The sequence below is a fragment of the Pseudomonas sp. 22515 genome (assembly GCF_052044625.1).
Lineage (GTDB): Bacteria > Pseudomonadota > Gammaproteobacteria > Pseudomonadales > Pseudomonadaceae > Aquipseudomonas > Aquipseudomonas alloputida.
In genome coordinates, this window is record NZ_JBQENN010000031.1 from 13,710 (window position 1) to 66,591 (window position 52,882).

At 62.2% G+C, this 52,882-nt stretch carries 51 protein-coding genes; 31 read left to right on the forward strand and 20 right to left on the reverse strand.

Annotated features, from left to right (window positions below):
• The first annotated feature begins 190 nt into the window (after positions 1 to 190).
• Positions 191 to 2,455: a putative bifunctional diguanylate cyclase/phosphodiesterase gene (locus ACTJJN_RS23275; RefSeq protein ID WP_017148139.1), complete on the forward strand. Its 2,265-nt coding sequence runs from the start codon at positions 191 to 193 to the stop codon at positions 2,453 to 2,455.
• Here ACTJJN_RS23275 and ACTJJN_RS23280 read toward each other — a convergent pair.
• Together ACTJJN_RS23280 and ACTJJN_RS23285 are read right to left on the reverse strand one after the other, a co-directional pair.
• Positions 2,355 to 3,242 (reverse strand): NAD(P)-dependent oxidoreductase, encoded by an 888-nt coding sequence (locus tag ACTJJN_RS23280; RefSeq protein WP_012051428.1) that lies wholly within the window; start codon positions 3,240 to 3,242, stop codon positions 2,355 to 2,357. The genes ACTJJN_RS23275 and ACTJJN_RS23280 overlap by 101 nt on opposite strands.
• A gap of 192 nt (positions 3,243 to 3,434) precedes the next feature.
• A complete protein-coding gene (locus ACTJJN_RS23285) occupies positions 3,435 to 3,746 on the reverse strand; it encodes a DUF2288 domain-containing protein (protein WP_004576203.1) in 312 nt (103 codons plus the stop codon).
• Between the two features lie 360 nt (positions 3,747 to 4,106).
• On the opposite strand from ACTJJN_RS23285, the gene ACTJJN_RS23290 reads away from it, so the two are divergent.
• The 8 genes from ACTJJN_RS23290 to nhaA all read left to right on the forward strand — a co-directional run bounded on the left by ACTJJN_RS23290 (position 4,107) and on the right by nhaA (position 12,973).
• Positions 4,107 to 5,222, forward strand: a complete 1,116-nt coding sequence (locus tag ACTJJN_RS23290; RefSeq protein ID WP_014755540.1) for a branched-chain amino acid ABC transporter substrate-binding protein — start codon at positions 4,107 to 4,109, stop codon at positions 5,220 to 5,222.
• A 185-nt stretch (positions 5,223 to 5,407) separates the two neighbouring features.
• Positions 5,408 to 6,331: a high-affinity branched-chain amino acid ABC transporter permease LivH gene (gene livH, locus ACTJJN_RS23295; protein WP_008097482.1), complete on the forward strand. Its 924-nt coding sequence runs from the start codon at positions 5,408 to 5,410 to the stop codon at positions 6,329 to 6,331.
• Positions 6,328 to 7,584: a high-affinity branched-chain amino acid ABC transporter permease LivM gene (locus tag ACTJJN_RS23300; RefSeq protein WP_012051425.1), complete on the forward strand. Its 1,257-nt coding sequence runs from the start codon at positions 6,328 to 6,330 to the stop codon at positions 7,582 to 7,584. Before livH ends, ACTJJN_RS23300 begins: the two co-directional genes overlap by 4 nt.
• Entirely contained in the window at positions 7,581 to 8,348 is a 768-nt protein-coding gene (gene livG, locus ACTJJN_RS23305; protein WP_003254878.1) for a high-affinity branched-chain amino acid ABC transporter ATP-binding protein LivG, read from the forward strand. Before ACTJJN_RS23300 ends, livG begins: the two co-directional genes overlap by 4 nt.
• Entirely contained in the window at positions 8,349 to 9,050 is a 702-nt protein-coding gene (locus tag ACTJJN_RS23310; protein ID WP_003254879.1) for an ABC transporter ATP-binding protein, read from the forward strand.
• An 88-nt stretch (positions 9,051 to 9,138) separates the two neighbouring features.
• Complete coding sequence (locus ACTJJN_RS23315) at positions 9,139 to 9,813, forward strand: COG3650 family protein (protein WP_324737443.1); 675 nt, start codon at positions 9,139 to 9,141, stop codon at positions 9,811 to 9,813.
• A 103-nt stretch (positions 9,814 to 9,916) separates the two neighbouring features.
• On the forward strand, positions 9,917 to 11,524 hold the full coding sequence (locus tag ACTJJN_RS23320) for an NAD(P)/FAD-dependent oxidoreductase (protein ID WP_003254881.1): 1,608 nt from the start codon (positions 9,917 to 9,919) through the stop codon (positions 11,522 to 11,524).
• A 255-nt stretch (positions 11,525 to 11,779) separates the two neighbouring features.
• Positions 11,780 to 12,973: a Na+/H+ antiporter NhaA gene (gene nhaA, locus ACTJJN_RS23325; protein WP_029611816.1), complete on the forward strand. Its 1,194-nt coding sequence runs from the start codon at positions 11,780 to 11,782 to the stop codon at positions 12,971 to 12,973.
• A 69-nt stretch (positions 12,974 to 13,042) separates the two neighbouring features.
• Here nhaA and ACTJJN_RS23330 read toward each other — a convergent pair whose 3' ends face one another.
• A complete protein-coding gene (locus ACTJJN_RS23330; RefSeq protein ID WP_003254883.1) occupies positions 13,043 to 13,507 on the reverse strand; it encodes a glycine zipper 2TM domain-containing protein in 465 nt (154 codons plus the stop codon).
• Positions 13,508 to 13,654: 147 nt separating this feature from the next.
• On the opposite strand from ACTJJN_RS23330, the gene ACTJJN_RS23335 reads away from it, so the two are divergent.
• Positions 13,655 to 13,888, forward strand: coding sequence for a hypothetical protein (locus ACTJJN_RS23335; RefSeq protein ID WP_003254884.1), 234 nt, complete (start codon positions 13,655 to 13,657; stop codon positions 13,886 to 13,888).
• A 39-nt stretch (positions 13,889 to 13,927) separates the two neighbouring features.
• Here ACTJJN_RS23335 and pdxH read toward each other — a convergent pair whose 3' ends face one another.
• From pdxH to dinG, 5 genes are all read right to left on the reverse strand, one after another.
• Positions 13,928 to 14,575, reverse strand: a complete 648-nt coding sequence (gene pdxH, locus ACTJJN_RS23340; protein WP_003254885.1) for a pyridoxamine 5'-phosphate oxidase — start codon at positions 14,573 to 14,575, stop codon at positions 13,928 to 13,930.
• A 19-nt stretch (positions 14,576 to 14,594) separates the two neighbouring features.
• Complete coding sequence (locus ACTJJN_RS23345) at positions 14,595 to 15,572, reverse strand: OmpA family protein (RefSeq protein WP_012051421.1); 978 nt, start codon at positions 15,570 to 15,572, stop codon at positions 14,595 to 14,597.
• A gap of 99 nt (positions 15,573 to 15,671) precedes the next feature.
• The gene (locus ACTJJN_RS23350) at positions 15,672 to 16,817 is read right to left on the reverse strand and encodes an EstA family serine hydrolase (protein WP_004576208.1); all 1,146 of its coding nucleotides are present in this window, start codon (positions 16,815 to 16,817) and stop codon (positions 15,672 to 15,674) included.
• Positions 16,818 to 16,950: 133 nt separating this feature from the next.
• Entirely contained in the window at positions 16,951 to 19,185 is a 2,235-nt protein-coding gene (locus tag ACTJJN_RS23355) for a beta-galactosidase (protein ID WP_014755536.1), read from the reverse strand.
• A gap of 79 nt (positions 19,186 to 19,264) precedes the next feature.
• The gene (gene dinG, locus ACTJJN_RS23360) at positions 19,265 to 21,409 is read right to left on the reverse strand and encodes an ATP-dependent DNA helicase DinG (protein ID WP_003254889.1); all 2,145 of its coding nucleotides are present in this window, start codon (positions 21,407 to 21,409) and stop codon (positions 19,265 to 19,267) included.
• Between the two features lie 98 nt (positions 21,410 to 21,507).
• Here dinG and ACTJJN_RS23365 point away from each other — a divergent pair, with 98 nt between their 5' ends.
• Complete coding sequence (locus ACTJJN_RS23365; RefSeq protein ID WP_012051418.1) at positions 21,508 to 21,972, forward strand: CopD family protein; 465 nt, start codon at positions 21,508 to 21,510, stop codon at positions 21,970 to 21,972.
• 123 nt (positions 21,973 to 22,095) lie between these two features.
• On the opposite strand, the gene ACTJJN_RS23370 is transcribed toward ACTJJN_RS23365, so the two are convergent.
• From ACTJJN_RS23370 to ACTJJN_RS23380, 3 genes are all read right to left on the reverse strand, one after another.
• Positions 22,096 to 22,371 (reverse strand): DUF1145 domain-containing protein, encoded by a 276-nt coding sequence (locus tag ACTJJN_RS23370; protein ID WP_003254892.1) that lies wholly within the window; start codon positions 22,369 to 22,371, stop codon positions 22,096 to 22,098.
• A gap of 98 nt (positions 22,372 to 22,469) precedes the next feature.
• Positions 22,470 to 23,189, reverse strand: a complete 720-nt coding sequence (locus tag ACTJJN_RS23375) for an OmpA family protein (protein WP_012051417.1) — start codon at positions 23,187 to 23,189, stop codon at positions 22,470 to 22,472.
• 89 nt (positions 23,190 to 23,278) lie between these two features.
• The gene (locus tag ACTJJN_RS23380; RefSeq protein WP_010952284.1) at positions 23,279 to 23,971 is read right to left on the reverse strand and encodes an OmpA family protein; all 693 of its coding nucleotides are present in this window, start codon (positions 23,969 to 23,971) and stop codon (positions 23,279 to 23,281) included.
• 159 nt (positions 23,972 to 24,130) lie between these two features.
• Between ACTJJN_RS23380 and ACTJJN_RS23385 the strand changes: the two genes are divergently transcribed.
• Genes ACTJJN_RS23385 through ACTJJN_RS23400 form a run of 4 tightly spaced genes read left to right on the forward strand, consistent with a single transcriptional unit; the run spans position 24,131 to position 25,785 of the window.
• Positions 24,131 to 24,625, forward strand: a complete 495-nt coding sequence (locus ACTJJN_RS23385) for a DUF6231 family protein (protein WP_017148138.1) — start codon at positions 24,131 to 24,133, stop codon at positions 24,623 to 24,625.
• 2 nt (positions 24,626 to 24,627) lie between these two features.
• A complete protein-coding gene (locus tag ACTJJN_RS23390; protein WP_003254897.1) occupies positions 24,628 to 25,104 on the forward strand; it encodes a YchJ family protein in 477 nt (158 codons plus the stop codon).
• A 2-nt stretch (positions 25,105 to 25,106) separates the two neighbouring features.
• A complete protein-coding gene (locus ACTJJN_RS23395) occupies positions 25,107 to 25,580 on the forward strand; it encodes an LEA type 2 family protein (protein WP_017148137.1) in 474 nt (157 codons plus the stop codon).
• Positions 25,581 to 25,587: 7 nt separating this feature from the next.
• Positions 25,588 to 25,785 (forward strand): SEC-C metal-binding domain-containing protein, encoded by a 198-nt coding sequence (locus tag ACTJJN_RS23400; RefSeq protein WP_012051415.1) that lies wholly within the window; start codon positions 25,588 to 25,590, stop codon positions 25,783 to 25,785.
• 167 nt (positions 25,786 to 25,952) lie between these two features.
• Here the strand turns inward: ACTJJN_RS23400 and ACTJJN_RS23405 are convergent, their stop codons facing one another.
• From ACTJJN_RS23405 to ACTJJN_RS23420, 4 genes are read right to left on the reverse strand one after another with little or no spacing between them, the layout of a single operon-like run.
• Positions 25,953 to 26,855, reverse strand: coding sequence for a pyridoxal-phosphate dependent enzyme (locus ACTJJN_RS23405; protein WP_012051414.1), 903 nt, complete (start codon positions 26,853 to 26,855; stop codon positions 25,953 to 25,955).
• Complete coding sequence (locus tag ACTJJN_RS23410) at positions 26,852 to 28,063, reverse strand: MFS transporter (RefSeq protein ID WP_017148136.1); 1,212 nt, start codon at positions 28,061 to 28,063, stop codon at positions 26,852 to 26,854. The genes ACTJJN_RS23405 and ACTJJN_RS23410 overlap by 4 nt, the downstream gene beginning before the upstream one ends.
• Complete coding sequence (locus tag ACTJJN_RS23415) at positions 28,060 to 28,848, reverse strand: alanyl-tRNA editing protein (protein ID WP_004576216.1); 789 nt, start codon at positions 28,846 to 28,848, stop codon at positions 28,060 to 28,062. The genes ACTJJN_RS23410 and ACTJJN_RS23415 overlap by 4 nt, the downstream gene beginning before the upstream one ends.
• Complete coding sequence (locus ACTJJN_RS23420) at positions 28,845 to 29,558, reverse strand: serine O-acetyltransferase (RefSeq protein ID WP_003254905.1); 714 nt, start codon at positions 29,556 to 29,558, stop codon at positions 28,845 to 28,847. Before ACTJJN_RS23420 ends, ACTJJN_RS23415 begins: the two co-directional genes overlap by 4 nt.
• Before the next feature lie 172 nt (positions 29,559 to 29,730).
• On the opposite strand from ACTJJN_RS23420, the gene ACTJJN_RS23425 reads away from it, so the two are divergent.
• The 7 genes from ACTJJN_RS23425 (at position 29,731) to pdeM (ending at position 40,807) form a co-directional block, all read left to right on the forward strand.
• Positions 29,731 to 31,071 (forward strand): aminotransferase-like domain-containing protein, encoded by a 1,341-nt coding sequence (locus ACTJJN_RS23425; protein ID WP_012051411.1) that lies wholly within the window; start codon positions 29,731 to 29,733, stop codon positions 31,069 to 31,071.
• 103 nt (positions 31,072 to 31,174) lie between these two features.
• A complete protein-coding gene (locus ACTJJN_RS23430; RefSeq protein WP_014755528.1) occupies positions 31,175 to 33,616 on the forward strand; it encodes a penicillin acylase family protein in 2,442 nt (813 codons plus the stop codon).
• Positions 33,617 to 33,741: 125 nt separating this feature from the next.
• The gene (locus ACTJJN_RS23435; RefSeq protein WP_014755527.1) at positions 33,742 to 34,758 is read left to right on the forward strand and encodes a ligase-associated DNA damage response exonuclease; all 1,017 of its coding nucleotides are present in this window, start codon (positions 33,742 to 33,744) and stop codon (positions 34,756 to 34,758) included.
• Positions 34,755 to 36,413 carry an ATP-dependent DNA ligase gene (locus tag ACTJJN_RS23440; RefSeq protein ID WP_014755526.1) on the forward strand — a complete coding sequence of 553 codons (1,659 nt, stop codon included), beginning with the start codon at positions 34,755 to 34,757 and terminating at the stop codon, positions 36,411 to 36,413. The genes ACTJJN_RS23435 and ACTJJN_RS23440 overlap by 4 nt, the downstream gene beginning before the upstream one ends.
• A 113-nt stretch (positions 36,414 to 36,526) precedes the next feature.
• The gene (locus ACTJJN_RS23445; RefSeq protein WP_003254913.1) at positions 36,527 to 37,642 is read left to right on the forward strand and encodes a succinylglutamate desuccinylase/aspartoacylase family protein; all 1,116 of its coding nucleotides are present in this window, start codon (positions 36,527 to 36,529) and stop codon (positions 37,640 to 37,642) included.
• Between the two features lie 67 nt (positions 37,643 to 37,709).
• Complete coding sequence (locus ACTJJN_RS23450) at positions 37,710 to 40,160, forward strand: ligase-associated DNA damage response DEXH box helicase (RefSeq protein WP_014755525.1); 2,451 nt, start codon at positions 37,710 to 37,712, stop codon at positions 40,158 to 40,160.
• Positions 40,157 to 40,807, forward strand: a complete 651-nt coding sequence (gene pdeM, locus ACTJJN_RS23455) for a ligase-associated DNA damage response endonuclease PdeM (RefSeq protein ID WP_014755524.1) — start codon at positions 40,157 to 40,159, stop codon at positions 40,805 to 40,807. Before ACTJJN_RS23450 ends, pdeM begins: the two co-directional genes overlap by 4 nt.
• Positions 40,808 to 40,813: 6 nt before the next feature.
• Here the strand turns inward: pdeM and ACTJJN_RS23460 are convergent, their stop codons facing one another.
• Together ACTJJN_RS23460 and dcd are read right to left on the reverse strand one after the other, a co-directional pair.
• Positions 40,814 to 41,041, reverse strand: a complete 228-nt coding sequence (locus ACTJJN_RS23460; RefSeq protein ID WP_003254918.1) for a hypothetical protein — start codon at positions 41,039 to 41,041, stop codon at positions 40,814 to 40,816.
• Between the two features lie 94 nt (positions 41,042 to 41,135).
• On the reverse strand, positions 41,136 to 41,702 hold the full coding sequence (gene dcd / locus ACTJJN_RS23465; protein ID WP_003254920.1) for a dCTP deaminase: 567 nt from the start codon (positions 41,700 to 41,702) through the stop codon (positions 41,136 to 41,138).
• 327 nt (positions 41,703 to 42,029) lie between these two features.
• Between dcd and ACTJJN_RS23470 the strand changes: the two genes are divergently transcribed.
• On the forward strand, positions 42,030 to 42,239 hold the full coding sequence (locus tag ACTJJN_RS23470; protein WP_003254922.1) for a cold-shock protein: 210 nt from the start codon (positions 42,030 to 42,032) through the stop codon (positions 42,237 to 42,239).
• A 201-nt stretch (positions 42,240 to 42,440) separates the two neighbouring features.
• Here the strand turns inward: ACTJJN_RS23470 and apbC are convergent, their stop codons facing one another.
• Positions 42,441 to 43,535 carry an iron-sulfur cluster carrier protein ApbC gene (gene apbC, locus ACTJJN_RS23475; RefSeq protein ID WP_014755523.1) on the reverse strand — a complete coding sequence of 365 codons (1,095 nt, stop codon included), beginning with the start codon at positions 43,533 to 43,535 and terminating at the stop codon, positions 42,441 to 42,443.
• 158 nt (positions 43,536 to 43,693) lie between these two features.
• On the opposite strand from apbC, the gene metG reads away from it, so the two are divergent.
• The 7 genes from metG to ACTJJN_RS23510 all read left to right on the forward strand — a co-directional run bounded on the left by metG (position 43,694) and on the right by ACTJJN_RS23510 (position 49,396).
• Positions 43,694 to 45,733 (forward strand): methionine--tRNA ligase, encoded by a 2,040-nt coding sequence (gene metG, locus ACTJJN_RS23480; RefSeq protein ID WP_004576223.1) that lies wholly within the window; start codon positions 43,694 to 43,696, stop codon positions 45,731 to 45,733.
• A gap of 106 nt (positions 45,734 to 45,839) precedes the next feature.
• On the forward strand, positions 45,840 to 46,388 hold the full coding sequence (locus tag ACTJJN_RS23485; RefSeq protein ID WP_014755521.1) for an Rnf-Nqr domain containing protein: 549 nt from the start codon (positions 45,840 to 45,842) through the stop codon (positions 46,386 to 46,388).
• Positions 46,385 to 47,356: an RnfABCDGE type electron transport complex subunit D gene (locus ACTJJN_RS23490; protein ID WP_012051403.1), complete on the forward strand. Its 972-nt coding sequence runs from the start codon at positions 46,385 to 46,387 to the stop codon at positions 47,354 to 47,356. The genes ACTJJN_RS23485 and ACTJJN_RS23490 overlap by 4 nt, the downstream gene beginning before the upstream one ends.
• Entirely contained in the window at positions 47,353 to 47,955 is a 603-nt protein-coding gene (locus ACTJJN_RS23495) for an RnfABCDGE type electron transport complex subunit G (RefSeq protein WP_012051402.1), read from the forward strand. The genes ACTJJN_RS23490 and ACTJJN_RS23495 overlap by 4 nt, the downstream gene beginning before the upstream one ends.
• Positions 47,948 to 48,472, forward strand: coding sequence for an Rnf-Nqr domain containing protein (locus ACTJJN_RS23500; RefSeq protein WP_014755519.1), 525 nt, complete (start codon positions 47,948 to 47,950; stop codon positions 48,470 to 48,472). The genes ACTJJN_RS23495 and ACTJJN_RS23500 overlap by 8 nt, the downstream gene beginning before the upstream one ends.
• A 4-nt stretch (positions 48,473 to 48,476) precedes the next feature.
• Entirely contained in the window at positions 48,477 to 49,115 is a 639-nt protein-coding gene (gene nth, locus ACTJJN_RS23505; RefSeq protein ID WP_003254935.1) for an endonuclease III, read from the forward strand.
• Between the two features lie 104 nt (positions 49,116 to 49,219).
• Positions 49,220 to 49,396 (forward strand): PA3496 family putative envelope integrity protein, encoded by a 177-nt coding sequence (locus tag ACTJJN_RS23510; RefSeq protein WP_010952256.1) that lies wholly within the window; start codon positions 49,220 to 49,222, stop codon positions 49,394 to 49,396.
• A gap of 70 nt (positions 49,397 to 49,466) precedes the next feature.
• On the opposite strand, the gene ACTJJN_RS23515 is transcribed toward ACTJJN_RS23510, so the two are convergent.
• Positions 49,467 to 50,090: a response regulator transcription factor gene (locus tag ACTJJN_RS23515; protein ID WP_003254939.1), complete on the reverse strand. Its 624-nt coding sequence runs from the start codon at positions 50,088 to 50,090 to the stop codon at positions 49,467 to 49,469.
• A gap of 368 nt (positions 50,091 to 50,458) precedes the next feature.
• On the opposite strand from ACTJJN_RS23515, the gene ACTJJN_RS23520 reads away from it, so the two are divergent.
• Positions 50,459 to 50,941, forward strand: coding sequence for a hypothetical protein (locus ACTJJN_RS23520; RefSeq protein ID WP_012051399.1), 483 nt, complete (start codon positions 50,459 to 50,461; stop codon positions 50,939 to 50,941).
• 91 nt (positions 50,942 to 51,032) lie between these two features.
• On the opposite strand, the gene ltrA is transcribed toward ACTJJN_RS23520, so the two are convergent.
• The gene (ltrA, locus tag ACTJJN_RS23525) at positions 51,033 to 52,454 is read right to left on the reverse strand and encodes a group II intron reverse transcriptase/maturase (RefSeq protein ID WP_221101214.1); all 1,422 of its coding nucleotides are present in this window, start codon (positions 52,452 to 52,454) and stop codon (positions 51,033 to 51,035) included.
• Positions 52,455 to 52,882: the final 428 nt, after the last annotated feature.

Sequence of the window (52,882 nt, forward strand, 5' to 3'; positions counted from 1 at the left end):
CTCGCCCGCTCCCACAGGAAGGTATCAGGGCCCCAAATTTATTCCTCACTGCGATTGAAGTTATAACCAAATCGTAGAAATCATTGTGCCATTAGTCAGGAAGGCTTAAGTACTCCTTCCTATACTGCCTCTGGACAGTCTGCACAGGGTTGTAGCGCAGACGAGTGAAAACTCGATCAAGAGGCATTCCATGGAATGGCTGGGGCTGCAACTGTTCGCCGATCTTCCCGCAACCGGGCGCATCGTCATCGACTGCCGTCATGAACCGCTCTTGGTTCTGCTCGCCTATTTCGTTGCTTGCGCGGCCTGTTTCGCCACCCTCGACATGGCCGAGCGACAGTCCCACAGCGACGACCCCACCGCCCACCGGCAATGGAACATGCTCGGAGCCTGCTGCCTGGCAGGCGGCATATGGGCCATGCACTTCATCAGCATGCTGGCCTTTCGGGCCCCGGTAGAAGTGCACTACGACGTATCCCTGACCATTCTTTCGCTGCTCATCGCACTGGGCGTGGCCTGGCTGGCCATGCACAGCCTCGAACGCAGCAACATGCGCGCGCACCACTGCGTGCCGAGCGCAGGGCTGATCGGCCTGGGCATCATCCTCATGCATTTTGTCGGCATGGCCGCGATGGAAACGGGTGCCCGCCAGTACTACCAAACCGGCTTGCTACTTGCCTCTGCCGCCATTGCACTGCTCACCGCCCTGACCTCGCTGTACCTGGCCCGCTACTTGCGCAATGGCAGCGGCACCCTGTACCAAGCCATGAAGTACGGCGCCAGCCTGCTGATGGCGGGCGGCATCGTCGCCACTCATTTCACCGCGATGTCGGCCATGACCTTGGTCATCCCTGCCGATACCGCACTGCGCCTGCCGTCGGGCGACAACAGCCTGCAACTGGGACTGGGCATCGGCTTCATCACCCTGCTGATCAGTGGCGCCAGCATCAGCGCCGCACTGGCCGACAAGAAGCTGCAAAGCAAGGAGCACGACCTGCGCCGGGTCAGCGTACTGCTCAGCCAACTGGACCAGGCCCGCGCTTCGCTGCAGCAGGCGGCGCACTATGATGCCCTGACCAACCTGCTCAACCGCCGCGGATTCAACCAGGTATTCGCCGAGCGCCTGGTCGAAACTCAGGCCAGCGAAAACCGCCTGGCCGTGATGTTCCTCGACATCGACCATTTCAAGCGCATCAACGACAGCCTCGGCCACGACGCCGGTGACGAGCTGCTCAAGGTAATCGCCCACCACATCAAGGCCGCTACCCGCAGCCACGACCTGGTTGCGCGTTTTGGTGGCGACGAGTTCTGCGTGGTCACCAGCCTGAACAGCCGCGACGAAGCCCGCCACCTGGCCCAGCGCATCATGCAACGGATGAAAGACCCCATCGACCTGGGCGGGCGGCGCATGGTCATGACCACCAGCATTGGTATAAGTATCTTCCCAGACGATGGCGGCACAGCCGAAGAGTTGCTCAAGCATGCCGACCTGGCCCTCTACCAATCCAAGGACAACGGACGCAACAGCCTGAATTTCTTCAATGACAGCCTGAAGGCTCGCGCGTCGATCGCCTTGCAACTGGAAGAAGAGCTGCGCCTGGCGCTGCTTGAAGAGCGCGGGCTGTGTGTGCACTACCAGCCGATCTTCGACCTGCGCAGTGGGCAAGTGGCCAAACTGGAAGCGCTGGTACGCTGGCAGCATCCTCAACATGGCCTGCTCGGGCCCGACCGTTTTGTCGGCATTGCCGAAGCCAACGGCCTGATCATCGACCTGGACCTGTGGGTGCTGCGCCACGCCTGTGCCGACCTGGCCCACTTACAGCGCCACGGCTACGACGAGGTCCAGGTCACGGTCAATTGCTCGGCAGTCACCCTCAGCCACGACGAACTGCCCAACGAAGTTGAAAAGGCGCTGTTCCACGCTAGCCTTGCGCCGCGCCACTTGGAGCTGGAAGTGACCGAAAACGCCCTGGTGGGCGATATCCAGCGCACGGTCAGCCTGCTCAAACGCGTCCGAGCCTTGGGGGTGACACTTTCAATCGATGACTTTGGTACCGGCTACTCCTCACTGGCCTACCTCAAGCGCCTGCCATTGGATGTGCTGAAGATCGACCGCACCTTTCTGCAGGATGTACCGGGCAGCCAGAAAGACCGCGAAATTGTCCAGGCGATCATCGCCATGGCGCATACCCTGCACCTGCGGGTAGTCAGCGAGGGCGTGGAAACCGCCGAACAGCGGGCGTTCCTCGAAAGCCATGGCTGCGACTACCTGCAGGGGTACCTGTTGGGGCACCCCGTACCGCTGGCCGAGTTGCGCCCACTGCTGGAGCGGTTGCAGCGCCAGAGCGGCCGGATCACACCTTGTTGCGGTACAGCTCAACCAGGGTCGCCGGATCTTTTTGCAGGTAACCCTGGCTACCGTGCAAGCGCATCAGTTGCGCGGCAAGGCCACTGAGTGGCGTCGCCGAGCCTTGCTCGCGGGAAAACTTGACCGCGCCATCGAGGTCCTTGAGCAGCGTGCGGACGTGCCACTTGATTGGCTCGAAGCGGCTCTCGGCCATTTGCGGCGCAAGAATCTGCAATGGCTTGGAATCGGCAAAGCCACCCGCCAGCGCTTCAGCGATCAGCGTCGCGTCCACGCCCGACTGTTCGGCCAATGCCACCACTTCTGCAATTACCAGGGCATTGCACGCTACAATCATCTGGTTGCAAGCCTTGGTCACCTGCCCCGTGCCTACCGCGCCCATATGCGTCACGCGCTGACCAAGCACCTGCAGCACCGGGCGTGCACGCTGCAGATCGGCCGCTTCACCGCCCACCATGATCGCCAGCGTGCCCGCTTCGGCACCGGGCGTACCGCCAGAGACAGGTGCATCCAGCCAGGCCATGCCGCACAGTGCTGCCAGTTCGGCAGCCATTTCACGGGTGGCGGTGGGTTCCAAGCTAGAGAAATCGATCAGCAACTGGCCGCTGCGCCCGCCCTGGGCAATGCCTTGCTCGCCAAACACCACCTCACGCACCACCGCCGTGTCGGCCAGGCACAGTAGTACCATGTCGCTGTCACGGCACAATTCGGCCGGGCTGCTGGCCAGGCGCGCGCCAGCAGCGACCAGTGCGGCGCACTTGTCCGGGCTGCGGTTCCATACCGTCAGCGGATAACCCGCTGCCAGCAGGCGGCGGCACATGGGCAGGCCCATCAGGCCGATGCCGGCGAATCCAAGCGAAGGTAGTGCAGTGCTCATCGATAAACTCCTGACTGATTCGAACATTTCCCAGGCGGGCTACGATTCCGTTGGCGCCTGGCAGAACGGCGGCCACATTACGCATCCCGTAAACTGTTACCGCCACGCCGAATTGTTACTTCCCTCTACCCGCCTTGATCGCTTTCAAGCACCAAAACGGAGCTGATGCGTATTTTTGCGCACCAAAAAAGATCACGCTTCTTCCTGGCCCTTCACCTGTATCACGATGAACGGCGAAACCACCACCGCCCAGATCTCTGGGTCGCGGCTTTGCAGGTCCAATGCCTGCTCGGCCGATACCGGCCCAACAGTGCCATCACTACGCCACTTGGCGAAGATCTCGCTGCGATTCTCGGCCATCGCCTCAGCAACGGCGATCAGGTCAAGGCAGGGGTCGACCCAAATCAGGTCACCCTTGGCCCAAAAACGCTCCAGCGCTTTCCACTCGATGATTGCCGTCTCGCCAAGCAATTTGGCATAGAGGGTGCTTGTTTGATCAGTCATGGGTGGTATCCGCAAAAAATCGGTCAATAAAAAAGGCCGGCATTTTTGCAGAAAAACCCGGTTTCAAATATGTAATTTGGTCGATTGACCCCGAAGTTGTGGGGCGGGATCGCAGATGCAGGCAGTTTGATGGCGCCTTTCTGTATCTTTCTGTCGATCAAGCGACAACGCAGGAAAGACGCACTTTTCGACCGCTTTTCAAGCGCTCGAACAGCGCTCTACACTGTACCGGTACAGTTCCGGGACATGTTCCGGGGGAAGGTGGGCTAGCGCGTTGGCATGGCCACGCCGCAAATCCCGCCCGGTCTGTAGCCCTGGCCGCCAGGACTATAAGAATTACAACAGAATGAGTGGAGCACTATGATCAAGATTTCCAAGCTGTTCGCCGCAATGGTACTGGCCGGGGTAGCCAGCCATTCGTTTGCCGCCGATACCATCAAGATCGGCATCGCCGGTCCCAAGACGGGTCCTGTGACCCAGTACGGCGACATGCAGTTCATCGGCGCCAAGCAAGCCATCAAGGATATCAACGCCGCGGGCGGCGTGGATGGCAAGATGCTCGAAGCCAAGGAATACGACGACGCCTGCGACCCTAAACAGGCCGTGGCAGTCGCCAACAAAGTGGTCAACGACGGCGTCAAGTTCGTGGTCGGCCACCTGTGCTCCAGCTCCACCCAGCCTGCGTCCGACATCTACGAAGACGAAGGCGTGATCATGATCACCCCGGCCGCCACTTCGCCGGAAATCACCGCCCGTGGCTACAAGCTGATCTTCCGCACCATCGGCCTGGACAGCGCCCAGGGCCCGGCCGCCGGCAACTACATCGCCGACCACGTCAAGCCGAAGGTCGTTGCCGTCCTGCACGACAAGCAGCAGTACGGTGAAGGCATCGCCACCGCCGTCAAGCAGACCCTGGAAAGCAAGGGCACCAAGGTTGCCGTGTTCGAAGGCCTGAACGCGGGTGACAAGGACTTCTCCTCGATCATCCAGAAGCTCAAGCAGAACAACGTCGACTTCGTCTACTACGGCGGCTATCACCCAGAGCTGGGCCTGATCCTGCGCCAGGCTCAGGAAAAAGGCCTGAAAGCCAAGTTCATGGGTCCGGAAGGCGTGGGTAACGACTCCATTTCGCAGATCGCCCAGAACGCCTCCGAAGGCCTGCTGGTCACCCTGCCGAAGTCGTTCGACGCAGACCCGGCGAACAAGAAGATCGTCGACGCCATCAAGGCTGACGGCAAGGACCCAAGTGGCCCGTTCGTATTCCCTGCCTACTCGGCTGTCGAGCTGATCGCTCAAGGCATCAAGAAAGCCGGTTCCGATGATACCGACAAGGTGGCCAAGGCCATCCACGAAGGCACCTTCAAGACCCCGACCGGCGACCTGTCGTTCGACGACAAAGGCGACCTGAAAGACTTCAAGTTCGTGGTCTACGAATGGCACTTCGGCAAGCCGAAGACCGAAGTCTCCCCTCAGTAACTGCGTGACTAATAGCTGACCTACGAGCCCACTGTGCGAGCAGTGGGCTTCGTTTTATGAGGTTCATGGGCCCGATCCCCGCGATCCGGGGGCAGGCTCACCTGAAAATCTTAAAACCGTCACCCGCGGTTTCCTGGCCGTACCCCTGCCAGTGAAATGCAAATCAGGTTTTTAGGAGCGCTGTAATGCCTGAGATCTACCATTTCTTCCAACAACTGGTTAATGGATTGACCATCGGCAGCACCTATGCCTTGATCGCCATCGGCTACACGATGGTGTACGGCATCATTGGCATGATCAACTTCGCCCACGGCGAGGTGTACATGATCGGTTCCTACGTGGCCTTCATCGCCCTGGCGGGCCTGGCCATGATGGGTATCCATTCGCTGCCGATCCTGATGACCGTCGCCTTCGTCGCGACGATCTTCGTCACCAGTGCCTATGGCTACAGCATCGAACGGGTTGCCTACCGCCCCCTGCGCAACAGCAACCGTCTGATCCCGCTGATTTCCGCCATCGGCATGTCGATTTTCCTGCAGAACACGGTCTTGCTTTCGCAAGACTCCAAGGACAAGTCCATCCCCAACCTGATCCCCGGGAGCTTCTCCTTCGGGCCAGGCGGTGCTGAAGAAGTACTGATCAGCTACATGCAAATCCTGGTGTTCGTTGTCACCCTGGTGGCCATGACCCTGCTCACCCTGTTCATCTCTCGTTCCCGCCTGGGCCGCGCCTGCCGCGCCTGTGCCGAGGACATCAAGATGGCCAACCTGCTGGGCATCAACACCAACAACATCATCGCCCTCACCTTCGTCATCGGTGCCGCCCTGGCTGCCGTGGCGGCCGTGCTGCTGAGCATGCAGTACGGGGTGATCAACCCCAACGCCGGTTTCCTGGTGGGCCTGAAGGCTTTCACCGCGGCGGTACTGGGTGGCATCGGCAGCATCCCGGGCGCCATGCTCGGCGGGCTGGTGCTGGGCGTGGCCGAAGCGTTCGGTGCCGATATCTTCGGCGACCAGTACAAGGACGTGGTGGCATTCGGCTTGTTGGTTCTTGTCCTGCTATTCCGGCCGACCGGCATCCTGGGCCGCCCGGAGGTTGAAAAAGTATGAACAGAAATCTCAAACAGGCGTTCTTCAGCGCCTTGCTGGTGTGGGCCGTGGCCTTCCCGGTACTGGGCCTGAAACTGAGCATCGACGGGATCAGCCTGGTCGTGCACAGTCAGGGCTCGTTCACCATCAGCATCATCGCCGTGTGTTCGGTGCTGATGTTCCTGCGCGTGCTGTTCGACAAGCAGTGGAGTTCGGTGATGGGCCGCCGATCGGATCGCAAGCTGATCCCCCCGGCAGTCAGCAACTACCTCACCCTGCCCAAGACCCAGCGCTACGTCATCATCGGGTTGATCGTGATAGCACTGGTATGGCCGTTCTTCGGCTCTCGCGGTGCGGTCGACATCGCCACGCTGATCCTGATCTACGTGTTGCTGGGCCTGGGCCTGAACATCGTGGTCGGCCTGGCGGGCCTGCTCGACCTCGGCTACGTAGGCTTCTATGCCGTCGGTGCCTACAGCTACGCCATGCTCTCGCATTACCTGGGCTGGAGCTTCTGGGTGTGCCTGCCGATTGCCGGCCTGATGGCTGCCACCTTCGGCTTCCTGCTCGGCTTCCCGGTGTTGCGCCTGCGTGGTGACTACCTGGCGATCGTGACCCTCGGTTTCGGTGAGATCATCCGCCTGTTCCTGCGTAACCTCACCGATTGGACCGGCGGCCCCAACGGCATCAGCAACATCCCCAAGCCGGAGTTCTTCGGCCTGACCTTCGAACGCCGTGCGGCCGAGGGCATGCAGACCTTCCACGAGTTCTTCGGGCTGCAATACAACTCGATCAACAAGGTGATCTTCCTGTACCTGGTGGCCCTGCTGCTGGCCCTGCTGGCGTTGTTCGTGATCAACCGCCTGCTGCGCATGCCGATCGGCCGCGCCTGGGAAGCCCTGCGTGAAGACGAGATCGCCTGCCGTGCACTGGGCCTGAACCCGACCGTGATCAAGCTCTCGGCATTCACCCTGGGTGCCTGCTTCGCCGGTTTCGCCGGCAGCTTCTTCGCCGCGCGCCAAGGCCTGGTGACGCCGGAGTCGTTCACCTTCATCGAGTCGGCGATCATCCTCGCCATCGTCGTGCTGGGTGGCATGGGTTCACAACTGGGCGTGATTCTCGCGGCCATCGTGATGATCCTGCTGCCTGAGCTGATGCGTGAGTTCAGCGAATACCGCATGCTGATGTTCGGTGCGCTGATGGTGTTGATGATGATCTGGCGTCCGCAAGGCCTGCTGCCTATGCAACGTCCACACATGGAGCTGCGTCGATGAGCCGCGAAATTCTGCAAGTCAGCGGCCTGAGCATGCGCTTCGGCGGCTTGTTGGCGGTCAACGGCGTGGCCCTGACCGTCAAGGAAAAACAGGTGGTGGCGTTGATCGGCCCGAACGGCGCCGGCAAGACCACCGTGTTCAACTGCCTGACCGGCTTCTACAAGCCCAGCGGCGGTACCATCCTGCTCGATGGCCAGCCGATTCAGGGCCTGGCCGGCCACCAGATCGCCCGCAAGGGCGTGGTGCGGACCTTCCAGAACGTGCGGCTGTTCAAGGAAATGACCGCACTGGAAAACCTGCTGATCGCCCAGCACCGCCACCTCAACACCAACTTCTTCGCCGGCCTGTTCAAGACCCCGAGCTTCCGCCGCAGCGAGAAGGAGGCCATGGAACGCGCGCAGTACTGGCTGGAGAAGGTCAACCTGACCGAGTTCGCCAACCGTACGGCCGGCACCCTCGCCTACGGGCAGCAACGCCGCCTCGAAATCGCCCGCTGCATGATGACCCAGCCACGCATCATCATGCTCGATGAACCGGCAGCCGGCCTGAACCCGAAGGAAACCGAAGACCTCAAGGCTCTGATCGCCTACCTGCGTGAGTCGCACAACGTCACCGTGCTGCTGATCGAGCACGACATGAAGCTGGTGATGAGCATTTCCGACCATATCGTGGTGATCAACCAGGGTACCCCCCTGGCCCATGGCACACCGGAGGAGATCCGCGACAACCCTGACGTGATCAAAGCCTACCTGGGGGAAGCGTAAATGCTGAAGTTCGAAAACGTTTCCACTTTCTACGGCAAGATCCAGGCGCTGCACAGCGTCAACGTGGAGATCAACCAGGGCGAGATCGTCACCCTGATCGGCGCCAACGGTGCCGGCAAGTCGACCTTGCTGATGACCCTGTGCGGCTCGCCGCAGGCGCACAGCGGCAGCATCAAGTACCTGGGTGAAGAGCTGGTCGGCCAGCCGTCCTCGCACATCATGCGCAAAAGCATCGCGGTAGTGCCGGAAGGCCGTCGCGTGTTCGCTCGCCTGACGGTCGAGGAAAACCTGGCCATGGGCGGTTTCTTCACCGACAAGGGCGACTATCAGGAGCAACTGGACAAGGTCCTGCAACTGTTCCCGCGCCTGAAAGAGCGTTACATCCAGCGCGGCGGCACCATGTCCGGTGGCGAGCAGCAGATGCTGGCCATCGGCCGGGCGCTGATGAGCAAGCCCAAGCTGCTGCTGCTCGACGAGCCTTCGCTGGGCCTGGCGCCGATCATCATCCAGCAGATCTTCGACATCATCGAACAGCTGCGCCGCGATGGCGTGACGGTGTTCCTGGTGGAGCAGAACGCCAACCAGGCGCTGAAGATCGCTGACCGGGCGTATGTGCTGGAGAACGGTCGGGTGGTGATGCAGGGCACCGGTGAGGCACTGCTGACCGACCCGAAGGTGCGCGATGCCTACCTGGGGGGTTGAATGAAAAAGGGCCTTCGGGCCCTTTTTTCTGCCCGCAGGACGTGTATCGTGGCCAGCTCTTTGGCAAAGATTCCCCGGAGCCCGCCCCATGCGCCTCACCCCTACCCTGCTGCTCAGTGCCCTGCTGCCGCTGTTCGCTGGCTGCCAGCTACTGGCCGAGCAGCCCCGTGACCCGAACATCGGCACCACACGCATGCAGGGCGAACTGAGCGCCAACGGCGGCCGCCTGTTGTTCAAGCCCTGCAGCGAAGCACGCCGCTTCGTGATCAACGACGTCGCCGGCACCGGCATCCTGCAGGAGTCCGCCAACCTGGCCAAGGACGCCAATGCCAAGTTGTTCGCCGACGTGCGCGGTCGCCTCACGGGCGCCAAGCAGGCCGACAACGACGGCCAGTTGGAAGTCAGCCGCCTGTACCGCCTGGAACCCTCCACCCGCGCTTGCGACGACCCCAACTTCAAGCAGCTGACCCTGCGCGCCAATGGCCATGAACCGGACTGGGACATCAAGGCCAGCGGCAAGGGCATGGTGCTCAACCGCATCGGCAAAGACCCGCTGCCACTGCCATTTCTCGAAGAAGAAGTGCCCGGCGGCGGGCTGACCCTGACCAGCGAAGCCAACGGCCAGCACGTGGAACTGTGGCTCGCCCCGCAACGCTGCGTCGACAGCGCCACCGGCGCCATCCACCACCTGCGCGCCGAACTGCGCATCGACGGCCAGACCCTGCGCGGCTGCGGTTACTACGGTGGTGCGCGCGACAACTGATCGCCGGGCGCTTTTATCCTGCCAGTCAGGGCGTCTAACAGCTTATACTTGGCGGTTTGTGTAAAGCCGCCGGCCGCCCATGGCCGGGATACTGGACCCTGCCATGCTACGAATCACCGAACTGAAGCTGCCCCTGGACCATCCCGACGAAGCGTTGCGCGAAGCCATCGTCCAGCGCCTGGGCATCCGCGACGAGCAACTGCTCAGCTTCAACCTGTTCAAGCGCAGCTACGATGCGCGCAAGAAGAACAGCGAACTGCTGTTCATCTACACCATCGACCTGGAAGCCAGCAACGAAGCCGAGCTGCTCAGCAAGTTCGCCGATGATCGCAACATCGGCCCAGCCCCAGACGTCACCTACAAGTTTGTCGGCCAGGCCCCGGCAGGCCTGCAGGAGCGCCCGATCGTGGTCGGTTTCGGCCCGTGCGGCATCTTTGCCGGCCTGTTGCTGGCACAAATGGGCTTCAAGCCGATCATCCTCGAACGCGGCAAGGAAGTGCGCCAGCGCACCAAGGACACCTGGGGCCTGTGGCGCAAGAGCGTGCTCAACCCTGAGTCCAACGTGCAGTTCGGTGAAGGCGGCGCCGGTACCTTCTCGGACGGCAAGCTGTACAGCCAGATCAAGGACCCGCAACACCACGGCCGCAAAGTGCTGGAAGAATTCGTTAAGGCCGGTGCGCCAGACGAAATCCTGTACATCAACAAGCCGCACATCGGCACCTTCCGCCTCACCGGCATGGTCGAACAGATGCGCCAGGACATGATCGCCCTGGGGGCCGACGTGCGCTTCCAGGAGAAGGTCACCGACCTGTTGATCGAAGATGGCCAACTGACCGGTGTAGTGCTTGAAAGCGGCGAGCAGTTGCACTCTCGCCATGTGGTATTGGCCCTGGGCCACAGCGCCCGCGACACCTTCCGCATGCTGCACGCCAAAGGTGTCTACATGGAAGCCAAGCCGTTCTCGGTGGGCTTCCGTATCGAGCACCCGCAAACGCTGATAGACAAGGCACGTCTGGGCAAGTACGCCGGCCACCCGAAACTGGGTGCCGCCGACTACAAGCTGGTTTACCACGCCAAGAATGGCCGCTCGGTATACAGCTTCTGCATGTGTCCGGGTGGCACCGTGGTCGCGGCCACCAGCGAGCCTGGGCGAGTCGTCACCAACGGCATGAGCCAGTATTCGCGTAACGAGCGCAACGCCAACTCCGGCATCGTCGTCGGCATCGACCCCGAGCGCGACTACCCGGGTGGCCCGTTGGCCGGTATCGAACTGCAGGAGCGCCTGGAGGCGCACGCCTATGTAATGGGCGGCAGCAACTACCAGGCCCCAGCGCAGCTGGTGGGTGATTTTGTCGCCGGCCGGCCCTCGACCGCACTGGGCAGTGTCGAGCCGTCCTACAAGCCGGGCGTGACCTTGGGTGACCTGGCGCCGAGCCTGCCGGACTTCGCCATTGAGGCGATTCGGGAGGCACTGCCGGCGTTCGACCGGCAGATCAAGGGCTATAACCTGCATGATGCGGTGTTGACCGGGATCGAGACGCGTACCTCGTCGCCACTGCGGATTACCCGCGGTGAGGATTACCAGAGCCTGAACCTCAAAGGGCTGTTCCCGGCGGGTGAAGGGGCCGGGTACGCGGGCGGGATCCTGTCAGCCGGTGTGGATGGCATTCGCATCGCAGAGGCGGTGGCGCGGGATATGCTCGGCCTCTGACTCTTTATCGACTGACAGGGCCTCTTCGCGGGTAAACCCGCTCCTACANGCGGGTTTACCCGCGAAAGGGCCCGGTCCGGCACCAGACTATTCCAGCACCTACTCCAGACTTCCCCTCCCCCATCCTTCCCCAAATCCATCTAGGCTTGCCCCAGGCCTGCCAGCAAAAACATATAACAAAAACGAATATTTTTTTTGTTTTAAGGAACATCGTCACAGGCTAGGGTGTACGCCCGTACCCTTCGTAAACTGCTCATGGAGGGCCTACAGCCCGTGCGTAGCCTGTTTACCCGTTTCTTCCAGCTCGAAGCTGCCAGCGGCCTGCTGCTGATCGCCGCCGCCGTTCTGGCCCTGATCATCAACAACTCGCCACTGTCCGACCTGTACGGCGGCTTGCTCGACGTACCCGTCGCCGTCCAGGTCGGCGCGCTGAACATCGCCAAGCCGTTGCTACTGTGGATCAACGACGGCCTGATGGCCCTGTTCTTCCTGCTCATCGGCCTGGAGGTCAAACGCGAGGTGGTCGACGGTCACCTGTCCAAACCCTCACAAGTGATTCTGCCTGCCACCGCAGCCGTGGGCGGCATGGTGGTGCCAGCGCTGATCTACTGGTTCATCAACCGTGACAACCCTGCAGCCGTAGCAGGCTGGGCGATCCCTACCGCCACCGACATCGCCTTCGCCCTCGGCGTCCTGGCCCTGCTCGGCAAGCGCGTACCGGTGTCACTGAAGTTGTTCCTGATGACCCTGGCGATCATCGACGACCTGGGTGCGATCATTGTCATCGCCCTGTTCTACTCCGGCACCCTGTCGAGTGTGTCGCTGCTGCTGGCTGCGGCCTGTCTGGTGGTGCTGGTGGCGATGAACCGGCTTGGCGTCGTCAAGCTCGGGCCCTACATGATCGTTGGCCTGATCCTGTGGGTCTGCGTGCTCAAAAGTGGCGTGCACGCCACTCTGGCCGGTGTAGCCCTGGCCCTGTGCATCCCGCTGCGTACACGCAATGCTGAATCGTCGCCTCTTTTGGCGCTGGAACACGCCCTGCACCCTTGGGTGGCCTACGCCATCCTGCCAATTTTCGCCTTCGCCAATGCCGGCGTTTCGCTGGCAGGCATGACCGTAGACAGCTTCACCCACCCCGTGCCGATGGGCATCACGGTCGGCCTGTTGCTGGGCAAGACCGTGGGGGTGTTCGGCCTGACCTGGGTCGCGGTCAAGCTGCGCCTGGCCGCGCTGCCTGCGGGTGCGGGTTGGGGGCAAATTCTGGGGGTGGCGATACTCTGCGGCATTGGCTTCACCATGAGCCTGTTCGTAGGCTCGCTCGCCTTCGCCCCGGGTAGCAGTGAGTATGCAGGCATGGACCGCATGGGTATTCTTACTGGTTCGTTCTTTGCCGCGGTGATCGGCTACGCCGTCACCGCAATGGCCAGCCGCAAAACCAACGTTGCCTGACTTGGCTGAAGCATGAAAAAACCCCGACGGGCATCAGCCATGTCGGGGTTTTGTTTTACTGCACTACGGTCAGTGCGAAACGCGGCTGGTACCGTCAACTGTCATGATGCGCACGCGCTCGCCAACGCGGAAGACTTCGTTCTCCTGTACGGCCTGCACATAGGCGCGCATGCTGCCATCATCTTCACGAACGGTAATTTCGACACCTTGAGTACGGGTCAGGCCTTCTTCTGCTGCGGAACCCGCCAAGCCACCGGCCACGGCACCGATCACGGCAGCCACGATGCTGCCACGGCCACCGCCCACGGCGCTGCCAGCTACGCCACCCACGATGGCACCGGCACCGCCGCCAATCGGGGTCTTGGTACCCTCGATCTTGACCGGACGCAGGGATTCGATGGTACCCATACGCACGGTTTGCACGCGGCGGGCTTCGTCACGAGAGTAGCTGTCACCGGTCAGGCTCGAGGCACAGCCCCCCAGCAGCAGCGACATGGTGGTAAAGGTCGCCACCAGCAAAGCGGATTTACGCATGGGTAAAGTCTCCATAAGTCAGGTGCTCATTAGACGCTGCACATTGACGGCTGTCACGGTACAAACGTAATAAAATTGTTTTCATTCAGCCGGGGTACAGCCTGCCGGGCTGTGTCGAAGGCCTTTCAAGTGAGACCAAGCATAGCCATGGATTACTTCATCGTCGTGGTCACCACCGTTACGGGACTGTATTTCCACTGGTGGTTGTATGTGCGCATGCGCCGCTGGATGGACCGCGACCTGGCGTTGTCGCTGGCAGGGGCCGATCCTGAAAAACGCGCGTTCATGCTGGAAAGGTTGGCGCAGGCGCGCCAGGAGAAGGTGGGGCGTAAGCAACTGGCGGGGTGGTTGGAGCGCGAGGCGGCAGGTTATCCGGGGTAGCTTGATCAATGGCTGGGGCCGCTTGGCGGCCCCAGTTGCTCAGGGCGCCAGCCGCTCTCGCAGCCACTGCCCGTCCACCAGCCGATAGTTCAAACGATCATGCAGGCGGCTTGCCCGCCCCTGCCAGAACTCGATGCGCTCGGGCAACAAACGGTATCCCCCCCAATGCTCAGGGCAGTGCGGCTGGGTGTCGGAGAAACGCGCTTCGGTGGCCTTAACCAGGCCCTCCAGCTCTTCACGCCCGGCAATCACGCGGCTCTGTGGCGAAGCCCAAGCCCCCAGGCGACTGCCCAGCGGGCGTACCTGGTAGTAGGCATCCGACTCCTGCGCCGTGACCTTCTGCACCCGGCCCTCGATGCGCACCTGACGCTCCAGGGCCGGCCAGAAGAAGGTCATTGCCGCAAAGGGGTTGGCTTGCAGTTGCTGGCCCTTGGCGCTGTCATAGTTGGTGAAGAAGGTGAAACCCTGCTCGTCGAGCCCCTTCAACAGCAAAACACGGCAATGCGGGCGACCTTCGCCGTCCACCGTGGCCAAGGTCATGGCGTTGGCTTCTACCGGTACCTGCTCGGTTTTCACCGCATCGGCGAACCACTGGTGGAACAGGGCGAACGGCTCCCCTGGTGCCTGGGCTTCGGCCAGGCCATCACGGGTGTAGTCGCGGCGCATATCGGCCAGGGATTGGGTCATTACTGCGGTTCCTTGACGATCAGTTGGTCTTCGCAGGGCTGTTGGCAGCTACTTTCTTGTCAACGGCAGCTTTCTTGGCGGCAGGCTTGGCCGGCGCAGCTTTTTTCTTGGCTGCAGTCTTCGCAGGCGTTTTGGCCTTGGCTACAGGTTTCTTCACCGCAGCCTTGACGGCCGGTTTGCTGCCAGCGGCCTTGGCGGCGGGTGCCTTAGCATCCTGCACCGCCACCATCGAGGCCGGGGCGGGTGCCGGGGCGGCCTGCTGGTATTTGGCCAGCAGCGCGACCATGGTGTTTTGCGGGGTCAGCAACATTTCCACGCGGCGGTTCAGGGCGCGCCCCTCGGCGCTGTCGTTGGCAGCGCGCGGCATCACCGAACCCATGCCCTTGAGGGTCAGGCGGTCACGCTGCAGGCCGCTGAGGCGGAAGATGGCCGATACCGAAGCGGCGCGCTCCAGGCTGAGCTTCTGGTTGGCAACGGCGGCACCGCTGCTGTCGGCATGGCCCAGTACCAGTACGGCAGTCTTGGGGTCGCCTTCGACTGTCTTGGCGACGCGGGTGATCGGGCCCAGGGACATGGGCAGCAACATGTTCGGGCGATCGGGATTGTACGAGCTGTCCACCGGCAGGGTTACCGCCAGCACATTGTCACGACGCTCCAGCTCCAGCTTGCTGTCCTTGATCGCTTCGCGCAGCTTGGGCTCGTATTCGTCCAGCCAGGCCTGAGTGGCCTTCTGATCGATCTTTGGCACCACCGGCCCCTTGGCTTGCTTGTCGTCACCGCCAAACGGCCACCACCAGCGGCTGGAGCTTTCGGATTTGGCATCGGCTTTGGCCACGTTTTCAGTGACGGCTGACTTCACTTCCTGCTCGGCAACCTTGTCCGAACCGAAAGGCCACCAGCTGGAGCCACCTTCCTTGGAGCCGTCCGGGGAGTGACTGGCGCAGCCGGTAACGGCGGTCAGGCACAGGGCGAGTGCTAAGGTTTTATGTGAAGACATCAGCGATACACCATGAAATAGAAAGATATTTTGCCTACGAACTTCAGGCGTTGGCATTGAGGATAGTCAAAGGGGTGTAGCAATACCCGCATTACCCGATCAAAGGCAACTGGCAAGGACGCGTACCAGTTTCTGGGCGCGTGGGTCCATCAGCACGTAAGGGCCGAGGGTATTGACCACAAAACCGAAGGCCACATCGTACTCCGGGTCGGCAAAACCGACCGAACCACCGGCACCGGGGTGGCCAAAGGCGCGGGCGCCGAGACCAAAGGTGGCATTGGCCACATCGGGCTGGTCGAGCATGCAGCCCAGGCCGAAACGGGTCTGGGTGAGCAAGGTACGGTCCTGGCCAAGGCTATGCTCGCGGGTCAGCTCATCGAGCAGTTCGGATTCAAGCAGGCTGCCGTCCAGCAGCCCGGCATAGAACCCCGCCAGGCTGCGTGCGTTGCCATGGCCATTGGCCGCTGGCTGCTGCATGCGCCGCCATTCCGGTTTGTTGGTGCTGGTCAGTATCGCGGGCGGATTGGTAAAGGCACGGGTCGACAGTGCCTCAGGCTCGCGCATGGTCACCTGCAGCAAGCGTTGCGCTGCACTGTCTCCAGCATTGCCCTTGCCACGGGCGATATGCGCCACGCGGTGGAACTCTTCGTCGGCCAGGCCAACATGGAAATCCAGCCCCAATGGGCGGGCGGTGCGGGCCACGATCGAGTCGCCAGGGCCACGGCCGTCGGCACGGCGAATCAGCTCGCCGATCAGCCAGCCATAGGTGATGGCGGCATAGCCGTGTTCTGTGCCTGGCGTCCACCACGGTGTCTCGGCTGCCAGGGCATCGACCATGAACTGCCAGTCATACAAGGCTTCAGCCGGCAACAGCTTGCGTATGGCCGGTAAGCCGGCACGGTGGCTGAGTAGCTGACGCAAGGTGATCGACTGCTTACCCGCCTGGGCGAACTCGGGCCAGTAGTTGGCCACCGGGGCATCGAGGGCCAGCTTGCCCTCGCCGACCAGCTGCAGGGCGGTAACGGCCGCGAAAGTCTTGGTGCAGGAGAACAGGTTGGCGATGGTATCGCTGTGCCAGGCCTGCTGGCCGTCCTTGTCGGCACTGCCGGCCCACAGGTCAACGACGGTTTCGCCACCCACCTGGATGCACAGCGCGGCGCCACGCTCCTGGGGATCATCGAACAGTGCGGCAAAAGCTTCGCGCACAGCTTCGAACTTCAGCTCATAGTGACCCTGGATCTGCACCCGCTGCTCTCCGTACGACCATATCCAAAAAGGTGTGCATTGTTTCAGTAGTTGGGTGTTTTGCAAACAGGCTTGGGCCAAGTGGTCGCGACACAAGGCCGCTCTCACCTGGGTTGACTGCATCTGCCTGATCTCAGGGGGCCGGTTTTTCCAGCTCGGCACGCAGTTGGTTCATGGTTTGCAGATTGCTTTTGCGCACGGCATCGACAAACCCTGGATAGGGCATATCGGTAATCGCCACCAACCCGAGGTGGCCGTTCTCACCATCGAGCAGGCGACCGCTGGCCGGTTGGTCGAGGTACTGGAACCAGTGCGCGCCAACGATCATCGGCTGCGCCATGGCGGCCTTGAGGAAGTTTGCATAGGCCGGGCCGCGATCCTCTTCCCGCGCCAGCTCCAATGGCCCCGGCCAGAACGGCCCGCGATCACGCGAGCCGAACTGGAACTCGGACACCAGCACCGGCTTGTCCAGCTCCGCCAGGCGGACAAAGTCGTAGCCGTCCTGTGGCTTGAGGGTATAGAAGTTGAAGCTCAGAACATCGCAGAACTCGGCGCAGGCCTTGACCGCCTCCGGTGTGCTGACCGCATAGCGGCCACCCAGGAGCATGTGATTGGGCGCATGCCACTTCAACGAATCGGAAATGGTCTTGAAGTAGGTCTCGGCAAATACCCGCTGGAAGTGCTGGTAGTCCCGTTCGATTTCCGGGTGTTCCGGGTCAGGCAACGGCGCCTCGAAGCCAGGATCTTCCATGAGTTCCCAGGCGGTCAGTTCGATGCCCCAGGCCTTGGACAACCCTTCCTGGTTGCGATACTTGTCGCGCAACTGCTTGAGGAATGCGCGTTTGGCTGGCACGTCGGTGGTCAGGCGCAAGGTGCCGTAGGCCAGGCCATAGCGGCTCTTGGGGTCGCTTCCAGGGGCTGCCCAGGCCAGTTCGTTATCTGCGAAGTAACCGATGAGCCAAGGGTCGTCACGGTGATCACGCGCGGCGATGGCCACGGCACGCTCGGTGGCCATGGCAAAACGCGGGTCGAACGGGTCGGGCATGCGGCCCCACCAGTCCATGCCAGTGCTGATGCTGGCGTAGTCGCCTACGATCGACAGCGGCAAGGTATACGGCATGCGTCTGGCTTGACCAAGCGCCGGCTCGCTCCAGTTGCCAACGGTGTTGAACCCCCAGGCCTGAAGGCGATCAAGCGCATGCGCCTGCCAGCGGTCGGCATCCAGCAACGGCGGCGCGCAATCGGCTGGCTGGCCCTCCACTGCGGGCGGGCAGGGTTTGCCATAAGTACGCTGCAGGTTGGCGGCGTAGAAGTCGAACCAGCGCCCCTGCTTGAAATTGCGCCCTTGCGACGAGGCATTGCCATCGTCGTTGTTGCTTTCGCCATAGAACGCCGCCAATGCATCGCCCTCAGCGGGCAAGGCCTTGAACATGCCTTCGCGCCCGGCGACATACGTACGCCCGCCGTCTGCCGCCACGGCGTTCACCCCCAGAGAATAGAACGGGTGCCCATCCGGCGTTACCAGGTACCAGCGGCCATCACGCTTTTCAGTGCGAAAGAAGCCCTTGGCTGCAAAGGCCGGCCCGCCCACCAGGCCACCGTAAGCGTCCAATCGCTGCTTGCCACGCTCTGCCAACCAGCCCTTGAGCTGTTGCTGTTCACGGGTATCGGCCGCCTTGAGCTGCTCGTCACTGGATACCTTCTCGGGCCAGTTACCGCGAGTCGACTGGCCATAAGCATCAATCAGCTCGTGGTAAGCCGCCCTGTACGCCTGGTTGTCATCCTGGATACCGACACGCTCGATCAGCAGGCTCTGCGCCACCTTGGGGCTGGGGATGCTCAAGCTGACCGAGGTCACCTGTTTGAGGTCGATTGCACCGGCACTGCTGGTCAAAAGAAGGCGCTGACCACCATGGTTCCAGGGCATCGGTGGGCCGGCGCGCATGCCCTGGTCCAACGGCGAACTGGCCGTCAGGGGCACCAGCACGGTTTGTGCGGGACCCGCGGGCAGGTCGATACGGCTGGTCAAGGTGCGGCCATCGCTGCCTTGCACGGTGACATCCACGGTCAATGCCCAATCCATGGCACTTTGCAGGCGCAAGGTCAGGAACTGCCCGGCGGACCAGTCCCACACCCCGCTCTGCGGGCTCAGGCGCAGGGTCGGCTGCTGGGCCGGGTTGAACACCACACGCCGCAACACCTCGCCCTCGGCCGTTTGTTCCGCGTTGTACTGCGGCATGCCGGCATCCACCGTCGCCACATTGACCACCGAAGCCGGGCGCACGAAGCTGAACAGCGTCTGCTGCCCGGCCAGCAAGGGCGAACTGCACAACAAGGCGAATACGGCGGGCAGGGTGCGGCGGATCATAAGGCTGGGGCTCTCCTTCAGGACCCTGATGGGCCCAAGACGGGTGATGGACAATGCGCCGGCGCAAGTGCTCCGGCGGTCAGGAAATTTCCCGCCGGAACGGCGGCAGCGCATTGAGAATAGCCTTGCCGTAGCGCTGCGTGACCAAGCGCCGGTCAAGCAAGGTGATAACGCCGCGATCCTGCTCGGTACGCAGAAGGCGGCCGCAGGCCTGGATCAGCTTCAACGAGGCGTCAGGCACGGCAATTTCCATGAACGGGTTGCCGCCACGTGCCTCGATCCACTCGGCCAGCGCAGCTTCGACCGGGTCGTCGGGCACAGCAAAGGGAATCTTGGCGATGACCACGTGCTCGCAATACGCACCCGGCAGGTCGACACCTTCGGCAAAGCTGGCCAGGCCAAACAGCACGCTGTGCTGGCCATCGTCGACCCGCGCCTTGTGCTTGTTCAGGGTTTCCTGCTTTGAAAGGTTACCCTGGATGAGCACCAGCTTGCGCCAGTCACGGTCCAGACCATCAAACACATCCTGCATCTGCTTGCGTGACGAGAACAACACCAGCGCGCCACGGGCATCCTCGACGATGTTCGGCAGCTCGCGGATGATCGCCGCGGTGTGCGCTGCTGCATCGCGTGGGTCGGCCTGCAGGTCGGGGACCCGCAACAGGCCGGCATCGCCATGCACGAACGGGCTGGGCACCACGCAGGTGACTGCGTCGCGCGGCAACCCCGAACGCATGCGGAAACGGTCGAACTTGCCCAGCGCGGTCAATGTCGCCGAGGTCACCAGCGCGCCGTGGGCCACGCTCCACAGGCTGCGCCGCAGCATATCGGCGGCGAGGATGGGGCTGGCGTTGACTTCGATGTCGAACAGCGCGCCACTTTCGGCCAACGTCAGCCAGCGCGCCATGGGCGGGCTGTCTTCCGGGTCTTCGGCGGTGAAGGCCGTCCACAGCTCCCAGTTACCCTGGGCACGGGTGACCAGGCTGCCGAACAGCGGATACCACTCTTCGGCCTGGTGGCTGGCGATGCCGATATTGACCTCGCCGTCCATGCCTTCCTTGAGCAGGTCAGCCAGGCGGGTGAACAGATCGTTGAGGCGGGCAAAGCCCTTTTTCAGTTCGATGCCCACTTCACGAATCTGCTCCGGCACCACCCCACCCTCGAAACGGTAACGCGGGCGCTCACGGCCTTCGGTGTCCTCGCTGGGACGGAAGTCAGCCACCTGTTCACAAAGGGTGAACATGAACTGCTGCTGGGTGCGTACTTCTCGCGCCAGCTCCGGCACCTGCTCGATGTACTTGCCCAGGTCGCCGGGCAGCGGATGCTGGGCCAGCAATTTGGTCAGGTTCTTGGCGGTCTGTTCCAGCCAGTCGGCGGTGGAACGCAGCCGCGAATAGTGGGCGAAATGGCCGATGGCCTTGTCTGGCAGATGATGGCCTTCGTCGAACACGTACATGGTATCGCGCGGGTCGGGTAACACCGCACCGCCACCCAGGGCCAGGTCGGCCAGGACCATGTCGTGGTTGGTGACGATCACATCGACCTTGCCCATGCCTTCGCGGGCCTTGTAGAACACGCACTGCTGGAAGTTGGGGCAGTGGCGGCCGGTGCACTGGCTGTGGTCGGTGGTCAGCCGTGCCCAGTCCTGGTCTTCCAGGGCCTCTGGCCAGCTGTCACGGTCACCGTCCCAGCGGTTGCCGGCAAGCTTCTCGATCATGCTGTTGAACAGCTTCTGGCTGCGCTCGTCGACTTCGATGCGGAAGCCTTCTTCCTCGAACAACTGAGCCGTGGCTGACTGGGCGTGGCCTTCCTGCAACAGGATGTCGAGCTTGGACAGGCACAGATAGCGGCCACGGCCCTTGGCCAGGGCGAAACTGAAGTTGAGGCCGCTGCTGCGCATCAGGTCGGGCAGGTCCTTGAAGACGATCTGTTCCTGCAGGGCCACGGTGGCCGTGGCGATCACCAGGCGTTTGCCGGCGGCCTTGGCCGCCGGGATGGCTGCCAGGCTGTAGGCTACCGTCTTGCCGGTACCGGTGCCCGCTTCCACGGCCACCACGGCAGGCTCGCCAGCGCGGCGGCCTTCATCGTCGCAGGCAATGTCGCCAAGCACCTTGGCCACTTCGGCGATCATCAGGCGCTGGCCATAGCGCGGCTTGAGGCTCTTGGCTTCGAGAAAACGCGAATAGGCGCCCTGGATAGTGGCTTTGAGTTCGTTGCTGATCATGGTCTGCAGGCGCCCGGAGGGCTGGATATATTTTCAGTGTTTCGCATGGGGCGGCTATCATACCCCGCTATTGCCCTTTCTGCCGCATGGAGATCCGAATGCTCGCCTTTGCCCTGCCCTACACCCTGCATGTTCTGGCCGCACTCGTATGGGTCGGCGGCATGTTCTTCGCCTGGCTGGTGCTGCGCCCGGCAACGGTTGCAGCCCTTGAAGGGCCTGCCCGCCTGCGCTTGTGGGTGGAAGTTTTCCGACGCTTCTTCGGCTGGGTCTGGCTGGCGGTGGCGATTTTGGCGATAAGTGGTATCGGCATGTTGCACATGCGCTTCAGCGGTTTCGAGACAGCGCCCCGGTACGTGCACGTGATGATCGGTGGCGGGATCGCCATGTTTGCCTTGTTCATGCGCATTCAGGCGTTGCTGCTGCCGGAATTGAAGGCAGCGGTGCAGGCCGAGGACTGGCCGGCGGGTGCGGCGGTACTGGGGCGCATTCGGCGGATGGTGGGTGTCAATCTGCTGCTGGGGCTGGCAGTGGTGGCGGTGGCCAGTTCGCGACTGGTCATCTGACAGGCGCTGCGTGAAACCTGCAGCGAAGCCGGTGCCACGGTGCATGGCGCCGGCGTTGCCGGTGCTCGTGGGCAAGCCCGCTCCTGGCAAGGGATCGCAGTGAGCATCAGAGGCGCTGCAAGATCAGTTCACCCGCGGCGCCTCCCGCGGACGGGGAATGGACATGACATGGAAGATACCCGTCAACAGGATTTGCAAACGGTCAAACCAGCGGTGACTGCGCCCGCGCAGGCTGCGATTGAAAAACAGCACTTCAAGCAGGTGCAGGCCAAACAAGACGATGCCTGCGGCATTGATCAGCAGATTGAAGGGCAAGGGTTGTGGCATCAGCTGATTGAACAGCACCACCCCCCAGAAAGCGACCGTCAGGACCTTGCCCAGGCCCAGGATGAACTTCATACCACGCCCCTATAGAGAGTTGTCATGTCGAGGTGGCCTGATCGAGCAAACCGTGCGAACAACATTAACGGCAAGGCCAAGACAGGCGCCAGCACCACTCAGTTGAGGTGCAGCTCCACCCGTCGGTTGCGCGCGCGGCCCTCCTCGGTTTCGTTGTCGGTAACCGGCTCGCTTTCCCCACGGCCCTGGCTGGTGACCTTGCCCATCTCCAGGCCCTGGCCGATCAGGTACTCGGCAACGCTGCTGGCGCGGCGTTCGGAAAGTGCCTGGTTGTAGCTGTCGGAGCCCACACCGTCGGTGTGCCCGATCACACGGACCTTGGTCACCGTCGGTGAATTGAGTTTCGCCACCAGGCCTTGCAGGCGTTGCTGGGCCGCCAGCGTCAGTTCGGCGGAGTCGAAGGCGAACATCACCGCGCCGTTGTCATCGAGGGTGATCACCTCTGGCGAGGGTTCGGGTGCACTGGCAGGTGGCGCGGCCGGGTACTGCTTCAGTGGGCAACCCATGTGGTCGACCGCCGTGTTGGCAGGGGTCTCGGGGCAGTGATCGCGCCGGTCGAAAATGCCGTCACCATCTTCGTCACCGTCCTGGGCGTAACAAATCAGCCCGCCGGCGATGGCACCCAAGGCGCCGCCACCGGCAGCCCAGGAAGAACTCTCGATGGCCCCAAGGCCACCACCGACCAAGCCGCCCAGCAGGCTACAGATGGGCCAGGTCCTTTGATTGAGGGGCGCGCTGCCATCGCTGTGCGTAGCGCAGCCCGCGAGCAGGCTGGCAGCCACCAACAGCGGCAGTGCCGCCTTCGACGTCACACTCATGCTGAATGCTCCTGTGTCATTGGCCACAAACGGCTGGCCGGCATGAAGACGCGCCCGTGCCACTGCTCGAGGCACGGGCGCCCGCCGTCTTACCGCTGGATCTTGATCTCGGTACGACGGTTCATGGCACGCCCTTCGGCCGTGGCGTTGTCTGCCACAGGCTGGGTTTCACCCGCGCCGACCACCGAAACGAAGCTGCTGCGCGGTACACCGCTCTCGACCAGGTAATCGGTCACCGAATGGGCACGTCGCTCGGACAGTTTCTGGTTGTAGCTGTCGGAACCGACGCTGTCGGTATGGCCGCTGACGCTAAGGCGGGCAGAGGGCGCTTCCTGTTTCAGGCGCGTGGCAATGGTGTTGAGGCGCTCTTTGTCACTGGCCGTCAGGCGCGCAGAATCGAACTCGAAGTGCACATCGCGGATGACAATGACTTCTTCCTTCTGCACCACCACTTCTTCGACCACCGCAACCGGCTCAGGCGGGCATCCGTTGGCGTCGACCTGCACACCACGCGGGGTGCCAGGGCACTTGTCACGGCTGTCTGGCACGCCGTCGCCATCCTCGTCGCCATCGCCATGGGCCCAGCAATAGCCCGCCGCCAGGCCACCGCCCAGCAACGCGCCCCAGCCAGCCCAGCTGGAGCTTTCGATGGCGCCCAGGGCGGCGCCGCCTACACCCCCGACGGCGGCACATTTCGGCCAGTCGGTTTTTTGCAAACCTGCACAACCAGTCAACACACTGGTGAGCAGTACCAGGGGTAACGCTGTGCGTACTATGCTCATTTCATTGCTTCTCCTAGGGGGAATCGGCATAAGGCCGATCTCTGGGAGTAAAGACCGCGCATTCCAACCCTGCCAGCAATAAGCTACGACACGGTCACATGCCCCTTTGCCCGCACGCCGCGGCCCGCTAGTCTTGGATGACTTGAACGAGGAATGGCAATGACCGAAGGTTTCTCCACACGCACCCCGCAACAGGCCCTGGCAGCCCTGCTCGAGCGCTTCACTCCACAACGGCTGCTGCTGGTGGGTACGCGCTTTCCAGCGCTGGACGCCTTCGCCCAGGCGCACCCCCAGGTGACCATCGACACCGCCGCCCCTGGCCCGCTGCCGGCCGAACTGGCCGCCAAGCGCTTTGACCTGGCGGTGCTGGTGGACTGCCTGGAACACTTGCCCAAGCGCACCGGCCTGGAGCTGCTCGGCGGTATTCGCAACCTCAATGCCAGCCGGGTTGCAGTGCTGGCCGACCTGGCTGCCTGCGGCTGGCAGGACACCGACTTTTTTGCCCTGGCCATGTCGGCCAGCGAGAAATTCTGCCGTGAGCAACAGGTTTTGAGCCTGTTCACCTATGATCTACATGACTATAAGCAGGTCCCGGACTGGCTCAATGCCAGGTTCTGGGCCAACCCTGAAAACTTCGGCAAGTACTGGTGGTGATGATGAGTGTCTCGGTCTGCCCTTGTGGCAGTGGCAACCTGCTTGACGCCTGCTGCGGGCATTACCATGCCGGTACCCCGGCACCGGATGCCCAGGCCCTGATGCGCTCACGCTACAGTGCCTACGTGCTGGGCCTTGTCGACTACCTGGTAGCCACCACCCTACCGGCCCAGCAAGCCGGCCTGGACCGTGCTGCCATGGCCGACTGGAGTGCACAGAGCACCTGGCTGGGCCTGGAAGTGGAAAGCGCAGAAGTGCTGGGCGGCCAACCCGAGCACAGCTTCGTCACCTTCACCGCACGCTGGCACGACCAAGACGGCGATCATCAGCACCGCGAACGCTCGGCGTTCGTCCAGCATGCCGGCCGCTGGTACTTCATCGACCCAACGGTCGGGTTGAAGGCCGGGCGCAACGACCCCTGCCCCTGCGCCAGCGGGCACAAATTCAAGAAATGCTGCGCCAGCTACGTAGGGAACTGAACATGATCAAGCGCACCCGTCTGCTACTGCTCGGTGCGCTACTGGCATGGCTGACGGGCTGTGCCAGTTGGGGCGAGGACTGGCGCGAGCCCGAAGTGCATCTGGTCGAGGTCGAAACGGTCAAGGCCAGGTTGCTGGAACAGGAGTTCGTGCTGCACCTGCGGGTCGACAACCCCAATGACAGCCGCCTGTTCATTCGCAACGTGTCGTATGCAATACGCCTCAATGACCTGCTACTGGTGCAGGATGAAGCCAGCGTATGGCGCAGCGTGGGCGGGCATGCACGGCGCACTTTCAAGATCACCGCACGAACCAACCTGTGGCAGCACCTGAAGCCACTGGCCAAGCTGCTCAGAAGCAAGCAGCCGCTGCATTACACCCTGCAGGGCGAACTGGCGACCGGGTTGCTCATCCATCGGGACCTGCACATCTCGCGCAGTGGTGAGATAATCCCCGGCGATCACATACCGGAGTAACCCTGCAATGTCCCAACAACCCCACGTTCATGGCCCTGACTGCAACCATGACCATGATCACCACCACGACCACGGCCATGTACACGGCCCGCACTGCAACCACGGCACCCAAGAACCGGTGCGCAACGCCCTGAAGGACGTTGGCCGCAACGACCCGTGCCCGTGCGGTAGCGAGAAGAAGTACAAGAAGTGCCACGGCGCCTGATCGACTGACGCGATTCAACATCTGAGCGATTGCGCGATCACTGTGGGAGCGGGCGCGCCCGCGAACACGGGCGAAGCCCGTGCCATACACCGCGTCGCATGCTTCGCGTGCTTGCCCGCTCCCCAGGTAGCGTGCCAGCCTCTGGACCATGGGCCTGACACAGGTGGCTACGCGGCCTTTCGCCGGTTAGCCCCCAGCAGATCCTGATACCAGAGGCCGGCATCATAGGCGATGGTCACCAGAGTGGTCTCGACATACCGCGGGTGCTGGGCCATGCGCTGGGCAACCGCCAGGCAGGCAGCGGCTGTATTACCGACAAAAATGCCACTCTGCATGTAGAACCAGCGCTGTGCGGCGAGCATTTCTGCATGTTGCACCTGAGCCCGCTCGTCCACCAGCGACCAGTCCATGAACGGCGGGCAAACGCCCACGGCCATGCCTTCAAAACGATGATCGGCGAACACGCCAGCCCTCGAATCACAGCCATTGGGGTCGACCAGCACCGTCGACACGTCGAAGCCATGGTCTTTCAGCCCCAGGGTGATACCCGTGAAACTGGCGCCAGTACCCGCACAGCCCACGAACAGGATCTGCCGCCCTGCCCCGGCGTTGGTCAGTTGCAGGGCCAGTTCACTGGCGGTCTGATAACGATGGGCCTCGATGCCCACCGGGTTGTTGAACTGGTCGGTGTAGAAGTATGACTTACCCAACGCGGCCTGGTTATCCAGGTGATGCATCACCACGTCCTTGGGTGAGGCACCGGCCATCAGCATTTCCTTGCCGATCAGCCGAGCACCGAAACACTCCAGCAGATCCCGCTTGGTCTGGCTGAAGCTCAGCCCGACCGCCAGCTCTACGGCGACCTGGTACTTGTGGCAGGCCGCCAGCAAGCCAAAGCCGAAGCTGCCACCGGTTTTTTCGATGACGGTCGTCACCCCGGGAATGATCTCACCCTTGCGCACGGCATGTTCGACGATCCGCCGCGCCGCCCGGTATTTGTGGCTACCGCCCGGGTTGTTCATTTCCAGCTTGGTGTAGATACGATCGCTGACACTGATGAGCTCGCTCATTTGCGGCTACCTTCCATTGACGTTTGCAGGCCGACCTTGTTCTGCAGCAGGCCGGCAGTGGCAACCAGCAGCCCCAGGCAGAGGACCATGCAGATGGCGTTGGTACCGTCCCAGCCAACCGAGCTCAGCAACAACGAGGGGCTGAATGCGCCGAGGGTGGCAAAAATGGCAATGGCCAGGTCGTTCTTGCCCTGCATCTGCATCGCTGCCGGGCTGTTCTGCAGTGACTGGGCCAGCAAGGCACCTCCGCCTACGTAAGTGAGGTTCCAGCCCAGCCCGAGGGCAATCAGTGCCAGGGTCATCATGGCGTAGCTGTGCGACCAGATATTCATCGCCGAGCAACCGACCAACAGGGCCAGGCCCGCGCAAATGGTGGTCTTGATACCCAGCCGCTGGATGATGGCGCCGGTGAAGAACGACGGGGCAAACATGGCAATCACATGCCACTGGATCGCCAGGCGGACGTCAGTGAAGTCCTCGTGCATGTGTTTCATGTGCATCGAGGCCTGGATCATCAGCAGGTTCATGATCCCGTAGCCCAGCGCAGCGACAGCCATTGCCACAACCACGCTCGGGCCTGCCGGCTCGGCACGGACACTGGCCGGCTTTGCTGCGCTGTTGACCGCGCTGGCCTTACCGGCATCGTTGGGCAGGCACAGCGCAATCAACAATGAAAGCAACGCCAGGCCGACAAACGCGGCATAACACAGCGAAAACAGGGGGTAACCACCCACGTCACGCAGCCACTCGGTAAGCGTCGGCCCGACGACAGCAGCAATGACCCCGCCCGCCACGACCAGCGAAAGTGCCTTGGGCTTCAAGGCCTGGGAAAGATTGTCGGTTGCCGCGAACCGGTTGAAATTGGCGAACGCGATGTACACACCCAATGCAGAGTGGCTGAGGACCAGCGTTGAAAAATGCTGGTGCTCCACCGCCAGAAAGCCGCTGACGCCAGACAGCGCCAGGGGAATCGCGCCCAGCATGAACGCCTTTTTACGGCCGATGCGGCTCATCAGCTTGGAGACCGGATAAGTTGCCAACATCAGGCACAGAAACTGGAACCCGTACGGCACCGTGGACCATGCGGCATCAGGCGCCAGCGCAGCCCCGACAATGGCGGCCATCGTCACCGACATCACGGCAGTCGTCAGGTTGATCGACTGTGCCGTGAAGTACAGGTACGTGCGCCGCGGTAACGTGCTGTTCATAGTGCGTGCTCGTGATAAGTGGACAAGTCGATTTCGGCCTCGGGGAACACGCAGATCAGCCGTTCCTTGCCTTTACCCAGGCGTTTGCGCTTGACGCTAAGACGCCCGATGCGCCGAGGCGAATCGAGGTGCGTACCACCGCACGGGATTTCGATGCCGTCGTAGGTCCACAAACGCGCGTCTTCCAGGCCTTGAACCGCGTAGTGCTCGATCGGCGCATCGCAGCCAATCAGTTCATTCGCCCGTCGTTCAATTTCAAGCACGTCTTCAGCCGTGAACGCGTCCTCGACCAGGAAGTCGAAACGTGCCGTGTCCTCCTTGATATGGCAGCCGATAGTCCATTGCTTCAGTTCTTCACGCAGCCCGATGGCGGCGGCATACAGGAAGTGGCTGGCACTGTGAGACAACGTCAGCCGTTCGCGCCGTTCAATATCGATAGTGACGCGGGCCGGCATGCCCACGGTGACTTCATCCAACAGGTGTAAATCATCCGGGTGCAGGCTGTGAATAATAATGCCGCCCAGTTTTCCGCCTTTGAAACCGTCCAGGCGAATAGGGCTACCGTAGAGTTTTTTAACCCAGACGAATCGCACGGTACCCACCGGTAATTCAATGGTGCCGAAGTCCGCTTCCTGGCCGCCCCCTTCTGGATAGGCCACCGTACTCAGCAACTCGATGCCGTCACTGTGCACCCGCGCTACTTGCGTATTCGCGCCCGCCAGGTACTGGTCTTTGTAATACAGTTTTTCGGTATTTCTTAAAACTTCATAGTTCAGAGCGTTCATGATTCCAATACCACCTGCAATGATGTTTTAACCTGTACCCGGGCAGCGGCTGGGACGTCTTTGGTCACAATGCAGCCCGGCCCGATAAACGCACCGTCACCGACATGAATAGCGCCCAGCACACTGGCGAAAGCGCCGATCTGTACCCGGTTACCCAACGTCGGGTGCCTGGGGCTCGAGGGGTTGTCACTGATACCGCGGGCGCCCAGGGTTACGCCGCCAAGCACGTAGCAGTCGTCACCAATGGTCGACGTTTCGCCAATGACGGTGCCCATGCCGTGATCGATGATGAAGCGCGCACCAATGCGGCTGCGGAAATGGATCTCCGCCCCCGAAAGCATTTTTCCGCGCCTGGAGATCATGGCGGCCAGGCATTGACCGCCGGCGCCGTAGGTCGCGGCGCTATTGTTGTAGATCCAATGGGCAAGCCGATAATGCAAAACCGCAGAATAAGAGGTGTAGGTTTTTGCAATGAATACCAGGTCGCGGCCGGCAGCCGGATCTTTCATGGCAAATGCCTGTAAATCGGCATGTGCCTGTTCAGTCACACGTTCAATGACCGGTGTTTCTTTCAGTGCTTCGAACTCGACGATTGAACAACATTCCAATAACGCCGAGGTCACAAGATTCTTTACAACTTTGAATGACTCCAGTTCGTCAGGGACAGGAAGCCTGGCAATGACGGCTGATTGCATGTCCATAGGGTGCATGGGCTTGATATCCAGTTGTCTGGTCTGCACAGACGCTAAAAGTGCCGCCTTTGTTGGCAGCCGAAAGTTCCGACACGGGGATATTGGCATGTGCTGGCCATTTGCAAACGAACAGTCGACAAGCATTTCCGTTAACTGTTAGGCTTTTTTTTCTAACGGTTTCGGACCTGCCATGATCCCCTGCAGCCTTCATCACCTTTTGAAACAACGCCTGGATGCAGGCGAGTGGTTGCCCGGGCAACGCATGCCCTCCATCCGCAAGCTGACCGCTGCTGTGGACTTCAGTTACCACGACGTCGTGTCGGCCTATGCCCAGCTGGTCAGCGAAGGGGTATTGACGGCATCACCTGGGCGAGGCTACTTCGTGGCAAACCGCGCCAGGCAGACCAGCGTGATCCACGAACCCGAATGCATGGCCGGCGACCCCCTGTTCCGGCTGCTGCAGGGCGGCCAGCACTTCACCAAGCTGGGCAGCGGCTGGCTGCCCCCCGCGTGGCGCGACACCGAACTGCTGGCCAAGGCAATTCGTCGCACAGCGCGACTGGAGCAGAGCTCGCTGGCAGAGTACGGCGACATCCAGGGGTACCTGCCCATGCGCAAACAGCTGTGCGTGCACATGAAACGGCTGACCCGTGTCGAAGCCCGGCCCAACCAGCTGCTGACCACACTGGGTGCCACGCAAGGCCTGGACCTGGTTGCACGGTTGCTGATCAAACCGGGCGACCACGTTTTCGTCGACGAGCCGGGCAACGGCAACCTGATCAAGCTGATCCAACTGGCTGGCGGGCACGTCGTCGGCATTCGGCGGACCCAGGACGGGCCAGATGTGGAAGAAATGAGAAGCCACCTGGCCAGGCACAAGGTCAAGGCGTTTTTCTGCAACAGCACCTTCCACAACCCGACCGGCAGCAACATCAGCCCGCACAACGCCTTCAGCGTCCTGCGCCTGGCGGTGGAACACGAGTTCTTCGTGGTCGAGGACGATGTCTATGGGGACTTCAGCCCTGCTGTGCGCCAGACCTTTGCCGAGCTGGACAACCTTGACCGGGTTATCTACATCGGCAGCTTCTCCAAATGCCTGTCGGCATCGCTGCGCGTGGGGTTCATTGCCTGCTCGCAAGACCTGATCGAACCGCTCACACGCCTTAAACTGCTGACCTGCGTCGCCGTCCCCGCGTTTTGCGAACGCTTCGTCAACACCATATTGTCGGATGGCACGTATGCCCGGCACATGAAAGACGTGCAGCAGCGCCTGATCCGCCAGCAAGTGCAAACCCAACGCTTGCTGCTTGAGCGCGGCTGGCAGTTCGATATTGCGCCGCAAGGGGGTATGTTCCTTTGGGTCTACCACCCAGACCTGCCCGACCTGCAACCTTTCATGCGTAAACTGGAGCAGCACAAGATCCTGCTGATGCCGGGCTCTGCATTCGCGGTGAGCCGTGACTACCAACGCTACACGCGCATCAATTGCACGCATTTTTCCGACGCCTTGGCCGAGCACTTCGAGGTTTGACCCGACGCGATCAAATAAACCGACCTGGGACCTTGCATGGCGCCTGCGCGCTTACTACCTTAGCGCCTTTCCAAACCAGCCTCGCCTTGCAGGAGCCCTTGCCATGGCCGCCCCCGCCTTTCCTCCCTTCCGCCTGCGGTTTGCAACCGCTGCCACCCTGCTCGGCATGCTCGGGCTGGCCGGCTGCCAGACGGGCGGCTACCAGGATAGCGTGCCACCGACCAGCGGCGTGCAGCCGCTCAAAGGCCTGGCACAGAATGTTTCGGTACGGCGCAATGCCATGGGCGCGCCGCTGATCGAAAGCAGCAGCTTCCATGATGCGCTGTTCAGCCTGGGCTATGTGCACGCCGGCGACCGCATCGAACAGATGGTCGCCATGCGCCTGCTCGCCCAAGGCCGTCTGGCCGAACTGGCCGGCAGCGAGGCGCTGGATATCGACCGCCTCATGCGCGCCGCCAACCTCAAGCAAAGTGCCGCCCAGCAATACGCCGACGCATCGCCACGGCTCAAGCGCTTCTTCGAAGTGTACGCGCGCGGGGTCAACGCCTACCTGTTCCGCTACCGCGACAAGCTGCCAGCAGGCCTGGCCAGTAGTGGCTATCGCCCCGAATACTGGAAGCCTGAAGACTCGGCGCTGATCTTCTGCCTGTACGCGTTCAGCCAGTCGGTCAACCTGCAAGAGGAACTCAGCGCCCTGACCCTGGCGCAGAAAGCCGGTAGCGACAAGCTGGCCTGGTTGCTGCCCGGGGCCCCGGACGAGCCGCTGGCCGAAATGGAAGTGGACAAGCTCAAGGGCCTGAACCTGGCCAGCCAGTTGCCGGGGCTGCCAGCCCTGGCAGCTGCCAGCCAGAAGCTCGCCGACCTCGACCTGCTCGGTAGCCCGGGGTCGGCCAACCTGGCCCTGGGCCCGCAGCGCAGCCGCAGCGGCAAGAGCCTGCTGGCCAGCGACAGCCACGCCGCCTGGGCCTTGAGCCCGGTACAAATCAATACCAGCAAGTACCAGGTTGCCGGCCTGTCATTGCCGGGCCTGCCAATTGTGCTGGCCGGCTACAATGGCAAGCTGGCCTGGAGCAGCAGCGCGGTCATGGCCGACAATCAGGACCTGTTCCTCGAGCAGCTGCGCCGCCAAGGCAATCAGCTGAGCTACCTGGCCGATGGTAAATGGCTGCCGGCCCGCGCCCGCAGCGAAACCTACTTTGTACGTGGCCAGCGACCCGTGCGCGAAGTGGTGTACGACACCCGCCACGGCACCCTGCTGGCCCAGCCAGAAAACGCCAGCCTGGGCCTGGCGCTGAACCTGCCCCAATTCAAAGGTGATCGCAGCCTGGATGCTCTGTTCGACCTGACGCGGGCCAAGAACGTGGAGCGGGCCTTCGACAGCACACGTGAAGTGACGGCTGCTGCCGTCAACTTCGTTTTCGCCGAGCCTGAGCACATCGGCTGGCAAGTCAGTGGCCGCTACCCCAATCGCCGCGAAGGCCAGGGCCTGCTGCCCTCGCCGGGCTGGGACGGGCGTTACGACTGGGACGGCTATGCCGACCCGATGCTGCACCCGTACGACCAGGACCCGCCCGCAGGCTGGATCGGCCACGCCAACCAGCGCAGCCTGCCGCGCGGCTATGGCATGCAGCTGTCCAGCACCTGGTACTACCCCGAACGTGCCGAACGCCTGGCAGAACTGGCCGGCAACGGTCGCCACGACAGTCGCAGCCTGATGGCCCTGCAGAACGACCAAGTGACCCTGCTGGCCAACAAGCTCAAGCAGATGTTCAACGCACCCGGCATGGCCCAGCCACTGAAGCAGGCGATCGACGCCCTCCCCGCCGGGCAGCGCGACAAGGCCCGCGACACGCTGGCCCGTCTCAAGGCCTTCGATGGCCGCCTGAGCCCGGTGTCGGCCGATGCCGCGCTGTACGAGTTGTTCTTGCAGGAGGTCGCTCGCCAGACCTTCCTCGATGACCTGGGCCCGGAGGCCGGCCCGGCGTGGCAGGCATTCGTCAGCAATGCACGTTTGTCGTTCTCGGCGCAGGCCGATCATCTGCTGGGCCGCGATGACAGCCCCTTCTGGGATGACCGCAACACGCCGCAAAAAGAAGACAAGCCCGCCATCCTCGCCCGCAGCCTGGCGGGCGCAATGGAGGCCGGGATCGCGCAGCTGGGTGCCGACCGACGCACCTGGCAGTGGGGCCAGCTGCACCAGTACCGCTGGCCGGCACCGGCCTACCATGGCCTGGGGGATGCGATCAGCCGTGCGCCGCTTGCCGCAGGCGGCGACTTCACTACCCTGGCCCTCACACCATTCGCCTGGGGCAGCGACTTCGACACGCATCTGCCAGCCTCGGCACGGATGATCGTCGACTTCGGCCAGGCCGAACCGTTGCAGATACTGACCAGCAGCGGCCAGTCCGGCAACCCGGCCAGCGCGCATTACCGCGACGGGCTGGATGCCTGGTTCAAAGGGCGCTTCATGAGCCTGCCACTGCAACAGCAGAATTTCGGCAGGGCGTATGGCAACCAGCGGCTTACATTGGTACCGGGGCGGTAACGGCATTCTTCAGGGGGCATGAGGGGGCTTGATGAAGTTTTTCAGCAGCGCCCTCCCAAATCCATCCGAACTAACGTCTGGCACCATGCCTCTTAACGGATAACCCCAGAACCAGTGCCCGTGCCATGGACCTTGTCATCGCCCGCCCCGAAGGCCTGTACTGCCCGCCCGGAGATTTCTACATCGACCCCTGGCGGCCCGTGGACCGGGCTGTCATTACCCACGGCCACGGCGACCACGCACGCACCGGCAATGGCCATTATCTGACCGCCAGCCCCGGTGCCGGCATTCTGCGCAGCCGCCTGGGCCAGGACATCCATTTGCAGACCCTGCCCTACGGTGAGCGCCTGCTGCACCAAGGCGTGACGTTGAGCCTGCACCCAGCCGGGCACGTGCTGGGTTCGGCACAGGTGCGCCTGGAGTATCGAGGTGAAGTCTGGGTTGCATCCGGTGACTACAAGGTAGAACCCGATGGCACCTGTACGCCCTTCGAACCGGTGGCGTGCCACACCTTCATCACCGAGTCGACCTTCGGCCTGCCGATCTACCGCTGGCCAAGTCAAAGCGAGATCTTCGCCAGCATCAATGCCTGGTGGCGGGCCAACCGTGAACAGGGCAAGGCCAGCGTGCTGTTCTGCTATGCCTTCGGAAAGGCCCAGCGGATTCTGCATGGGCTGGATGCCAGCATCGGCCCGATCCTCGTGCATGGCGCCATGGAGCCGCTCAACCGGGTGTATCGGGATGCCGGTATCCGCCTGCCGGAAACCCGCTACGCAGGCGATATACCGCGCAACGATCCTCTGCTGCGCCAGGCACTGGTCCTGGCGCCCCCATCAGCCGGCGGGAGTAGCTGGATGCGCCGTTTTGGCGATTACAGTGATGCCTTCGCCAGCGGCTGGATGCTGCTACGCGGCGCCCGCCGACGGCGCGGCGTGGACCGGGGCTTTGTGCTGTCCGACCACGCCGACTGGCCCGGCCTGCTCTGGGCCATTGGCCAGACCGGTGCCCAACGGGTGATGGTCACTCACGGCTCGGTCGAGGTACTGGTGCGCTACCTCACCGAACAAGGCCTGGATGCCCGCGCCTTTGTCACCGAGTATGGCGACGAAGACGATGTGCCCAACACCGCCCCCTCGCCATGAAAGCCTTCGCTACGCTGTTCCTGCGCCTGGACGCGACCACCTCCAGCAATGCCAAGCTCGAGGCACTGCGCGACTACTTTGACATGGCGCCCGCCGACGATGCTGCCTGGGCGGTGTATTTCCTGGCCGGCGGGCGCCCACGCCAACTGGTGCCTACCCGCCTTCTACGTGAACTGGCAACGGCACTGGCTGGCCTGCCCGACTGGCTTTTCGAAGAAAGCTATCAGGCCGTGGGCGACCTGGCCGAGACCATTTCGCTGCTGCTGCCGCTGCACCCCGATGGCAACGAGGAAGGCCTGGCCACCTGGGTGGAACAGCATTTGCTGCCCCTGCGCGGGCTGGCGCCTGAGCAAGTCCGCCAGCGCCTGCCGCCGCTCTGGGCCCGGTTGGACCGCGCCAGCCTGATGCTATGCCTGAAACTGATCACTGGCAGCTTTCGCGTGGGCGTGTCAAAGCTGTTGGTCACCCGCGCCCTGGCGCAACTGGCCGGGCTGGACGCCAAACGCGTGGCCCAGCGCCTGGTCGGCTACACCGATATAGGCCATCGCCCGACTGCAGCCAGTTACCAGAGGCTGATCGCCCCAGAGTCCGCCGATGAACACAACCAGCGTGGCGGCCAGCCCTACCCTTTCTTCCTGGCCCATCCGCTGCAAGTGTCCAGCGATCAATTCGATACCCTGCTCGGGCCACCAAGCGATTGGCAAATCGAATGGAAGTGGGACGGCATTCGGGCGCAAGTGGTGAAGCGCGATGGCCAGCTGTGGGTGTGGTCACGCGGCGAAGAACTGGTTACCGAGCGTTTCCCCGAACTGCACGGCCTGGCACAGACGTTGCCCGATGGCGTGGTGCTCGATGGCGAGATCCTGGTCTGGAAACCTGGTGAAACCGAGGCGGAACTGGCCGTGCAGCCTTTTGCCTTGCTGCAACAGCGTATCGGTCGCAAAACGCTGGGCAAAAAGCTGCTGAACGATGCGCCGGTGGTGTTGCAGGCCTACGACCTGTTGGAGTGGCAGGGCGATGACTGGCGCAGCCGACCGCAGCACGAACGCCGAAGCCAGCTGGAACGCCTGGTGGATGAACACCCACTTGCCCCCGTGCTGTTGTCGCCTTTGCTGCAAGGCCCGGACTGGGCCGACCTTGCCCGCCAGCGCGAACAGTCACGCAGCCTGGGCGTGGAAGGGCTGATGCTGAAGCAGCGCGAGGCCCTGTACGGCGTGGGGCGCACCAAGGACATGGGCATTTGGTGGAAGTGGAAGATCGACCCGTTCAGCGTCGATGCGGTGCTGATCTATGCCCAACGGGGCCACGGCCGCAGGGCCAGTCTGTACAGCGACTACACCTTTGCCGTATGGGATGCACCGGCAGGCACCCCAGGTCGGGCGTTGGTGCCCTTTGCCAAGGCCTATTCAGGGCTCAGTGACGAAGAAATGCGCAAGGTCGACGCCATCATCCGCAAGACCACGGTGGAAACGTTCGGGCCGGTGCGCAGTGTGACCCCAACGTTGGTGTTTGAGCTGGGCTTCGAAGGCATCGCCCTGTCCCGGCGCCACAAAAGCGGTATCGCCGTGCGCTTTCCGCGCATGCTGCGCTGGCGGCTGGACAAGCCGGTGGAGGAGGCAGATGACCTGGCCGCCTTGCAGGCGCTACTGGCCTGAAAAAGTTTGCGATGCCCGACTGCTGCAGGATGAGGCGCATTCGCTGAAACTATGCTTCTATTTTTGAGCCGACCCGTGTCGCAGACCGTTTTCGCCACGCAGCCAGGACCAACATGCACCATTCAACCCATGACCTGCTCTCCCCCGTACCGGGCATCACCCGCCAACTGCACAGTTTCCACTTCGGCCCCCGCAGTGGTGGCAAAGTCTATATACAGGCCTCACTGCACGCCGACGAGCTACCGGGCATGCTGGTAGCCTGGCACCTCAAGCGCCGTCTGGTCGAGCTGGAACAGCAAGGCCGACTGCAGCGCGAGATCATTCTGGTGCCGGTGGCCAACCCGGTGGGCCTGGAGCAAGTGCTGCTGGATGCGCCATTGGGGCGTTTTGAACTGCAAAGCGGCGAGAACTTCAACCGCAACTTCGTCGACCTGTCGGACAGCATCGGCGACCTGATCGAAGAACACCTCACCCAGGACCCGACGCACAACCTTGCACTGATCCGCGAATACCTGCGCCGCGGCCTGGACGCACACCCGGCTCGCACACCCCTGCAGGCCCAGCGCCTGATACTGCAGCGCCTGGCCTGCGATGCCGATATGGTGCTGGACCTGCACTGCGACTTCGAAGCAGTCGAGCACCTGTACACCACCCCCGATGCCTGGCCCCAGATCGAACCCTTGGCCCGTTACCTGGGCGCCCAGGCCAGCCTGCTGGCAACGGACTCGGGCGGGCAGTCGTTCGATGAATGTTTCAGCCTGGTCTGGTGGCAATTGCAGCAACGTTTCGGCAAACGCTTCCCGATTCCGCTGGGCTGCTGCTCGGTCACCGTCGAGCTGCGTGGCCAGGCGGATGTCAGCCATGATCTGGCCAGCAAGGACTGCCAGGCGATCCTCGACTTCCTGACCCATGCAGGTGTCATCGAAGGCACCAGCGCCGCTCTGCCCGCGCTGTTACGCCACGCCACGCCGTTGGCCGCGGTGGAACCCGTGGCAACGCCACTGGGTGGGTTGCTGGTTTACCACGCCAAACCGGGCCAGCACCTGGAGGCCGGCCAACTGATTGCCGAAGTCATCGACCCACTCAGTGACCGAGTCACCGCCCTGCGCAACAGCCAGCCAGGCCTGCTGTATGCGCGTAGCGTACGGCGCATGGCCACGGCTGGCATGGTCATCGCCCATGTGGCCGGCGAACAGGTATGCCGCAGCGGCTACCTGTTGGCCAATTGATCCGGTAAAACCATTGCAGCCGGCAAGTGGTCTGTAGAAGCACAGCCTTCGGAGGGCCATCTGCCTCATGCCTGCTGCTACCGACCTCGCCAATGCCTGGTTTGCCAAGCGCGGCTGGAAGCCCTTCGCTTTCCAACGGCGCGTATGGGCTGCCGTCGAACGGGGCGAGTCCGGTTTGCTGCATGCCAGTACCGGTGCCGGCAAGACCTATGCGGTCTGGCTCGCTGCACTACGTGCGTTCAAGCCCAGGCCCCAGGGCCGCCACTTGGCCCCCATACAGGTGGTGTGGGTGACGCCCATGCGTGCCCTGGCCGCCGACACCGCACGTGCGTTGCAAGCGCCGCTTGATGAACTCCAGCTGCCTTGGAGCGTAGGGGTGCGCAGCGGCGACACCCACAGTGCCGAGCGCGCCCGACAGGCCCGGCGGCTACCCAGTGTGCTGATCACCACCCCCGAAAGCCTGACCCTGCTGCTGACCCGGGCACAGGCACATGAGGATTTCGCCACGCTGCAACTGGTGGTAGTGGATGAATGGCACGAGCTGCTTGGCAACAAGCGCGGGGTACAACTGCAGCTGGCCTTGGCGCGCCTGCGGCATTGGCACCCAGGCCTACCGACCTGGGGCTTGTCGGCAACGCTCGGCAATCTGCAACACGCACGGGATGTCTTGCTGCCCCAGGGCGGCCTGCTGGTGCGAGGCCGGCAAGACAAGGCACTGCAAGTCGACACCCTGCTGCCAACAGCGATCGAGCGCTTCCCTTGGGCTGGACACATGGGCCTGAAGATGCTCGACCAGGTCTGTCACGAGATCGATGCCAGTGCCAGTAGCCTGGTGTTCACCAACACCCGCGCCCAGGCAGAAATCTGGTATCAGGCCCTGCTTGAGGCCCGCCCGGACTGGGCCGGGCTGATCGCCCTGCACCACGCCTCGCTGGCCCGCGATACCCGCGACTGGGTCGAGCGCAGCCTCAAGCAAGGCAGCCTCAAGGCGGTGATCTGCACCTCCAGCCTGGACCTGGGCGTGGACTTTCTGCCCGTGGAACGGGTGCTGCAAATCGGCTCGGCCAAGGGCATCGCCCGCCTGATGCAGCGGGCGGGTCGCTCAGGACACGCGCCTGGGCGGCGCTCCAGGGTCACCCTGGTGCCCACCCATAGCCTGGAACTGGTGGAAGCGGCGGCGGCCCGGCAGGCGCTGATAGCCGGCCACATCGAAGCCCGCTTTTCACCGCGCCTGTGCATGGACGTGCTGGTACAGCATCTGGTCAGCATGGCCTTGGGCAGCGGCTTTCGCCCGGAGCAACTGCTCGCCGAAGTGCGCAGCACCTGGGCCTTTCGCCAGTTGCGCGACAGCCAATGGCAATGGGCGCTGGACTTCGTCTGCCACGGCGGCAGCTCACTGACCGCCTACCCGGACTACCAGCGCGTCGAGCGCCAGGCCGACGGTGTTTATCGGGTTACCAGCGAACGCTTGGCACGGCGCCACCGCATGGGCATCGGCACTATCGTCAGCGATGCCAACCTGCAACTGAAATACTGGAGCAAGGGCGGCGGCGGGAAAACGCTGGGCAGTGTTGAAGAAGCGTTCATCGCCCGCCTGCGCCCCGGCGATACGCTGGTATTTGCCGGGCGGGTACTGGAGCTGGTGCGCGTGGAAAACATGACGGCCTATGTGCGTCGCAGCACGGCGCGAAAGGCTGCGGTAGCGCGCTGGAACGGCGGGCGCATGCCGCTCTCGAGCGAACTGGCCGAGGCGCTGGTCGAGCAGCTCGATGCTGCCGCCCATGAACGCTTTGACGGGCCGGAAATGCGGGCAGTACGCCCGCTGCTTGCGCTTCAGGCGCAGTGGTCAGCCTTACCCACCACAGGCACACTGCTGGCCGAGACCTTCAAATCCCGCCAGGGCTGGCACCTGTTCCTGTATCCCTTTGCGGGGCGCATGGCCAACCTGGGCTTGGCCAATCTGATTGCCTGGCGGGTTAGCCGCGCACAACCACTGTCGGTATCGATTGCCGTCAATGACTACGGATTCGAACTCCTCAGCCCTGCCCAGGTGGACTGGGCCAGGCACTTGCCACAAGCGCTCGGCACCACGGACCTGCTGGAAGATGTGCTGGCCAGCCTGAATGCCGGGGAAATGGCACTGCGGCGCTTTCGTGAAATTGCCCAGATTGCCGGCCTGGTGTTTGGTGGCTATCCCGCCGCGCAGAAGAGCACGCGGCAAATCCAGGCCTCCAGCGGGCTGTTCTATGAGGTGTTTCGCAAGCACGACGCGGGGAATTTGCTGCTTGGCCAGGCGCGGGATGAAGTATTGAGCGAAGAGCTGGAAATCGAACGGCTGCATCGGCAACTGCTGAAAATGAGTGAGTTGCAACTGGACCTGCGGGCGTTGAAGCGGCCAGGGCCACTGGCGTTTGCCTTGTTGGTGGAAGGCATGCGCGAGACATTGAGCACCGAGAAGCTGGCAGACCGCATTGCGCGGATGGTGGCGGAACTGGAACAAGCGGCGAACGCGGGATGAATTACCAACCCATCGAACACCGGGGGCAGGCGCTCTGGCTGCTTGCCGACAAAGCCATCTACTGGCCCGCCCGCCGCGCCTTGCTGGTGGCCGACGTGCACATCGGAAAGGCCGCCAGCTACCGCGCCCTGCATCAACCCGTGCCACGTGGAACGACTGAGGCGACACTCGCCAGGCTCGATCGCCTGCTGGCCGCCCATGACTGTGAGCAACTGATCATCCTGGGCGACTTTTTGCATGCCCGCACGGCCCGTGCACCGGCAACGCTGGCCAAAGTGGATGATTGGCGCAAGCGGCACAAAGAACTGAAAATAGTGCTGATACGCGGCAATCATGACCGCAACGCCGGCGATCCACCCGCCTCGCTCGATATTCAGGTCGTGGACGAGCCTTGGGTTCTGGAGCCCTTTGCCCTGCAGCACGAGCCACAGCCCCACCACACACACCCGGTACTGGCGGGCCACGTACACCCCGTCTTCGTCCTGCGCGGCAAGGCCCGTCAGCGCTTGCGCCTGCCTTGCTTCGTGATCGATGAGCAAGTCAGCCTGCTACCTGCATTCGGTGAGTTCACCGGAGGGTGGGAAATCACCCCCGCCAGCGCCAGCCGGCTGTACCTGGCTGGCGCTGACCGCGTCTGGCCGCTTTAGCGACGCTTAAGCGACAGGGGCGGGAGGCGGCTCGTCCGGCAAGGTCGGTTCACCCGGCTCCATGGGAGGCGTCTCACCGGGTTCCGGCGGTTGCGGGGTATCGGGGTCAGGTTGATGGGGCACGCCCCCCGCTTGCATGGGCAGCGGGTGCGCCAGCAGTGACCAGGGCAACAACCCTACGTGATTGGGCTGCAGGCCTGCCAGCTTGGCACTGATTGCGGGATGGAGTTTCATTGGCTGCTCCTGACGAAAGCCGATGTACATCATGCACACCGGCGTTACTTCGTTGGAGTGCCAAAGGCGCGGGTAATTCCCCGCGCTTGTCGGCTCAGGTACGCGGCAGCGTGACGCCGCGCTGGCCCTGGTATTTGCCGCCACGGTCCTTGTACGACACTTCGCACTCTTCGTCGGACTGCAAGAACAGCATCTGCGCCACGCCTTCGTTGGCGTAGATCTTCGCCGGCAGCGTGGTGGTGTTGGAGAACTCCAACGTCACGTGGCCTTCCCACTCGGGCTCGAGCGGCGTGACGTTGACGATGATGCCGCAACGGGCGTAGGTGCTCTTGCCCAGGCAAATGGTCAGCACGTCACGGGGAATGCGGAAATATTCGACAGTACGCGCCAGGGCGAAAGAGTTTGGCGGGATGATGCACACATCGCTCTTGATATCGACGAAGCTGCCAGCATCGAAATTTTTCGGGTCGACGGTGGCCGAGTTGATGTTGGTGAACACCTTGAATTCGTCGGCGCAGCGTACGTCGTATCCGTAGCTGGAGACGCCGAAGGAGATCACGCGGTTGTCCTGCTCGCCGCGCACCTGGCGCTCGACGAACGGCTCGATCATGCCGTGTTCCTGCGCCATGCGGCGAATCCACTTGTCCGATTTGATGCTCATGGCGGGGTGTCCTGAAGAGTTGCGAGGTGAAAATCGTGACGCGCATATTACCGGTCCCGGCGCCCAGGTTAAAGTTCCATCCCACATCCCGCGCCGGGTGGGGGCTGCAGCCGCCGCCGATCCGAATTTGCCTAAAGCGTCTTCTGACCATTGGCAGGTTGCGGAAAGTGGGGTAAGGTGTTGCCACTGTGCTGCACGTGACACCGAGAATCTCTAGTTTGATGCACGATCCTGATCGGCCCATCGCTGAATTTTCTGCTCTCTTTGCGCTCAGTCCCGGGCAGGGTTTTTCCTGACCGTTATCAAATTGTCCAAGGAGACAGAAAAATGTCCAACCGTCAATCCGGTGTTGTTAAGTGGTTCAACGATGAGAAAGGCTACGGCTTCATCACCCCTCAGTCGGGCGATGACCTGTTCGTGCACTTCAAAGCCATCCAAGCTGACGGCTTCAAAACCCTGAAAGAAGGCCAGGCTGTTACTTTCGTCGCTACCCGCGGCCAGAAAGGCATGCAGGCTGAAGAAGTTCAGATCGCCTAAGTCGATCTAGCTTCCTAGCTTTCAAAAAAACCCGCCTTCTGGCGGGTTTTTTTATGCCTGTCTGAAGGCCATGCATTGCAAGTGTGTGGAGCCTTGTGTCGCGAAAGNGCTGCGCGGCCCTTTCGCGACGCCAGGCCGCTCCCACAGGGATCGCGCCAGCTATTAGAAATTGAGCAAGACAGTTGCCCCACAGGGAATGCGTCAGTCTTCGCTGATGGTAATGCTGGGCATTGCCGGCGCCGCAGCTTCCTGCAGCACGATCCGCGCGCCCACCTGGCGGGCCAGTTCCTGGTAAACCATGGCAATCTGGCTTTCCGGCTCGGCGATCGCCGTCGGCTTGCCGCTGTCGGCCTGCTCACGTATCAGCATCGACAACGGCAGCGACGCCAGCAGGTCGACACCATACTGGCTGGCCAGCTTCTCGCCGCCACCTTCACCGAACAGGTGTTCGGCATGGCCGCAATTCGAGCAGATATGCACGGCCATGTTCTCGACCACACCCAGCACCGGAATGTTGACCTTGCGGAACATTTCCACGCCCTTCTTGGCATCCAGCAGCGCCAGGTCCTGTGGCGTGGTGACGATCACCGAGCCGACCACCGGCACCTTTTGTGCCAGGGTCAGCTGGATGTCACCGGTACCCGGCGGCATATCGATCACCAGGTAATCCAGGTCATCCCAGGCGGTCTGGGTGACCAGTTGCAGCAGCGCGCCAGACACCATCGGGCCACGCCATACCATCGGCGTGTTGTCGTCGGTGAGGAAGGCCATGGACATGACTTCCACGCCGTGGGCCTTGATCGGCACGAACCACTTCTGCTCACGAATCTGTGGACGGGTACCTTCGGCGATGCCGAACATCACCCCCTGACTGGGGCCGTAGATATCGGCATCGAGAATACCTACCCGTGCGCCTTCGCGTGCGAGGGCCAAGGCCAGGTTGGCAGCGGTGGTCGACTTGCCCACACCACCCTTGCCCGAGGCCACGGCGATGATGTTCTTGACGTTGGCCATGGCTGGCACCTGGGCCTGGGCCTTGTGCGCAGCCACCACGCAATCAATCGAAACATGGGCGCCAGTGACCCCCTCGAGGCTGCCAATGGCGGTCTGCAGCACCTGGGCCCAGCCGTTCTTGAACAGCCCTGCGGCATAACCCAACTGCAACTGCACGCTGACCTGCCCGCCCTGGATATCGATGGCGCGCACGCAGCCGGCGCTGACCGGGTCCTGGTTCAGGTAGGGGTCGGTGTACTGGCGAAGCACGCCTTCAACGGCGGCACGGGTGACGGCACTCATGGAGACTCCCATTGGCAAACTGAATGTAAAACAGCCGCCTATCCTAACCCGTCAATCGTCAGCAGATGCGCTTGCGGGGTGAAATATCTTCGCCAGCCCTTTATAGTGGCCGATCACCCTCATTTTTACCCCGTAGCCAGATAAGTAGCCGAGCCACCATGTCCGAGCCACGCCAGATTCTCGTCACCAGCGCCCTGCCCTATGCCAATGGATCGATCCATCTCGGCCATATGCTGGAGTACATCCAGACGGACATGTGGGTGCGCTTCCAGAAGCTGCGCGGCAACCAGTGCATCTATGTCTGCGCCGACGACGCCCACGGTTCGGCCATCATGCTGCGCGCCGAAAAGGAAGGCATCACCCCGGAACAGCTGATCGCCAACGTCCAGGCCGAGCACAGCAGCGATTTCGCCGACTTCCTGGTGGACTTCGACAATTTCCACTCCACTCATAGCGAAGAGAACCGCGAGCTGTCGAGCCTGATCTACTCGCGCCTGCGTGAAGCCGGGCACATCGCCACCCGTTCGGTGACCCAGTACTTCGACCCGGAAAAAGGCATGTTCCTTGCCGACCGCTTCATCAAGGGCACCTGCCCGAAGTGCGCGGCCGAAGACCAGTACGGCGACAACTGCGAAAAATGCGGCGCCACCTATGCACCCACCGAGCTGAAGAACCCCAAATCAGCGATCTCCGGTGCCACCCCGGTACTGCGTGATTCCCAGCATTTCTTCTTCAAGCTGCCAGACTTCCAGGCCATGCTGCAGCAGTGGACCCGAAGCGGCACCCTGCAGGACGCGGTAGCCAACAAGCTGGCTGAATGGCTGGACTCCGGCCTGCAGGAGTGGGACATCTCCCGCGACGCGCCGTACTTCGGCTTCGAGATCCCGGGTGAGCCTGGCAAATACTTCTACGTATGGCTGGATGCGCCAATCGGCTACATGGCCAGCTTCAAGAACCTCTGCGCACGCCGCCCGGAGCTGGACTTCGACGCCTTCTGGAACGAAGGCTCCAAGGCCGAGCTGTACCACTTCATCGGCAAGGACATCGTCAACTTCCACGCCCTGTTCTGGCCTGCCATGCTCGAAGGCGCCGGCTTCCGCAAGCCGACCGCGGTCAACGTGCACGGCTACCTGACGGTCAACGGCGCCAAGATGTCCAAGTCGCGCGGCACCTTCATCAAGGCCCGCACCTACCTGGACCACCTGCAGCCGGAATACCTGCGTTACTACTATGCGGCCAAGCTGGGCCGTGGCGTCGACGACCTGGACCTGAACCTGGAAGACTTCGTGCAGAAGGTCAACTCCGACCTGGTCGGTAAGGTCGTCAACATTGCCAGCCGCTGCGCCGGCTTCATCCACAAGGGCAACGAAGGCGTGATGGTCGGCGGTGATGCCGCACCAGAGCTGACCGAAGCCTTCCTGGCTGCCGCCCCCTCCATCGCCGAAGCCTATGAAGCCCGTGATTTTGGCCGCGCCATGCGCGAAATCATGGCACTGGCCGACCGCGCCAACGCCTGGATCGCCGACAAGGCACCATGGTCACTGGCCAAGCAGGAAGGCAAACAGGATGAAGTCCAGGCCATTTGCGCCCAAGGCATCAACCTGTTCCGCCAGCTGGTGATCTTCCTCAAACCGGTACTGCCGGTGCTGGCCGCTGACGCCGAGGCTTTCCTCAACGTGGCCCCGCTGACCTGGAACGACCACCTGACACGCCTGGAAAACCACACACTTAACCCGTTCAAGGCCCTGATGAGCCGTATCGAGCCGGCCAAGGTCGAAGCCATGGTCGCTGCCAGCAAGGAAGACCTGCTGGCAGCCGAAGCCAAGGCCCCGGCGGGCAATGGCGAGCTGGCCAAGGACCCGCTGTCGGCAGAGATCGAGTTCGATACCTTTGCTGCCGTCGACCTGCGTGTGGCGCTGATCGTCAAGGCTGAAGCCGTGGCGGGTGCCGACAAGTTGCTGCAACTGACTCTGGACATTGGTGACGAGCGCCGCAACGTGTTCTCCGGCATCAAGTCAGCCTACCCAGACCCGTCCAAGCTGGAAGGCCGCCTGACCATGATGGTAGCCAACCTCAAACCCCGGAAGATGCGCTTTGGCGTGTCCGAAGGCATGGTCATGGCTGCCGGCCCTGGCGGTGAAGAAATCTACCTGCTGAGCCCGGACAGCGGCGCCAAGCCAGGCCAGCGCATCAAGTAACCGCCCTGCGGGCCATTGTGGGAGCGGCCTGCCCGCTCCCACAATTACGCAGGCCCCTTCATGCCAAACCCGGACAATCGCCCCGATTCCCGGCTATCGTCATCTCATGAATGACTACATCCTGGTCCTGATCAGCGCCGCACTGATCAATCACCTGTGCCTGCTCCGACAGCCACTCTCCGGGCTGCAACTGCAGGTGCACGGCCTGGCCTGCGCCCTGTGCATCGCCCTGGGCGTAATCGGCGCGCAGCTGCTGGTGCACGCGGTACTTGCCCCGCTGCACATTCACGATCTTGCCCTGTTTCTGCTATTGCCCTGGCTGGCTTTGCTCGCCTGGGGCCTGCCCTGGCTTTTGGCCAAGTGGCGCCCGGCCTGGCCTGTAGTGGGGTTGCCAGCGTTGCTGTTGAGCAATGCAGCAGTACTTGGGCTGGCCCTGCAACAGACAAGCGACGACGGCACCTGGCCAACCATGCTGCTCCAAGGCTTGCTGACGGGGGGCGGCTTCTGGCTGGCGCTGATGGTGTTCGCCGACCTGCGCCAGCGCAGCGCCCACGCCGATATCCCCAACGCGCTGCGCGGCCTGCCCATCGAATTGATTGGTGCCGGGGTGATGGCCATGGCGCTTTCCGGTTTCAACGGAATGTTTGGCCAATGAGCAGTCCCGATCCCCGCCTACGCACCAGCATGGGCCTGGTCTTGCTCGCCTGCACGCCTGGACTGCTGGCGCTGTTGTGGCTGCATGGCTGGGGCATGATGCTGAACCTGTTGCTGTGCGCCAGTGCCGCGCTGCTGTGCGAGGCATTGCTGCTGGCACTGCGCAGCCAATCGCTGAGCCAGGCGCTAAACGACGGCAGCGCACTGGTGACCGCCGTACTGCTGGCGGCCGCCCTGCCCACCCTGGCGCCATGGTGGCTGCCGGTCATCGCGGCAAGTGTCGCGATCGGTATCGGCAAGCAGGCCTACGGCGGGGTCGGGCGAAATCTGTTCAATCCGGCCATGGTGGGTTATGCCTTCGTGCTGCTCAGCTTCCCGTTGCAGATGAACCATTGGCCTGGGCAGGCCCCTGGCCTGCTCGACAGCGTGCAGCAGGTGTTCGCTGGGGGCGAACAGATCGATGCCTGGGCCCGTCCGACATTGCTCGACGGCTTGCGCCACAACCGCAGCCTGACCATCGACGAGCTGTTCGCCAGCCATCCGGGCTTTGGCAACATTGGCGGGGCAGGCAGCGAATGGGTCAACCTGGCATTCCTGCTTGGCGGCCTGTTCTTGATGCAACGCAAGGTGATCAGTTGGCATGCGCCGGCAGGTTTGCTGGCAGGGCTAGTGGTATTTAGCCTGTTGGGCTGGAACGGTTCGGGGTCGGACTCCAATGGCTCGCCTTTGCTGCACCTGTTTTCCGGCTCGACCATGCTGGCAGCCTTCTTCATTGCGACCGAGCCAGTGTCCGGCCCCAGAGACGACTGGGCCAAGCTGTGCTTCGGCGTGGGGACAGGGGTGCTCATCTACCTGATTCGTACATGGGGCAGCTACCCGGATGGCACCGCGTTCGCCGTCCTGCTGATGAACCTTTTGGCACCGGCGCTCGAGCGCATGGCTGCGCAGCGTCAGCAGGCAGCCCGATGAAGCGCGGGGTTCGGGATGTAGGCCTGCTGCTGCTGACTGGAGTATTGGCAGTGTCTGCCACCCTGGCCTGGCGGCAGTGGACCGGTCCGGCCATCGCCGGCGCTGAAAAGCAGCTGCAAAGCCGCCAACGGCTGGCCGTGCTGCCCGACGGTAGCTATGACAACCAGCCCCTGGAAAGCCCGCTGCCAAGGCCCGCCGCACAGAGGCCCAACAGCCGTATCCTGGCGGCTTACCGTGCCACTTTGGCAGGTAAGCCAAGCGCCATTATCCTGATCACACAGACCCAGGGGTATGCCGGGCCGATCGTACTGAGCGTCGCCATCACCACGGACGGCCGGCTGATCGGCAGCCAGGTTGTCGAACAACAGGAAAGCCCCGGGCTGGGCGACCGCCTGGGGGATCCGCGATTGCACTGGCTGAGTCAGTTCAACAACCGCCATCAGGGTGATCACTGGGCGCTGAAGCGGGACCAGGGTGACTTTGACCAATTGGCCGGCGCAACCGTGACCTCGCGAGCGGTGATCGCCGCATTGCAGGATGCGCTGAGCTATTTCGACGAACAGCGTAGTGTATTGCTGGAGGGCGCCACCCATGAATAGGTTCTGCCTGCTGGCCTTGAGCCTGGCGCCACTGCTGGGTGCCACCCGGACGCTGGCTGAAGGCGCGGCCATCGGCCTGTGCGCAGTAGTGATGGGGGGCCTGCACCAACTGTTGCTGGCGCCACTGCGTAAACACATGGCCAGCTGGGCCTATGTACTGGCTAGCCTGCTGCTGCTGGCAGCCTTGGCCAGTTGCCTGCAGTTGGCCATGCGGGCCTGGCTGCTACCACTGGCCATTGCCCTGGGCCACTATCCCGCATTGTTGTGCCTGCAATGCCTGGCCGGTGACCACCTGTTGCCTGACCAACACCGCTGGCGCCTGCTCGCAACGCACCTCGGCGCTGTCTTTGCCAGTTGCCTGCTGCTGGGCGCCAGCCGCCAATGGCTGGCTGACCATGCCGAGCTGCACCTGGCCAGCCTCGCACCCGGTGCGCTACTGCTGCTGGGACTGCTGCTGGCCTTGTACAATCGCCTGCTTCCGGGCCCTGCCCACCCACATCGTCAAGGAAAGCCCTGATTTCATGAATGCCGCCAAACGCCTGGAGATTTTTCGCAGGCTGCACGAAGACAACCCCGACCCCAAGACCGAACTGGCCTACACGACCCCGTTTGAACTGCTGGTCGCCGTGACACTGTCCGCGCAATCCACCGACGTCGGCGTCAACAAGGCCACTGCCCGCCTGTTCCCCGTCGCCAACACCCCCGAGGCCATCTATGCCCTGGGCGTTGAAGGCCTCAGCGAATACATCAAGACCATCGGGCTTTACAACAGCAAGGCCAAGAATGTCATAGAAGCGTGCCGGCTGCTGATCGAGCGCCACGACAGCCAGGTACCGCAAACCCGCGAAGCGTTGGAGGCGCTACCCGGCGTCGGCCGCAAAACCGCCAATGTGGTGCTTAACACGGCATTTCGCCAACCGGCCATGGCCGTGGATACTCATATTTTCCGGGTGAGTAACCGCACGGGCATCGCGCCAGGCAAAACGGTGCTGGAAGTGGAAAAGAAACTGGTCAAGTTTGTACCCAAGGACTACCTGCTCGACGCCCACCACTGGCTGATCCTGCACGGGCGCTACGTATGCCAGGCGCGCAAGCCAAGGTGCGGCAGCTGCAGGATCGAAGATTTGTGCGAGTACAAGCACAAAACCTCCGACGATTGAGCCGATTGCCAAAAACCACTCACGTCGATTGAAAAAATCTTTTTTACCAGCGTCTGCTTTCTGGTTATAAGGACGGCCAATGGCCCCTTGGCTTGGAGCGACTCATGAGTACCGATAAAGACGACCTGTCGATCGATGATGATTTTGTTGCCGCAGACGATGACGCGGAGCCACAGGTTGAAATCGCAAAAACCAACCTGAGCAAACGCCGCACCATCGACAACATGCTGGAAGAACGGCGCCTGCAAAAGCAGTTGGCCGATTTCGATTATGACCTGTAGTGCGGGTCCCGTAGTCATGGCCCCATAGCCTTAGCAAAGCCTCCTGGCTGGAGGCTTCAAGGCTTGGCGATCAGTTCAGACCTTGCCGTTGCGCCAGCTCGATCAGGTCAACCAGCGACCGTGCATTGAGCTTGAGCAACAGCCGCGACTTGTAGGTACTGACCGTCTTGTTACTGAGGTACATGCTGTCGGCAATCTCCTTGTTCGAACGCCCTCGCGCCAGTTGTTGCAGCACCGTCATTTCTCGCGCAGACAGGCGATTCACCATATCCGTCTCGCTGCCCGCCCCCCTGCCACGTGACGCATGCAAGGCCTGGTTGGGGAAGTAGCTGTAACCCGACAACACAGCCTTGATAGCGCTGAGCAGTTCGGTAAGCTCCTGCTGCTTGCACACGTAACCCGCCGCCCCTGCCTGCATGCAGCGCATCGAAAAGTTGCCGGGGGCCTGCGACGTCAGCACCAGTACCTTGCTACCCGGGCTGAATGTCGCCATGCGGGCGATCACCTCCAGGCCATCCAGTTTCGGGATACCGATATCCAGCACCACAATATCCGGCAGGTGTTGCCGTGTCAGCTGCAGCGCAGCTACCCCATTGTCAGTCTCCGCCACAACGTCATACCCATGCCGCTCCATCAGCATGCGTACGGCCAGGCGTATGACCGGATGATCATCCACGATAAGCACTTTATTCATGCGATATCCATACAGTGTTGTTGCTTTGGCACGCCACGATAACCGACAGGACGCTTGATGGCGCGGCGATTTACCAGCGAAAGCCATGGACAGACAAAGCCTACAGAACTTACAGAAACTTCCTACACACAATGACTAAGGTTGTAACAAACAAATTACTTATTACCGAAAGAAACGGTACCACCCGCAGACATAAACGTACCAGTTGAATACCGATCTTCAGCAGAGGAAAACTTCCGATTCAAACACGTTGAAAAAGCCATACAACGAGGTTCTCTGACGACTACCCCTCCCCCGGGAAACAATCCAGCCTTTAGTTGAGTACAGCAGTAAGGTAAAGATGGGCAAAACCGCTGGAGACGGCCTATATGACCCAAGCACAACCTGTCGCCCCGCTGACGATCATTGCCATCTTCGCGGGGATCATCGAAGCCTCCGCCCTTGCCACACTGCCATTTCTCGGCGAGTCCAGCCAAAAGCTCTACACCTGGTTCCTGGTAGGCTTTCCATTCTTTCTGACGGCACTGTTCTTTCTGACGCTCAACTTCAATTACAAGTCGTTCTACAACCCGCTACCCGACAGCACAGCACAGCCCAACACGCCAGCACTGAACAGTGTGGCCACACCCGCGATTTCCAATGATGCCCGTGAGGCGGTACAGGGCGAGCCTGTCACGTTCATGTTCTCCGGCCCCGACGCCTATCGCATGATGGAGCAGCAACTCTTGCACGCACTTGCCCAACCGCCCGAGCCAACGCGAGTCTGGCGCTTTTGCAATCTGGAGAGACGTCAATGTGCGCAGCTTTCGATCAGCGCACTTGAGGGCGATGATGTGAGCCATCGAAGTTGAACGACCCGCCTTTGCGCGGGATTGAGTAGGAGGCGGGTTCACACCCGCCGTCCTCTCACACCACCGTGCGTACGGTTCCGTACACGGCGGTTCAAGCTATGCGGCTAAGCCGGTTGATCGTATCCAGTATCGAGACCAGTCCGAGTCGATCCCATAGTTTCTTCGGCAGCGCCTGATTCATATGTGGCGCCCCCGAGTTCCACCATGGGCCTCGGCCGTTATAGGCCGATTTACAGGCACGCTCCTCGCTTAAGCCCAGACGCATCAGGTTGCGCGCCCTCGTAGAGGGCTGTTTCCATTGGCGCCAAATGGCACAGCGGAGTTTGTGCCTGATCCAGCCATCCAGCTCCTCAAGTGGCCGCTTGCTCTGGCTGAGCTTGAAGTAACCCGCCCAACCTCGTAGTACGGGGTTTATCCGCTCGATGGTGTTTGCCATCTTGCGGCCCCGCGCGCCGCATAGCAGCTCTGCGAGCCGGTCGCGCAGGCGACTCAGGCTCACCGTTGCCACCCGCAACCTTGGCTGCTGATGCCAGCTCATCCCATAACCCAAGTAATCACACTTCCAGGCTCTCGCGACTCGACTCTTCTTCTGATTCACCGTCAGTTTCAAACGTTGACTCAGGAAGCGCTCGACACTAGCCAGTACCCGTTCGCCAGCCCGAGGACTGCGCACATAAATGTTCGCGTCATCGGCATAGCGCACGAAGCGATGGCCCCGCCGCTCCAGTTCGCGGTCAAATTCATCGAGCAGGATATTCGACAGCAGCGGCGAGAGCGGGCCGCCTTGCGGCGTCCCTTCCTGCCGTGGACTGACGACACCGCCTGACATGACTCCCGCTTCAAGGTAGCGACGGATAAGCCTAAGTACGCACTTATCTTTGACCCGGCGCTCGATACAGGCCATGAGGATGTCGTGGTTGACCCGATCAAAAAACTTCTCCAGATCGACTTCCACGCACCACCGGTGCCCCGATGCCACATGGGCACGGGCCATCTCGACAGCTTGATGCGCGCTCCTGCCCGGACGGAAGCCGTAGCTAAAATCCGAGAACAAAGGATCGAAGAATGGCGTGAGTTGTTGCAGCAATGCCTGCTGGATCAGGCGATCCACGACGCTGGGAATTCCCAGTTGCCGCGTGCCGCCCTGCGGCTTGAGAATTTCAACCGCACGTACGGCTTGGGGATGGTATTCACCGGCCAGCAATCTGCCTTTGAGGATTGGCCAATACTGATTCACATAGCCTGCAAGGTCGGCGACCGTCATGCCATCGGCACCCGGCGCTCCCTTATTGCTGACTACGCGCTTATACGCACGTCTGAGGTTGGCCGGTGCGAGCACCCGCTCCATCAGCGTGTCCGGCTCTGCGTTCGTCCACGCCGATGACGCCGTCGATACCTTTGCGCTGTCAGGCATCATCCTCGGCTTCTGGCCGGGATTCGGAGTGACAGATTCCGTTTTAGGAAATTTCTGCATTGCGGCTACCAACGAGACAGTGACGCCTACTGGCGGCATAACCTGTTCGGCCCTTGGTGACGCGGTTAACCGCCACTTACTACGGCCTCGGCTGACTTCTGCACGCTCATCCCGTCGCCTCTCGACGCTCGGTAGCACCAAGGCAAGCGTACAGATCTCCCAGGGTAATTCGCGTGACCTTCCTGCTTATGCCTGTCGGATTTACGTCGCAGCGTTCCGTGCAAGTATTGGGCTTTGACGATTATGGCCGTCTTGCCCCGCTGCGCCGCCTGATCCGCTTCCTGTTCGTCAGGCCAGCATTTTGCCTCGGGCTTCCTTCAGATTCGTAGTCGCCCACGACACCCTTGCCTCTGGCTAACACTTCCCCTTGCCGGGTGTGTAGAGGACTTTCACCCCCAAGTCACCAGCGAGGCCACCACAGCCAAGCTGGTTGCGCTATCGCGCAACGCGCCATGCCTGGCGCACCA

Excerpts from the sequence above, each read along its gene's own strand:
- ACTJJN_RS23300 (WP_012051425.1), top strand. The coding sequence starts at position 6,328 with ATGAACAGAAATCTCAAACAGGCGTTCTTCAGCGCCTTGCTGGTGTGG.
- pdxH (WP_003254885.1), bottom strand. The coding sequence starts at position 14,575 with ATGACCCAATCCCTGGCCGATATGCGCCGCGACTACACCCGTGATGGC.
- ACTJJN_RS23310 (WP_003254879.1), top strand. The coding sequence starts at position 8,349 with ATGCTGAAGTTCGAAAACGTTTCCACTTTCTACGGCAAGATCCAGGCG.
- ACTJJN_RS23435 (WP_014755527.1), top strand. The coding sequence starts at position 33,742 with ATGGACCTTGTCATCGCCCGCCCCGAAGGCCTGTACTGCCCGCCCGGA.
- ACTJJN_RS23520 (WP_012051399.1), top strand. The coding sequence starts at position 50,459 with ATGACCCAAGCACAACCTGTCGCCCCGCTGACGATCATTGCCATCTTC.
- livH (WP_008097482.1), top strand. The coding sequence starts at position 5,408 with ATGCCTGAGATCTACCATTTCTTCCAACAACTGGTTAATGGATTGACC.
- ACTJJN_RS23280 (WP_012051428.1), bottom strand. The coding sequence starts at position 3,242 with ATGAGCACTGCACTACCTTCGCTTGGATTCGCCGGCATCGGCCTGATG.
- ACTJJN_RS23355 (WP_014755536.1), bottom strand. The coding sequence starts at position 19,185 with ATGATCCGCCGCACCCTGCCCGCCGTATTCGCCTTGTTGTGCAGTTCG.
- ACTJJN_RS23415 (WP_004576216.1), bottom strand. The coding sequence starts at position 28,848 with ATGAACGCTCTGAACTATGAAGTTTTAAGAAATACCGAAAAACTGTAT.
- ACTJJN_RS23320 (WP_003254881.1), top strand. The coding sequence starts at position 9,917 with ATGCTACGAATCACCGAACTGAAGCTGCCCCTGGACCATCCCGACGAA.
- metG (WP_004576223.1), top strand. The coding sequence starts at position 43,694 with ATGTCCGAGCCACGCCAGATTCTCGTCACCAGCGCCCTGCCCTATGCC.
- ACTJJN_RS23470 (WP_003254922.1), top strand. The coding sequence starts at position 42,030 with ATGTCCAACCGTCAATCCGGTGTTGTTAAGTGGTTCAACGATGAGAAA.
- nth (WP_003254935.1), top strand. The coding sequence starts at position 48,477 with ATGAATGCCGCCAAACGCCTGGAGATTTTTCGCAGGCTGCACGAAGAC.
- ACTJJN_RS23515 (WP_003254939.1), bottom strand. The coding sequence starts at position 50,090 with ATGAATAAAGTGCTTATCGTGGATGATCATCCGGTCATACGCCTGGCC.
- ACTJJN_RS23440 (WP_014755526.1), top strand. The coding sequence starts at position 34,755 with ATGAAAGCCTTCGCTACGCTGTTCCTGCGCCTGGACGCGACCACCTCC.
- dcd (WP_003254920.1), bottom strand. The coding sequence starts at position 41,702 with ATGAGCATCAAATCGGACAAGTGGATTCGCCGCATGGCGCAGGAACAC.
- ACTJJN_RS23445 (WP_003254913.1), top strand. The coding sequence starts at position 36,527 with ATGCACCATTCAACCCATGACCTGCTCTCCCCCGTACCGGGCATCACC.
- ACTJJN_RS23390 (WP_003254897.1), top strand. The coding sequence starts at position 24,628 with ATGAGTGTCTCGGTCTGCCCTTGTGGCAGTGGCAACCTGCTTGACGCC.
- ACTJJN_RS23485 (WP_014755521.1), top strand. The coding sequence starts at position 45,840 with ATGAATGACTACATCCTGGTCCTGATCAGCGCCGCACTGATCAATCAC.
- ltrA (WP_221101214.1), bottom strand. The coding sequence starts at position 52,454 with ATGCCGCCAGTAGGCGTCACTGTCTCGTTGGTAGCCGCAATGCAGAAA.
- pdeM (WP_014755524.1), top strand. The coding sequence starts at position 40,157 with ATGAATTACCAACCCATCGAACACCGGGGGCAGGCGCTCTGGCTGCTT.
- livG (WP_003254878.1), top strand. The coding sequence starts at position 7,581 with ATGAGCCGCGAAATTCTGCAAGTCAGCGGCCTGAGCATGCGCTTCGGC.
- ACTJJN_RS23410 (WP_017148136.1), bottom strand. The coding sequence starts at position 28,063 with ATGAACAGCACGTTACCGCGGCGCACGTACCTGTACTTCACGGCACAG.
- ACTJJN_RS23395 (WP_017148137.1), top strand. The coding sequence starts at position 25,107 with ATGATCAAGCGCACCCGTCTGCTACTGCTCGGTGCGCTACTGGCATGG.
- ACTJJN_RS23285 (WP_004576203.1), bottom strand. The coding sequence starts at position 3,746 with ATGACTGATCAAACAAGCACCCTCTATGCCAAATTGCTTGGCGAGACG.
- ACTJJN_RS23275 (WP_017148139.1), top strand. The coding sequence starts at position 191 with ATGGAATGGCTGGGGCTGCAACTGTTCGCCGATCTTCCCGCAACCGGG.
- ACTJJN_RS23315 (WP_324737443.1), top strand. The coding sequence starts at position 9,139 with ATGCGCCTCACCCCTACCCTGCTGCTCAGTGCCCTGCTGCCGCTGTTC.
- ACTJJN_RS23365 (WP_012051418.1), top strand. The coding sequence starts at position 21,508 with ATGCTCGCCTTTGCCCTGCCCTACACCCTGCATGTTCTGGCCGCACTC.
- ACTJJN_RS23335 (WP_003254884.1), top strand. The coding sequence starts at position 13,655 with ATGGATTACTTCATCGTCGTGGTCACCACCGTTACGGGACTGTATTTC.
- ACTJJN_RS23345 (WP_012051421.1), bottom strand. The coding sequence starts at position 15,572 with ATGTCTTCACATAAAACCTTAGCACTCGCCCTGTGCCTGACCGCCGTT.
- ACTJJN_RS23500 (WP_014755519.1), top strand. The coding sequence starts at position 47,948 with ATGAATAGGTTCTGCCTGCTGGCCTTGAGCCTGGCGCCACTGCTGGGT.
- ACTJJN_RS23290 (WP_014755540.1), top strand. The coding sequence starts at position 4,107 with ATGATCAAGATTTCCAAGCTGTTCGCCGCAATGGTACTGGCCGGGGTA.
- ACTJJN_RS23450 (WP_014755525.1), top strand. The coding sequence starts at position 37,710 with ATGCCTGCTGCTACCGACCTCGCCAATGCCTGGTTTGCCAAGCGCGGC.
- nhaA (WP_029611816.1), top strand. The coding sequence starts at position 11,780 with ATGGAGGGCCTACAGCCCGTGCGTAGCCTGTTTACCCGTTTCTTCCAG.
- ACTJJN_RS23425 (WP_012051411.1), top strand. The coding sequence starts at position 29,731 with ATGATCCCCTGCAGCCTTCATCACCTTTTGAAACAACGCCTGGATGCA.
- ACTJJN_RS23460 (WP_003254918.1), bottom strand. The coding sequence starts at position 41,041 with ATGAAACTCCATCCCGCAATCAGTGCCAAGCTGGCAGGCCTGCAGCCC.
- ACTJJN_RS23370 (WP_003254892.1), bottom strand. The coding sequence starts at position 22,371 with ATGAAGTTCATCCTGGGCCTGGGCAAGGTCCTGACGGTCGCTTTCTGG.
- ACTJJN_RS23420 (WP_003254905.1), bottom strand. The coding sequence starts at position 29,558 with ATGCACCCTATGGACATGCAATCAGCCGTCATTGCCAGGCTTCCTGTC.
- ACTJJN_RS23385 (WP_017148138.1), top strand. The coding sequence starts at position 24,131 with ATGACCGAAGGTTTCTCCACACGCACCCCGCAACAGGCCCTGGCAGCC.
- dinG (WP_003254889.1), bottom strand. The coding sequence starts at position 21,409 with ATGATCAGCAACGAACTCAAAGCCACTATCCAGGGCGCCTATTCGCGT.
- ACTJJN_RS23330 (WP_003254883.1), bottom strand. The coding sequence starts at position 13,507 with ATGCGTAAATCCGCTTTGCTGGTGGCGACCTTTACCACCATGTCGCTG.
- ACTJJN_RS23430 (WP_014755528.1), top strand. The coding sequence starts at position 31,175 with ATGGCCGCCCCCGCCTTTCCTCCCTTCCGCCTGCGGTTTGCAACCGCT.
- ACTJJN_RS23510 (WP_010952256.1), top strand. The coding sequence starts at position 49,220 with ATGAGTACCGATAAAGACGACCTGTCGATCGATGATGATTTTGTTGCC.
- ACTJJN_RS23375 (WP_012051417.1), bottom strand. The coding sequence starts at position 23,189 with ATGAGTGTGACGTCGAAGGCGGCACTGCCGCTGTTGGTGGCTGCCAGC.
- ACTJJN_RS23380 (WP_010952284.1), bottom strand. The coding sequence starts at position 23,971 with ATGAGCATAGTACGCACAGCGTTACCCCTGGTACTGCTCACCAGTGTG.
- ACTJJN_RS23495 (WP_012051402.1), top strand. The coding sequence starts at position 47,353 with ATGAAGCGCGGGGTTCGGGATGTAGGCCTGCTGCTGCTGACTGGAGTA.
- ACTJJN_RS23405 (WP_012051414.1), bottom strand. The coding sequence starts at position 26,855 with ATGAGCGAGCTCATCAGTGTCAGCGATCGTATCTACACCAAGCTGGAA.
- apbC (WP_014755523.1), bottom strand. The coding sequence starts at position 43,535 with ATGAGTGCCGTCACCCGTGCCGCCGTTGAAGGCGTGCTTCGCCAGTAC.
- ACTJJN_RS23400 (WP_012051415.1), top strand. The coding sequence starts at position 25,588 with ATGTCCCAACAACCCCACGTTCATGGCCCTGACTGCAACCATGACCAT.
- ACTJJN_RS23490 (WP_012051403.1), top strand. The coding sequence starts at position 46,385 with ATGAGCAGTCCCGATCCCCGCCTACGCACCAGCATGGGCCTGGTCTTG.